The following is a 57,671-nucleotide window of genomic DNA, read 5'->3' as shown; positions in this document are numbered from 1 at the left end:
GCGGATCAAGATGACATTCTTGGTCTGCTTCTTGCATTTGGGCTGAATCCGACTAGAAACTACTTTGAATTAGCTCCGTTCCACACCGAACAAGAGGAGTTCTGCTCCTGCAACTCGAATTAGTAATGAAAGAATAGTACGGTCTGGAGGCTAGAAGATGAAACTTTAATATGTGACTCTAATTTATGACGAACTCATACAGATAACAAACACTGGAGGTCTAATGATCTTGGATAAAAAAACATGGATTGTGGAAGCAACCATTAAAGATATGCAGCAAGCAATGGAAGAAGGGTGGATGACTTCCACTGAACTGGTCCAATTGTATTTGGAGCGGATTGCTTTATATGACGGTTTTCTTCGTTCGATCATTGAGGTGAACCCGGATGCGCTGCAGATTGCCGAAGAACTGGATCGAGAGCGCAGTGACCAGGGAGCAAGAGGCTGGCTTCATGGCATTCCAATTTTGTTGAAAGACAACATCGATACCGGGGATCGATTGCATACAAGCGCAGGCTCCATCGCTCTTGCCGATTCGTATGCTGTCAAAGATTCCTTTGTAGCTGCGAAGCTACGTAAGGCGGGTGCTGTTATATTGGGCAAGAACAACATGACCGAGTGGGCAAATTTCATGTCTCCGACCATGTGGGCGGGTTACACATCCAGACATGGACTCACATTAAATCCTTACGGTCCAGGTGAAATGTTCATTGGAGGTTCAAGCTCGGGCTCCGGTGCTTCGGTGGCAGCGAATTTGGCCGCGGCGGCTATCGGGACCGAAACATCGGGTTCGATTATCAGTCCTGCCAGTCAAAACAGCCTGGTTGGCATTAAACCGACAATCGGACTAGTGAGCCGGTCTGGCATCATCCCCATCACACGTACGCAGGATACGGCAGGCCCTATGACTCGAACGGTGGAGGATGCCGCCATATTGCTTAGCGCAATCGTGGGGACTGATGATTCAGATGATGCGACCAAGATCGATTCACAGTATAAGATCAAGGATTACACGGAGTTCCTGGATTCCAGTTATTTAAAGAAAGCTCGAATCGGGATTCCAAGGTACTACTATAAGCACCTGGATCGGGATAGACTACATATTATAGAGTCCGCGATTGAGGTTCTGCGTGAACAGGGAGCAACAATTATCGATCCGGTAGAGCTGCCCTGCCAGGACACCCGCTGGGATGCCAATGTCCTTCGCTATGAGTTTAAGAAATACGTTAACGACTATTTAGCGAACCTTGGCCCGTCGCTGCCGGTTCATTCATTGACTGATGTCATTGCTTATAATGAAGCGCATGCAGACATCGCGTTAAAGTATGGGCAAGGTACACTGCTTTGGGCCGAGGAAACTAGCGGCACACTGACCGAAGAAGAGTATCTTGAGAGCAAGCGGAAAAATAAAGAGATGGCAGGCGCCAAAGGCATCGACCATGTGCTGAAGGAATATCAGTTGGACGCATTGCTGTTTCTGGGTAATGAAGAGGGACCGGATCTGGCTGCCCGGGCGGGATACCCATCGATTACCGTTCCTGGAGGCTATGCCGAGCATGGCGTCATTGCTCCTGGCGGATATAACACAAAGGGGCCACAGGGCATAACGTTTATTGGAACGGCCTATAGCGAGCCTCTGCTGATCAAGTTAGCCTATGGCTATGAACAAGCTGCCAAGCATCGAGTACCACCGAAGCTTTCATTCCAGTCATCCGAGTAAGGAGAGGTGAAGTTTCATCATGCCACGCAATTTGGAATACGTTCCTTACGGCTACGTGCCCCCGAAACCGACTACCAAGGGAACCTTGATATTTTACGATCTGTTTGAGCAGATTCAAGAGGAATTGCAACGAGCTGTAACTATCAAAGAGGAGAGGTCTTTTGAAAAGCTGGTCTTGTATCCGCTGCATGAAGAGACAGCAAGGCGGATGTTCAAGGGTACGGTGAGCCCCTATCACAAACGGGAGAAACAACTTGAAGAATGGATCGGGGAGCATGCTGCACGGTCGGTTGTGATCGAATCTTTTGAGTCAAAACGGAAAAAATACACGCCGATCGACACTGCACTCCATCATCTGGCGGAGAAATATAAAGGTCCCTATTTTCTTCTGCTGACACCAGAGGTGGCTAATTCTTTTGCATCGTATTCTTCATTTGAGGAATGGATTGTTAAGCTCAGGCTGATCCTGTTGTCCAAGCCGTCGTACTTGCATCCTAGGCTGGAGAAATTTAGTCATCGATGGGATGTTGCAGGGGAGAAGCGTGAAGATCAATAGAGCATAATAATGCCCGGCTGCGGATTACTCTGCAGCCGGGCATGTTCTATGTGGTGAGATGGATGGTCAAACGGCCAGTGCTGCCCCGAAAAAAACATATCTCTCCTGTAGACGATAGTGGATGAAGCAATATGAAAAGGACTGTACCCCAGGGGGACAGTCCTATGTTAATCCGTGTGAAGACCGTCTCGTCTCATCGACTTAGGTCCCTACGCGAGTAAGTTTACTTATGATCTTGCGTACGCTTTCTCCAGATAAGAAGTAGGTCCGTTCCAATTCCTCAATAGACCGTCCTTTACAGTAAGCGCGATACATTTCTTTATTACGACTTTCGATGCGTTGTCTGGAACCGCTTAACTCTCCCCAGCCGGCTCTTTGCTCGCTTTGTTTCGGTATGTAGAGTAATTCTCCGTCTATATACTGTTGAATTTGCTGCAGCAGCTCGGGGGGAAGCACTTCTCTTCCGTTCTTGTAATGGCCCATCGATGCCCTCCTCTTTCTGTAACCATATTTAAGCTATCGCTGAGTTTCAAAACAATTGCATTGATCATGCTTGCCCTCCTCCTTTCGTGATATTGGTTTTGGTTTTTGGATTTTTAAAATTCGTTGGTATTTGTTATTAAAAATAGATATAGGGAGCCCGCAGCGGGCTCCCATTTAACGGATATTCGCTTTACGCGAATACCACCTCACGGATCTGAATCATTGCAATCAGCCTCCTTTCAGCTCATTTCGTCGGCCCCGACTTCTATATTAAGCCATATGTAGGTGGAAATTTGCAAGAGATAAAACAATATTAATTGTTCTTTACCATAATTCATGGGATGAATGATCTTCCAGAGGCGAGTGTGGCTCGATAAGGAATGGTTGGTGTGTGACAGGATTATATATTATAGTTACTTCAGAATGCAATACAGAGAAGGAGCAAGTGTGTATGGCCGAATATGATCCGCATATCCAGGAATTAATCACATTAAAGACTATTGCGGAAACGTTGAATGAATCCAATGAGTTAACTCCCATGCTGGATGCAGTCATTGGCAAGCTGCTGGAGTTGACGGGCCTTACGACCGGCTGGATGTTTCTAGTGGAAGAGCAGAGAACGCATGAATTCGTAGCCAGCCGGAATTTGCCGCCAGCCCTAAGCCGGGAGAATAACGAACCCATGCGCTGCGGCAGCTGCTGGTGCTTGGAGCGCTATGATGATGGTCGTCTGAAAAATGCCGTGAACATTCTGAATTGTAAACGATTGGATAACGCGGTTCGATATCAATGGGGCGATACGGAAGGAATTACTCACCATGCAACCGTTCCGATCAGATCCGGCAATCGCAGGTTCGGTGTATTGAATGTGGCAGCGCCGGGAAAACTCCATTTTTCAAAAGAGGAGCTGGAACTGCTGGAATCCGTAGCTTATCAAATCGGCACCGCGATGGAACGCATGCGGCTATATGCTTCCGAACAGCGCCGTGCCGACTTGTTCGCCCGGCTTGGGGAGTATAGCAGCGCTCTTGGCGCCTATGCTTCTCAGGCAGTGAATCGGTCTGAATTAACGGAGCAGGTCATGAGTCTGATGGGACGCTATTTTGATTGGCCGGTTGCTGCCTTGCTGGAGCTCGCTGGTAATGAAATGAAACTGCGCTCGCTATACACTGGTGGCCAAACGACCCTGCCGCATGCTCAATTTACGATTGCTGAAATGAGTTCAGCCCGCCCGGGCATTGGCAGGCACAAGCTGGATTCAATCCGTAACGAAGATGCTCAGCGGCTTGCGGAACAATTGGTTGAAGAGGGGTGGATACCCCCTATTAAGCAAGTGATCGCTGTTCCGCTTGCAAGGGCAGGGGACTTTACATATGAACTGCTAATGGTCGGATACGATACGTATGGGAGCTCGAATCACGGAGATTCTGAGGTGATCGAGGTTCTGGCTGAACAAATCGGTATGTCGTTTCAGCGTATCCGTTTGGAAGAGAATCGGCGGGAGCTTGCCAGGATGGATGAACGGAATCGCCTCGCCCGAGACCTGCATGATTCCGTAAGTCAAACTTTATTCTCGCTTGGAATGATGTCCAAAGGAGTCGGAGGTATGCTTGATATGCAGTCGCACGGGCAGAACAGCATGCTGCAGGATACGCTCCATGACATCCAATCGTTATCGCAGAGTGCTCTCAAGGAAATGCGAGAAATGATCATGCAACTTCGGCCACCCGGACTTGAAGAAGGGCTGGTCACTGGTCTGAAGCAATATGGTGAACGCCTGAAACTTATGGTGCGTTCTCATATCAGTGGCATTCAGGAACTGCCGAGGATCGTAGAAGAAACTCTATGGCGAATCGGTCAAGAAGCGTTGAACAATGTAAGCAAGCATGCGGCTACGAAGGACGTGCTGCTGATACTGATCATACAAGATGATCATGTTGAACTACGGATTGAGGATCATGGGCGCGGGATTACCAAACAACGATTAAATGAGCTGACGAGACACTCTATTGGATTATCGAGCATGCGGGAGCGGGCAGAATCCATTGGAGGGCAATTCCGTCTGTACAGTGTCTACAGAGAAGGTACTATTGTAGAAGTAATGATCCCCTTGGAGGCGAGATCATCTGATAAGGAGGGGGACTACTGATGATAAGATTGTTAATCGCTGACGATCACGCCATGGTTCGCCGGGGGCTGCAGGTTTTTTTAGCTACCCAGCCAGATATTGAAATGATTGGTGAAGCGGCGAATGGTAAGGAAACGTTGGAGAGAGCCCAGCTTCTGAATCCAGATGTGGTGTTGATGGATCTGAATATGCCGCTTCTCAATGGAATCGAAACAACAGCTATGCTAGCAAAAGAGCAGCCTCATATGAAAGTCATTGTGCTGACCTCTTTCATTGATAATGATCATGTCCTGCCAGCCATTCGGGCAGGTGCTAAAGGCTATCTACTGAAGGATATAGAGCCTGAGGATCTGGTAACAGCTATAAGACGTGTGCATCAAGGGCAGGTGGAGCTTCATCCGGATGCAGCCGGGCTGTTGATGACACATGTTACTACAACGGAGGGAGCAGATGAAGCCCCGGAACCTGGTGGTCATGATGAGACTATGCTGTTAGATAAGCTTACCCGTCGCGAGCAAGAAGTGCTGCAGCTCATTGCCTCAGGCATGAATAATCGGGAAATCAGCGAAGCGCTCTATATCACCGAGAAGACGGTGAAAACTCATGTAAGCCATCTATTGGATAAGCTGGGGGTTGCGGACCGAACCCAGGCGGCCATCTACGCGCTCAAGCATGGTATTGTTTAGAAAGTTAGGTACATAACGATCATTTGTAAGACTAAAGTTGTAGAAGGTCTCAGCCAAAGGCATGGGAGCTTTTTGCTTGTAAAATCACTCGAAATAATGACGATTTCGATCGCTTGCCTCCTCTACAATGTACTTAACAAAACAATCGTTTACAAACAAGGGAGGTTATACGATGAAAATCGTGATTATCGCGGGCAGCAACCGCAAGGATGCAACGAGTACCATGCTGGCCAAAGCTCTGGAAGCTCAAATGAATCGGTTATTCGTGGAAGTGAAGCTGTTCAATCTGTATGAAACGCCGCTCCCGTTCTACTCCCCAGACGATATATTCAATTCCCATGATGGGGTGCGAGAGCTGCAGCGCCTGATGCTGGAGGCGGATGGCATTGTTTTGACTACGCCCGAATATCACGGAGGGATGAGTGGTGTACTGAAGAACGCGCTGGATCATATGGGTAAGCTGCATTTCTCAGGTAAGCCGGTTCTATCGGTAAGTTCGGCCGGCGGCGCGGTCGGGGTCAGTTCATTGCAGCAGATGCAGGCTACCGTACGCAATTTACACGGCATTAACAGTCCGGAGTGGATCTCTATTGGCGGTTCGCAGCGTTCCATTTATGAAACCGAAGCAGCGGAAGGTGTGATCGTACTGGATTACCGGGCGAAAGAGGCGCTTTCTATATTTATGGAGCTGGTCAAGAAGATCAGCAGTGGAGAGAAGGTCGAAGCCTCTTGATCACCCATTTTGCCGGATTAAAGTTAAAAACCGTCTCCATTCAGGGTGTGAAACAATTCTACAATGGCGTGCTTCATTTCCCGATTACAAGGGAAAGCGAGGTTGAGATCGTGTTTCGGCCTACTCCCGAATTCACGCTGACGTTTGAAGAAGCGTATGAACCGATAGCGCCTGTCCATCTCGCGTTTGAAGTGGCGAGTTCTAAGTTCGAATCAGCGTTCCGAAAGCTCTCTGAGCAAATATCGCTGCTGAAATGGCCGAATGGCGAAGTGGTCGATCGCTTTGACTCTGGCGTAAATATGTACTTCAAGGATGGCGATGGACATTTGCTTGAGTTTATCGCGCATGACGATCTGAGAGAAGGGGTGCTGGCACCGAGTGGTACCTATGGCATTCTGTACTTGCGTGAGGTGGGACTGCCTGTAGAAGATCCGGTAGCCGCGAGATTATGGATGAAGGAGTTACTTGGTTTATCGATCGCCAGGGAGTCGGAGGATTTCGCTTTTGTCATTGGGGGAACCGCCCATGCTGTTGTTGTCTCTACAAAACGTAAGTGGATTCCTATCACGATGTATGCGCTGGTACCTTCCATGGAAATTACTTATGGTGTGTCAGACGAGAGTTATGTGGATCAAATTCGTTCCTCCCTGGATCGGCGGTTGATCATTGCGGATGACGATGAAGGTCTGATCTTTAAAATGTATGGATACAGAATCCGAATGAAAATAACAAGCTTCCCCAAAGACATCGCAGCCAGGCTGAATCTGCCGAATGCCCCTTGAGGGAAGGAGGTGAACCCAGTCATAATGAACAGGACAAAGGGCATTTTGACATTGGTAAAAAATGGTGATAGTCTAAAAATAGTTGCCAAAATCTGAATGATATATGCTTAGAAGGCATAGAACTGGAGGGTATTATGAAAGTTGCAATCGTAGTAGGAAGTATCAGAAGAGAGTCGTACAATATGAAACTGGCAAAATATTTAAAGCAGCGTTACTCGGACCAAATTACGTTTGAAATCTTGGGGCTTCGTGATCTTCCGTTTTACGATGAAGATATTGAACTGGACCCGCCTGCGGCTGTTCGGGAATTCAAGGAGCAGATTGCTGCAGCTGATGCGGTATTGTGGATCACACCAGAATATAACTACTCCATCCCTGGGGTGCTCAAGAACGCGCTGGATTGGTTGTCGCGTGTGGATAAGGTCATGAACGGCAAACCTTCCTGGATCATGGGGGCGTCAATGGGGCAGCTGGGAACGGTCCGCGCGCAAGAGCATTTGCGGGATATCCTGTTTTCCGTCGGCATTACTTCGCCGCTGCTACCCAATAATGAAGTATATATCGGTGCGGTTCATGAGAAGATGGATGAGTCCGGAAAGCTGATCCATGAACCGACCATCGGTTTCATCGATATCGTGGTGAGCAATTTCATCACATGGATGAACAACCGCAAATAAAAACAACGTTAAGAGCCCTTTGGTGGTAACTGCCAAAGGGCTTTCTCCTGTAGGTTTAGCTCTAGGAATGAAACAATGATTTCCTAAACGAGCAGTTATGTTATTAACGGGGATCTTCGAATGAAGGGTACTCTGGACCCGATTCAATGAACCAGCCGAGCTTTCTTGATTTTATACAGGTGCGCATGATGTACCTCATTGTTGAGGCTGACGGATTATCCCTTCGTCCCAAATGCGCTTCCAGATTTCATCAACAGTCTCTTCTTGAGATAATTCTGAGGTATCTAGCCACAGGCCGATCCTAGGAGTTTCCTCGGTTAATCGCCGGTTCAACTCTTGGATGGTCCATACCCCATAGCCTTTTTTGTCACGTGTCTGCTCGCGTGCGCTGATGGCAGTCTCGGAAGGGTTTAGCACAACGACAAAGACGGGAAGATCGTTAAGCATTTGGGTTATCTCTTGCAGGGAAGGGCCAAGAATGACATCCTGCCAGACGACGTGAAAACCGGCTTCTGCATAGCCTCTGGCAGTGGCAGCCGATAACTGATATCGTAATGAGAGCTGTTTTTCGGCTTCATGGGAAGCATCCGGAAGCATTTCTTCCCTGCCCTTAACAATCATTCTTCGAAAAGAATCTCCTCTTAAATGGACTCCGCGTTCAAACTTCTCGGCTAGCAGCTGTGCAACGGCAGACTTGCCTGAAGCCATCACGCCAGTGATGACGATAACAGATGGTTGACGTAAAAAACGCATTATTACTCCTCCTGTTCTGTCAGATTCGAAATGAAGAGGAGCCCTGCTACAGGACTCCTCTTAATGTGACACCCGCTTAAGCGGATGCCACCTCCATATTCTGAATCAACTCGTTCAGCCTCCTTTCCGATCATTTTGTCCGGCCTGACATCTATATTAAAACATAGCTTGCAGCGCACCTTAAGTGAAAAAACAGGCTTAATTGTTTTTTACCAGCATTGAGACAGAGATTCGCAAATAAACGAAGACCTGAGAACCCTTGTAACTCCGTAATACTTACTTTCACGTAAGTATCTCACTTATAAGTACGTACTTCCGTAAAGTAAACTGTCTACTCTACAATGATCGTGTAGTTATTAACAAATACACTCATAAGGAGAGATTGACAATATGGAACTTCAATTGGCATTGGATTTGGTGAATATTCCGGAAGCAAAAGAAGTCGTGGCAGAGGTAGCCGAGTTTATCGATATCGTGGAGATCGGCACACCGGTTGTCATTAATGAAGGGCTTCATGCCGTCAAAGCGATTAAAGAGGCGTTCCCGCATCTGCGCGTGCTGGCCGACCTTAAAATTATGGATGCAGGCGGTTATGAAGTGATGAAGGCATCCGAAGCTGGTGCGGATATCATTACGGTGCTTGGCGTATCCGACGATTCCACGATCAAAGGCGCGGTAGCGGAAGCCCTCAAGCAAGGCAAGCAAGTGATGGTGGATATGATCAATGTAAAGGACATTGAAGGCAGGGCGCGTGAGATTGATGCTTTCGGCGTGGATTATATCTGCGTTCATTCCGGCTACGACCACCAGGCGGAAGGCAAAAACTCATTCGAGGAATTGGCGGCGATCAAACGTGTCGTTAAACAAGCCAAAACTGCCGTTGCGGGCGGAATCAAAATGGAGACGCTCCCTGAGGTGATTCAGGCGAATCCCGATCTTGTGATCGTTGGTGGAGGAATTACAAGTCAAGCTGACAAGAAGGCCACAGCTGCTCAAATGAATGAGCTTGTGAAGCAGGCATAAGTCACCATGAGTCATAACATCTTTCAACATGCATCCGTCATTGCCAAGGAGTTATCGGAATCCGTACAGCAGGTGGATGCTGGCCAGATCGAGGAATTGATTGGACGGATTATGAAATCTGGTGCCATCTTCTTGGCAGGGGGAGGCAGATCCGGTCTGATGATCCGGGCTTTTGCCATGCGGTTAATGCAGGTGGGATTTAAGGTTCATATCGTCGGCGATACGGTAACACCGGCCATCGGAGCGCATGACCTGCTTCTTATTGGTTCAGGCTCCGGCGAAACGCAAGGATTGGTATCCATGGCTCGGAAAGCCAAAGAGATCGGGTCCGCTGTTGTGGTCATAACCGTGAGGCCTGAATCGATTATCGGTAAGCTTTCGGATGCCATCGTCCAGCTTCCGGGAACGACGAAGGAGCAGAATCAGGATATCCTCGTCACCGTTCAACCAATGGCTTCATTATTTGAGCAAAGCATGCTGATCGTGCTTGATGCGGTTATCCTGAGATTGATGGAGAAAAGCAAACTTCGCTCCGACCAAATGTTTAGCCTCCATGCTAATTTGGAATAAGAGGAGCCGAAAGATAAAAAGTTTGCCGCTTTGATGATATCCCTGTAACCATTGTATACTATAGGGAAGAAGGGGTGATACATTATGGCAAACGAGGTCAAGCAGCGAATTAATCTGAAGGAAATAAACTGCCATAAGGAGTTAACCCTGGCGGTCATCGGCGGCAAATGGAAACTGATCATCCTCTGGCATCTAGGTTTGGAGGGCGTGAAACGCTTCGGTGAACTGAACCGAATGATTCCCCACATCACGCAAAAAATGCTGACCAATCAGCTTCGTGAATTGGAGGAAGATCAGCTGGTCCATCGCGTGGTTTACCCTGAGGTTCCCCCTCGGGTCGAATATTCGCTTACGCCTTACGGGGAGAGTTTAATGCCAATCTTGAAGTTAATGTACGATTGGGGAAAAGATTACGGCGAACAAGTCGTCTGGAGAGATGGCGAGTTGTCTGAGAATAAAGACGATGAACAGGCAGCGGAGCAAGCAGTCGCCCAAAAACTGTAATTTCTCGAACGTGCATGCGAATGAATGAGCAACGGGATCGACCCAAATTCATCCGGCTGTAATTAGCAGATTCATACATTCCGAGGCTTAATTATCAAGGAAGCCTGTCGTTTATTCGGCGGGATCCGAGTGACAGCAAGATTCGCCATAAGATAACTTCAGAGCAATGCAATATGGAACCCCCCTTTAAATTTTAAGGGGGGTTTTTGAGTGAGATGATGCTGAAATCTGAAGAATTTTTAAAAAAAGATCCAATAGGTTCGTCTCCGCTGGTTTGAGCTTCTTTCATTCAATGTAATTATGCTGACTCAGGTATTCAGCGATTTTGGAAGTATGGGGCTGCGGGATATGAAAACGTTCAGCAATTTGACTGACGGTTGAAAGACCGTCTCATAATCATAATCATATGGCGGAGGTCTGTTTTGTTTGAAAAAATGTTTTTATGCGTGATGGATTGACAATTTAATGGTGGAGTTATATCATCATACCATATTAATCGTAATAATTACGATTAAGGAATGGAGGAAGTTCATTTGATGAATAACAACAATAGAATTCCGGTTACTGTCCTTAGCGGTTACCTCGGTTCAGGCAAAACGACGGTCCTGAATCATGTGCTTCATAATCGGGTAGGATTGAAGGTAGCGGTCATCGTTAACGACATGAGCGAAGTGAACATCGATGCGGATTTAGTGAGAGGTGAAGGAAGCCTGTCCCGAACGGATGAGAAGCTGGTCGAAATGTCCAATGGCTGCATCTGCTGCACGCTCCGGGAAGATTTGGTGCAGGAAGTTCAGAAGCTGGCTCAAGAGAACCGTTTTGATTACATACTGATCGAATCGACGGGAATCAGCGAGCCTGTGCCCGTTGCGCAGACCTTTGTTTACCCGGATGAGGTGTCCGGCGTACAGCTGTCCGATCTCGCCCGGCTGGATTGCATGGTGACGGTAGTGGACGCGAACCGATTCTGGAAAGATTTCTCTTCGGGGCAAAGCTTGCTTGATCGGAAGGAAGCGCTGGGCGAAGAGGATACGCGGGAAGTGGTGGATTTGTTAATCGACCAGGTAGAGACTTGTGATGTGCTGCTGTTGAACAAATGCGATCTGGTAAGCGAAGACGAATTGGCCAAGGTAGAGGGTATGCTGCGAAAACTTCAGCCAAGCGCCAAAATCATCCGCACCGTGAAGGGGCAAGTGGCACCTGCGGAAATTCTGAATACCGGCTTATTCGATTTTGAAAAAGCCAGTCAGTCCCCCGGCTGGATTCAGGAACTTCAGAAGGAGGAGCACGTGCCGGAAACGGATGAATACGGCATCAGCTCTTTTGTCTATCGGAGAAGAAGACCGTTCCATCCGGAGCGACTGGCGGCATTCATGAGTTATTGGCCGGAAGAAGTCGTACGTGCGAAAGGGATCGCTTGGCTGGCCGTGCGCGAGGATGTTGCGGCAAGTGTAAGCCAGGCGGGGCCTTCGATTCAGTTCGGGCCTGCAGGATACTGGGTCGCGGCTTTAACCGAGCAGGAGCAGCAGGAGCTGTTACGAAGTGAGCCGGATGTTCGAAGGAAATGGGATAACGTCTGGGGAGACCGGATGACCGAGCTCGTGATGATTGGGATTGGGATGGAACAGGAACAAATCGCTCGGGAGCTGGACGAGTGTTTGTTGACCGACCGGGAAATGCAGCTGGACTGGTCAATGTTTAACAATCCGTTGCCGTGGATGGACATTGAAGAGCTACCGCTGTAAGGCTGCTCAGCTGTTCAATCCGATTATAGAATGCAGTAATAGTATTAAGAAGCCAACTCGTCTAAACGGGTTGGCTTCTTAATACTGATTGTATAGGAGCACCTAAGTATTCTGAATCGAATTTCATGTATAATAGGAAGTAGATTCCTAATTCATAGAATGGATGAAAAACTAGTTTTCATTGAGAATGTAAAACTGACGCATGAACAACATAAATCAGGAGGACAATGTAATGGCAAAAGCAAAGGTTCCTAAGAGACCTACCAGAGATGAATTTGTACTTGAGGAGCTTGGCAATCAACTCACTGAGGCATTTCAGGAGGAATCCGTAATTGTACTGACGGTATGGGGATGGGAAGAGACAGTCCGCGGACAAATCGATCAGATGGATTCCCGTACAGGGAAAGTACACATAAAGCAGGATGGTGTGATAACGAAAGTTCCTTTTATGGATATCATGGAAGTGAATTACCCCAGAGATTAATCGGTAAGCTTGGTGAGTGACAGTCATATAGGCCGAGTAAATTCGGTAGCGTGATGTCCAAAGTCGTGGTATATTAAAAAAAGTTATCTATGTGTTACTGGCGTAGCTTGGGGTACCAAGAGGGAGCACATAGGATCATATGCCGTACGCCTGGGCAAGAGGTAAGGAGACGTTCGAGTCACCTTGCCTCTTTATGTTTTTATACTACAATGGCGAAGGAGCGGATTAGCATGAGTAAGGAACCCGTAATTTTGGATGGCAAAAAAGTATCCGATGATATCAAGGCAAAGCTGGCGGTGAAGGTGCAGGAATTGAAGCAGCAAGGGGTAACCCCTTGTCTGGCGACGATTCTGGTAGGCGAAGACCCTGCTTCGGCAACCTATGTCCGGATGAAGGGAAATGCCTGTGAGCGGCTTGGTATCATATCCAGGAAAGTGACGCTGGAGACATCAACAACGACCGAGGAGCTCATTTCCGCAATTCAAGAGCTGAATGAGGATCCGAATGTCCACGGTATTCTGCTTCAGCACCCTGTGCCGCATCATATCGATGAAAGAGCAGCTTTTGATTCCATCGACATCGCGAAAGACGTAGACGGCGTAACCACGCTCGGTTTCTCGCAAAATGCGTTTGGTTTTGCCGACTATCCATCGTGCACGCCTGCTGCTATTATCGCGATTATGGATTATTACAGCCTGCCGATTGAGGGTAAACATGCAGTGGTGGTCGGACGCAGCCCGATTCTGGGCAAACCGGTCTCCATGATGCTGCTCAATCGTAACGCTACCGTGACTATCTGTCATTCGAGAACGAAGAACCTCGGGGAGATCGTGTCTCAGGCTGATATCGTGGTTGCAGCTGTGGGTAAGCCTAATTTTATTCAAGGGGATTGGATCAAGCCGGGAGCTGTCGTATTGGATGCCGGTTATAATAAAGGAAATATCGGAGACTGCGATTATGAAGCCTGCGCCAAGGTCGCTTCCGCCATTACCCCGGTTCCCGCTGGCGTCGGTCCGGTTACGATTGCCACGCTGCTAAAGCATACGGTTGAATCGGCAGAGCGGACCCTGCAAGTCTAATCGTAATTCCTGTTAATCTAAAAAGGCATTATCTTTGGCATATCCCTTAAGAGGAAAGCCAAGGGTGATGCCTTTTCCTATGAAAAGTTCAGGGCTTGGAGTCCATATTTCACGCAAGCTGGACGTCATGGTATATTTAGAAAGAAGTGAACATGAAGGAGAGAGATTAATGCACCGTTCTATATCCTTGAAATATAACCCGGCGATGGCAGACCTGTTATGGGTGCAGCAGCGAGCCGTTCATTCCGGATCTCATCCGAATAATAAGCAGAGGTTCTTCGAATGAATATTACGATTACTGATATTGCTCACAAAGCCGGGGTTGCCAAAAGCACGGTTTCCCGCTTCCTAAACGGAGGATCGGTCAGTCGTGCAACACGCCAGAAGATTGAGTTGGTCATTCAAGAAACTGGGTATATTCCTAATTCTTTTGCACAGAGCTTGAAGGCGAAGAAAAACAGCATGATTGGTACCATTGTGCCGCGTCTGGATTCTTTCTCGGCATCCCAGACCGTGGCCGGTATGGATGAGGAATTAAGGAAGCAAGGGTATCAGCTTCTGATCATCAACGCAAGCCAGGATTTATCCAGGGAGATTGAGGCACTGTATGATCTCGCCAGACAAAAAATATCCGGCATTATCCTGTTCGCCACACAAGTAACGGAAGCACATCTTACCGCAATAGAAGAGATTAACATTCCCGTCATCCTGCTCGGACAAGAGCACAAGGATGTCCACAGCATGATTTATAACGATTTTGCCTCAGGTTATGACATGGGCCGATATGTCATGTCCAAAGGTCACCGCCATATCGCCTATATCGGCGTGACGGAAAAAGATGTCGCTGTCGGAGTGCAGCGGAAGGAAGGGTTCTTAAAGGCGTTAAGCGAGTATGAAGACGCTAATGCGCATTTCTATGAGAGCGGGTTTAAGATGTCAGATGGCGTTCAGACAGCTTTGACCATTTTTGAGTTTAATCATACTTTGCCGACTACTGTCGTCTGTGCCACTGACAACATTGCACTAGGTGTGATGAAAGCGGCACATATGAAAGGCATTCAAATCCCCGGCACCCTCTCTGTTACAGGATTTGGCGGATACGATGTAACCGAGGTGATTCATCCGGGGCTGACAACGGTTAAATATGGATATTCGCAAGCAGGCCACCTTGCTGCACAGCATATTATAAAGCTGGTTAACGATGAGCCAGTGGATTTGCTGACAGTGATGAACTGCGAAATTATTCAGCGCGAAAGCGTTGACAATCTAAAGTAGCTATTTTATACTAAAAAAAGAGGAACCGGTTCCAATGATTGATTTTCTTAGCGTTGGAACTGAGTTCATTATTTTTAACATTGGTTGGAACCGGTTCCAACCAAGCTTGAATACTGCTGTTCTCATCATTGTTTTTCAAGAAATGTTGGATGTTTGAGAAGCTCATTTATAAGGAGAAGAGATATGGACAGAGAATGGAAATACCGACGCCTGGATCAGGCTTCTCCCGAAGAGATCGCTTCCTTGAAGGCCCAAGTGAGCCAAAGTGAATGGAGGCAGAGGTATCATATACAGCCTATTATGGGGCTGCTGAATGATCCTAACGGATTTTCTTATTATAACGGGGAATATCACTTGTTCTATCAATGGTTTCCTCTTGGTACGTTTCACGGCTTGAAATATTGGTACCATACTTCTTCGAAGGACCTCGTACACTGGCAAAACAACGGTATTGCTATTGAGCCAGGACACCCACATGATGCGTATGGCGCCTATTCGGGAAGTGGAATTGTGAAAGACGACAAGCTGCATCTAATGTATACCGGAAATAGCCGGGATGAAGAGTGGAATCGGCATTCATATCAATGCATGGCGGTGATGGACCGGGGAGGTACCATTACGAAGCTCGATAAGCCATTAATTGATCAAGTTCCCGACGGATATACCGAGCACTTTCGTGATCCGAAAGTATGGAGGGACGAGGATAAGTATCGCTTCGTTATCGGTGCTCAAAGGGTGGATCAGACTGGAACAGCAGTAGTGTATGAATCGCCGAATTTGCTGAATTGGACGCATAGAGGGGAGATCCATACCCGCCTCGACCATTTTGGCTATATGTGGGAATGTCCCGATTATTTCGAGCTGGATGGTCAGGGAGTGCTGTTGTTCTCGCCGCAAGGATTGAGTCCACAGGATGACCAGTTTCAGAACATATACCAATCCGGTTACATCTTGGGCAGACCGCTTGATAGAGAGTCGCTGAAGTTTGAGCACGGAGCATTTCACGAGCTGGATAGAGGCTTTGATTTCTATGCACCGCAAACCACGCTGGATGAGAAAGACAGGCGCATCATGGTAGCGTGGATGGGATTGCCGGAGATCGAGTATCCAACAGATTCCCATGGCTGGGCTCATTGTTTGACTCTCCCGCGTGTCCTTACTTTCCGGGAGGGTAAGCTGATACAGCAGCCGGTTCCTGAGCTGGAAGTGCTGCGTGAAAATGCAGTGGAGGCAGCGGATACGCTTCACAGTGAAGCGAAAAGTTACGCTGGGATTCATGGGGAAGTCTTCGAGATGATATGCGAATTTCATGATATCGAGGCAGACGTCGTTGGTATTGAATTTCGGGCTGGCGAATCGGAGCGCACCGTCATCTGGTATGACACTCTGACGCAGAAGATTACGCTGGATCGCACTTCGTCAGGTGAAACAATTGTCAGTAATCATGGATCAACACGATCCTGCGTGCTGGAAGCAAAGGGAGATTCGATCAAAATCCATCTCTTTGTAGATGTATCATCAGCAGAGCTGTTTATCAATGATGGCGAAGAGGTATTCACAAGCCGTATCTTCCCTAAAAAGGACAGCCGCAATATTCGTTTTTTTGCAAAGAACGGCAGTACCGGCTTGAAAGTCGCGAAATGGGATCTTTGCCAAGCCGTATATGATAAAGAAGGGATTGAATGAAGATGGCAGCGGATAATCGGGAAATCGCAAAGCAGGTAGTGGATGCCATTGGTGGTAGGGAGAACATCGCTTCGTTTGCCCACTGTGCCACAAGACTCAGAATTATGGTTAACGATCAGAAGAAGATCGACCAGAAGAAGGTTGAGAATATCGATAAGGTCAAAGGTGCCTTCTTCAACTCCGGTCAATACCAGATCATATTCGGAACAGGAACTGTTAATCAGATTTTTGAAGCGGTCGAATCACTCGGACTGGAGAGCACAAGCAAGGAAGAACTGAAATCCGAGGCGAAAAAAGCGGGTAATCCGTTCCAACGCGCGATTCGTACGTTTGGTGACGTATTTGTCCCAATTATTCCGGTGCTGGTCGCCACGGGCTTGTTCATGGGATTAAGGGGATTGCTGACACAAGAAACCGTCCTCGCATGGTTCGGCTTGGTCCCGGATGATATATCGGCCAATTTCCTGCTCTTTACTCAAATTCTGACGGATACTGCTTTTGCCTTCCTGCCTGCTTTGGTGGCATGGTCCGCGTTCAGGGTATTCGGGGGCAGTCCCGTGCTCGGTATCGTGCTGGGTCTGATGCTGGTTAACCCGGCCCTGCCTAACGCGTATGCCGTTGCGAACGGTTCGGCCGAGCCACTCATGATTTTCGACTTTATTCCTGTTGTCGGCTATCAGGGATCAGTACTTCCAGCCTTTTTCATCGGGCTGCTCGGCGCTAAATTTGAAAGATTCTTAAGAAAACGGATACCTGAAGCCATTGATTTGATTGTTACGCCATTCTTAACCTTGCTAGTCATGATTCTTCTCGGTCTGTTTGCGATTGGGCCTGTCTTCCACTCTTTGGAAGAGGTCGTGATGAACGTAACAACGTACCTGCTGGCGCTGCCATTCGGCATCGCGGGTCTCGTGATCGGCTTCTTTAACCAGATTATTGTTGTCACTGGAGTGCATCATATTTTCAACTTCCTGGAAATTCAACTGCTTGAACAGACAGGCAGCAATCCGTTTAATGCGATTGTGACAAGTGCCATGGCAGCTCAAGGTGCTGCTTGTCTGGCTGTCGGACTCAAGACGAGAAACAAGAAACTTAAGGCATTATCTCTGCCATCCGCATTCTCGGCTATGCTCGGAATCTCGGAACCGGCAATCTTCGGGGTTAACCTTCGTTATGTACGACCTTTTGTTATTGCCTTGATCGGCGGTGGCATCGGCGGTTTCATGGCTTCCATCTTCCAGCTTAAGGCCACGGGTATGGCAATCACCGTTATTCCGGGAACGCTCTTATACTTGAATAGTCAGCTCCCGCTTTACATTCTGTGCAACGTTACAGCGATGGCCATCACCTTTGTGTTGACCTGGATGTTCGGATTTAATGATAAAATGCTGGATGAGGTTCGTTCGGAAGCAAAATAAGACTTGAAGAAGTCCGCCTGTAGGGCGGGCTTTTTTGTATTTATTGTACAAGAGAATCAATGTTCACACATGGTTAATGAGCTATTCTGGTGAATGAGATTAGCGCCTTATTCTAGCTGCTGATTGGAAAAAGCCTTGCTCTGAAATGCTTTTCATCCCGTATAATGCCTGTGCAGGCATAACTATATAGAAGTGAGGAGATTTCCTGGATGAAGAAATTGATATTTTTTGATATAGACGGGACATTATTGGATCATGACAAAAAAGTAAAGGCAACGACGAAGGAGTCCATTCGCGAATTGCAAGAAGCCGGCCATATCGTTGCGATCGCGACTGGGCGTGCTCCTTATCATTTTGAAGAGCTGCGCGAGGAGCTTGACATCGATTCATATGTGTGCTTAAACGGTCAATATGTTGTTTATCAAGGACAACCGGTCTACGGGAATCCGATAGCGCAGGAGGCTTTGCAGCAGCTGACGGAGCAAGCCGTACAGCTTGACCATCCCATCATATATGCAGGCAGCGAAGCGATGAAGATGAATGTAACCGAGCATGTTCATATTGATTCCAGCTGGGGAGAATTAAAGCTAACGATCCCGGAGTATGATCCTGAATATTATGTGGGTAGAGATATTTACCAGGCTATTATATTCTGTACGGAGGAAGAAGAGGCGGTCTACGTCAATCGATTCGCAGGACAGTGCGATTTCGTACGTTGGGGACCTTATGGAATTGATGTGCTGCCTGCCGGCGGCTCCAAAGCTGGAGGCATCAAACAACTGGTACAGTTGCTCGAATTCGATCTGGAGGATACGATCGCCTTTGGTGATTATCTCAATGACCTGGAAATGCTCGCTTACGTGGGTCATGGAGTAGCTATGGGTAATGCACCTGAAATCGTGAAGCAGGCGGCCAGGCACGTCACACGGGATGTCGATCAAGATGGAATACGGCACGGCCTCCGCATGCTGGGCCTGTTGAACAAGGAATTGAATAAGAACGCATGAGTCTTCTGCCCAGTAGGACACCTTAAAGCCTGCCGGAACATGGATAATATATGAAGTAATAAGGCTGGCGAGTTTTCGGGTATATAGGAAGTAATTGGATTGGCAGTTTTTCTGGTGTTTTGACAGAGTGAGGTTTGACGGCGGAAACAGGGGCTTGTTATTATTAATAACTAATAGTGACCCGTCAGATGGCGAAATGTTTCATCGTGCGGGAATTTACCGGAACAGGTGGAGACATGATGTCACCCGATCACACGCATAATTTGATAACGAACTGGTTATCTTTGACGCAGATTCAGGCGATGATTACAAACGAGTTGGAACAAGCGCTCCAGCAGAAACACGACCTATCGTTAAATGAGTTTTATGTTCTATTATTTCTGTCCGAGGCTCCCGGTCAACAGCTGCGGCTTCAGCAGCTCCAAACGATGGTGGGGCTGAGCCAAAGCGCGATGTCGAGGCTGGTCAGCCGCTTTGAAGCCAAAGGCTGCGGCGCAATGCAAAGAGCCATCTGCGAGAATGACAGAAGAGGCATTTACACGTCGCTGACTTCCATTGGCGAGGAGAAGCTGCAACGAGCCAAGAGCACATTCCAGGAAGTATTGGAGCAGCAATTCGCATCGCCAAAAATGAAACATGGGTTAGAAAATGTTTTGAAGCATATCCAGAATTAGCTGGATTTCGATAACCATTCTTGACGAATGGTTATCATTTTGTTATTTTAAATGCATGTGCATGCATTTATTTATTTGAGAATGAGTTTATATAGTTTACTTGAGGGAGCGTGTTACGATGGAACATTTATTTACCCCATACCGCTTGAAAGCTCTGGAACTGAAGAATCGGATCGTTATGCCACCTATGTGTCAGTATTCCGTAACGAACAAAGACGGTATAGCAACAGATTGGCATTATCTGCACTATACAAGCCGGGCAATCGGCGGAACGGGTCTCATTATTGTAGAAATGACGGACGTTGAGCCGGATGGCCGTATCTCCGATTATGATCTCGGTTTATGGTCAGATGATCATATCCCGGCTTTGTCACGCATTGTGGATGCGATTCACCAGCATGGCTCGAAGGCAGCGATCCAGATTGGGCATGCCGGACGCAAAGCGGAGGATGCTGAAACACCTGTGGCTCCATCCGCGATTCCCTTTGATGAGAATTCCAAAACACCAAGAGCACTTACAACAGATGAAGTTAAGCAGATGGTGGAGAAATTTCAAATGGCAGTGCGCCGCGCGATCAAGGCTGGATTTGATGCGATTGAACTGCATGGGGCTCACGGTTACCTGATCCATCAATTCCATTCTCCATTGACCAATCAAAGAACGGATGAATATGGACAGGATTTAACCAAGTTCGGTAAAGAAGTCATTCAAGCCGCTAAACGTGAAATGCCTGCCGATATGCCGTTGATCATGCGGATTTCTGCTCAAGAATATGTAGCCGGAGGCTATGGTATCAAGGAGAGCATCGCGTTCTCCAAGGAATACCAGGCTGCAGGTGTGGATATGTTCCATGTCAGCTCAGGTGGTGAAGGTCCTTTTGCTGCGGCAGGAAGCCCGGGCACGCATGCGGCCTATCAAGTTCCACTTGCAAGACAGATGAAAGAAGCACTGCAAGTCCCGGTTATTGCCGTTGGACGCTTGGATGAACCTGCACTAGCGAATGCCGTGGTTGGGAACGAGGATGCGGATCTCGTCGCTGTGGGAAGAGGGATGCTCCGTAATCCTTATTGGGCATTGGAGGCGGCGACGGTACTCCAACAAGAGACCGCGATCCCAACGCAATATCAGACCGGATTTCCCCGAGTTTCAAGATAATGATGAAACATATATGCTATTCACAGCAGATAGACTGAGCTTTGACTTAGGATATTAAGGATGACATCCTGTAGACTCACGATCAGATGATTATTACTGAAGGTTATCTTAGGGTTTAACTGACCTAAGATAACCTTTTTTTGTGTTTGTAAGGCAAGTTACCTATAGATGCAGAATGTTGAGTGGGGGATCACATCATAATTATATTTGAGATTGTTATAAAAAAATAATTATTAGTCTATATACAATAGTGTACGACATACAGTATAATAATTTCCAGGAGATGATGATATGTCAGAAGAACAGGATATTCTGCACAGCTTGGTCCAGGAGCTTCGGCGAGGGACGATTATTCTGGGTGTGCTTAGCCAATTATCCAAACCACAGTATGGTTATTCCTTGGTGACCATTCTGCAGGAGAGGGGAATCAGTGTGGAAGCGGGGACACTGTATCCTTTGCTCCGACGGTTGGAGAAACAAGGCTTGCTTGAGAGCGAGTGGGATACAAATGAAGCGCGTCCGAGGAAATACTACATCATCAGTTCAACTGGTAAGGACATATATCAAAAGCTGTACGAAGAATGGAAGGGTATGATGACAAGTCTCGAAGGGCTGGTTCATGACAAGGGGGACGAAGATGATGGATCTGATTAAGCGCTATATTTATGCAGTCACGCAGAAACTTTCAGAGTCGCAAAGAACAGAGATTGAGAAAGAGCTTCATGGCCTTATCGAAGATATGCTGGAAGACAGGGGGGCCCATGTAGAAACTGCAACTAATCAGGAAGTGGAGCAGGTTCTGCTTGAGCTCGGTCCACCCGAAGAAATGGCAGCAAGATACAGAGGAAGAGAACGATATCTCATCGGTCCCGGATTGATTGATAGTTATAAATCTGTCTTGCGGATTGTATTGTACTCTCTGGGCATCCTGCTTAGCTTTGCATATATTGTGGACTTCTTCACGAGTTCCGAGCCTGCCGGCGAGCTGCTTATCGAATACTTTGTCTCCCTGTTGAATGGGGAGATTCAAGCGTTCGTCTGGGTCACGGTGATATTTGCCTATCTCGAATACCGCGGTACTAAGCAAGTTCCCAAAGATGCATGGAAACCGTATGACTTGCCCATAATCCCGGATCCAGCCACGCAGATTAAACCGATCGAGCCGGTGCTGGGTATTATATTCTCCTTGCTGTTCTTCGTGTTGTTCACGTTCTCGATTGATCTGATTAGCGTATATCGATGGGATGAGTCCTTGGTTGCCATACCCGTATTTGCTCAGGCGGCGTTTGCCAAGTATTTGCCGCTTATTTGGATACTGACGGCTATCGGCATTCTACAAGATATCATCAAATTAATTGCGAGAAAGTGGACACCGCAGGTTGTTGTTGTTCGAGTTGTTTTTAACATAGCTTCGGTAATTGGAGCGATTATCTTGCTCTCCGATACAACGATTTGGAATCCAACGTTTATGGATCAGCTTGTTCAAGCAGGTACATTAACACCGGGAAATGAAGCGTATGATGTGGTGAACTCCATTTGGGACCGAGCCAGGGAGGGCCTAATTTACGTCATTGTAATCATTGCGGTCATTGATACGGCATCCGTAATAATGAAGTTGTTCCGGAGCAAGGAAGGCAAAACGGTTCTTACAAAATAGAATTACTCACAGATAGAGTATGGGGTTATCCGTTTAGGATAGCTCCTTTTTGTTTAGTGAAAAGGAAGTATTAACCTCTTAGGCCGAAAGAAATATAGCAGGTACATCGAAAATAAGATTCCGTATTAAGCAGATTTGTATCTGAGAAAAGGATATGAATAGAAATGTTTTGCGGGGTTCAAGGGACTATAGGTGGTACGTGTCAGAAGAATAAGCATAGGATGATGAACGAAGCAAATCATTTTTTTGACGAAAATGTGAATTATATGTGTCAAAATTATGTACAATGGTGTTATAATAAGGTAAGAGTCAAATGAAAACCCTTACCGAAAGAACGGAGCTGATTATGATGAAATACGCAATTCACTATTCTACAAGAATGAAAGACGTTATTTTATTCTCTCTTGTCATTAGTGTTATCCTGTTCCAGGTAGCAACGGTGACGCAGTATTCCTATCCTGTCTTCTTCTATATGCAGATGGTTGTCAATGTCGTTGTTGTTGCAGCGCTGGCTATTGAAGGGTATGCCCGATTGGTGAAACGGGAAGTGGAAATTCAGGGAGATTCGAAGACGATTATGATTAACGGCGTAGAGATTCAGGCGGACCAGATCCGAGAGATTAAGGTTTCCGGGTGCCATAAAGCTACTTTCCATATCAGTCTCAAGGACAAGAATCTGAATCCAATGTACTGCTGTTTTAAATTTGATAATAAGAAATGTGAAGGAATCCGGAGTCTAACGCGCTGGGCTGAACGAAACCAAGTATCGGTACGTAAGGTCGGACCACAAACTCGTGCCGGCATGGTTCTGTCGTCATCCAACAGTTAATATGATGAAATTAATTCGAGGTTTACCCCTATAGAAGTGCCTCAACCATCCATGATGGTCTCGGGCGCTTCTTTGTTTTCAAGCCCGAAATTTCCAGAAGGCAAGGATCGATATAGCGGAGTATACGCATAAATATAATAAGCAGGGGCTAGAGATGATCTTCTCAGGCTCCTGCTCGATGAACGATTTGCCCTTTAGGAATGGCGGACGTGCTATATTTATCAATCTAGATTAACTGCTGCAGCCACTGCCACAACTGCTGCATGAGGACCCACTACTGCAAGAAGAGTCGCCACTGCATGAAGAACTGTCACCTGGGTCCGAGCCACCGGATCCACAAGCGGAAGAATATGTGCATGAGGAGCTGCTATGGTGTTTCTGAAGCTCTTGCTCATCCGGAATCATATGCTCTCTAAATTGATCCGGTGAGTTCCAGGCAAAATAGACGGCGGCTGCTAGAAGCACATCACTATTTTGGAAGCTGACTCTTTTCTCTTGACGGGGAGCTTCCGCTTGTGCGCTTTGAACCCTTTCCTGAAGATTCCGAATGACCGCATCCATAGCCGTACGCGCCGCTGGAAGTTTCTCATAGGTCCAGGCATTAAATCGCTTCTGGCCATGATTCACATTGAAATGGGAGGAAGTAATGGCCTCCAGCTCTTCGCGTGGCAGCGGTACGCGAAAGAAAGATCCCCAGAGCTTTGCGCTATATTCATGCCAGCCGAACAATTCTACATAGATCGTATCAAACCATGCGCGCTCAGTGGGTAAGAGGGTTTGTTCGTTGCCGGTATTGGGAGCATGATGGAGCATACGGCCCAGATACCGTTCCGAGAATTGCTGATATTCGTATGTATACATCAACATCTCATGCCATATTTCATCGACATCCCTGCTGAACATGGGCACTCGATCCAGAACGGCACACAGGACAAAGAACCGTTTTAGCTCTTGCCATCGCCATGCATATTCTTGTTCAGTCATGTCAGGATGTTCGCTTAATACCCGCTGTTTCAGCATGTCTTGATAGGTTGCAGGCAGCGCAGCTTCTAATCTGCTGGCTAGTTCACTTGCCGGACTGCCGGCTTTGACGATCGGGGGCAATTCAGGTGTAACTCGTGATGAATGTTTACGACTTCCATGCAGCTGTCGGCCTCTAATTTTACGTAACGAGTTCCAGATGAAATTACAAAAAGCAATGATAAAACTAAGGATCACTATGACTAGCAAAATTGTTATCCAGCTTGGTGAGTTTATTTTATGTACCTCCTGTCTTATCGGTCTTTGGTATACCTAAGGCTGATTTATGGATCACCAGTATAAATTATGGCAAATATGATGCGTGTTGACAATCGAATATGCGGGTTTTGACATAACTTGAATGCGTAGGGGATTATATGATACATTTTCGTGTGTGTCTTGAATGACGAAAACATGGAGTATAGGAGCAGGCATATGTTTACAGGTTGGAAACTATCCATACTGGGTATTGTTATCGTGGGTATTACTGGCATCATCGCGTCATATTTAGAACTGATCACATCTGGTCGGGCGATTGCGCTCTTTATTGTCTTCGTCCTGTTTATTGGGGCGCTTGAATTGCTGGAACGAATCAAAAACCGCAGCAAAAAGAAGAAGGAGGGTTCTTCCAAGTAAATACGAACACTGAGGAGGGACTTTATGAATCGGGTAGCCGTACAGCCTTACTACAAAATCATCCGGACGGTGGATGGACTTGACCAACGGATGGAGGAGCAAGCCAGGGAAATGATTTTGTATGAAGACCGAATCGTTACCAAGCATCGTCATTTTCCGATTAAGCAGGTGTTTGACCTGTCTTATCGTCCCATGGGGGATGGTGTAGGTTTATTATACTTGCATACCCAGCAAGGCGTGTATTCTTACACGTTGAAGGATGACCCCGAGTCGTTCATAACCGCATTCAAAAATCTTAATGTATAGCATGGAATGACCCTGGTCTTAAGTCCAGTACATATCCTCGTCTGCAGCATGTTTGAGAAGGCCATCTTGTCATATAAGCTATAAGATATATTCCAGCTCGGTTGAGGGGGCCAAGGCGTGGATACGCTACTCGATTTCATTGAACAGATTGGGCACTATGCATTATTTCTCGTGTTATGCCTTGGATTGGTCGGTCTTCCAGTGCCAAATGAAATCGTGGCTATGACTGGCGGTGCGCTTGCGGCATCTGACATCTTATCTACGCTTCCGTCCTTTATGATGACTTTTCTGGGGGTATGCTCGGGATCGACGGTAGGTTTTTTGCTGAGTCGTTTCACAGCTAATAAGTTGTTACAGCGCGTAGGGGACAAATCAAGAATCCGTCAGTTTCTCGATGTGTCCGAACGGCTGACACAGCAATACGGCAATTATGCCATTTGCATTAGCGCGTTTTTGCCCATTCTTCGCAACGTTACGCCTTATGCGGTCGGCATGAAAGGCATGCCTTATGGAAGGTTTGCTTTATACTCGTACTCTGCCGCGTTTGCATGGACTCTCGGCTATTTTTCTTTGGGAATGTTTATGGGAGATCAGGTCGTAGACCATATTGGTGTTCTTATCAACCGTTATGGTTATTATGCGGGGGGAGCAGTTGTCGTATTGGTCGTGATATTGGTCACTCTGCGGGGAACTCGAAGGAAAAAGCAAAAGGAAGAGAACACAGATATACAGTTGCATGGGTAATCCGACTCAACTCGCATACCATAGCATCAACGTTCTTCCGGTAATGGGGTGTCTGGTGACCATCTTATGATTCTTACATATTCTCTTGGTGAGAAAGGCAGAGGTCCGGCATGTGGATCATGCTGCCATTGATTTATTCTGGTTGAGTAGGTTTCCTGCTGACCATCGGGGTGCGAAAGGATGGTTGCCGCGATTGCCGCTGCGAGGATAACAACAAACGTGAAAGCGCATACGATCACTTTTTTGATCATGATGACATCACTCCTTTGTAACAGTGATTTCCGGATGGCCTCTTTTTTATTCGGGCATACCCTTTGACAAAGCTTTCATCTCAAGATATACTGTTTTTCAGTGTGATTCGAAAAAATACCATATGGTTTTACCTGGAGGAGCCTGCCAACAGCGGGCTCTTTTTGTGTTTTTTTGGACTTATGCCTTATAAATGGGGAAATACTAGGTAAGAAGGAAAAAAACGGACTATAGGAGGAGGAGTAGACTTTGTCTTTGCTGCACATCGCCGTCATGGCACCTTTTATTGTAGCGCTTTTGATTATGTTGACTTACAAGCTCATCGGCCGCGTCCACACCGGATGGGTGATTTTGCCGGTACCGGTTGTTCTGTTTGCGTATTTTGTGGGTCTTCTTCCTGCCGTTCAGAGAGGTGAAGAGGTTCGGGCTGTTCTGGAATGGATACCAAGCGCAGGCATTCATTTTACTGTTCTTCTAGATGGATTGAGTTTGATTTTTGCACTATTAATATCCGGTATTGGCTCGCTTGTCGTTCTGTATTCCATCTTCTATATGGATAAGAACAAGGAAGCCGTTCACAGATTCTATGTGTATCTGCTCCTGTTCATGGGCGCCATGCTTGGTGTCGTCTTATCCGATAACCTGATGGTGCTGTACGGATTTTGGGAGTTGACCAGCATCTCGTCATTTCTGCTGATCGCGTTCTGGCATCATCGCGACCGCTCCAAATACGGAGCTCTGAAATCCATGCTCATTACTGTATTTGGTGGACTCGCCATGTTCGCAGGATTTATCCTGCTGTATATCATGACAGGCACATTCAGTGTAAGAGAGATTGCAGCTAATGTCGGGAGCATTGCGGATCATGGGTTATTTATTCCAGCCATGATACTGATTCTGCTTGGTGCCTTTACGAAATCCGCTCAGTTTCCTTTCCATATCTGGCTGCCGGATGCCATGGAAGCACCGACGCCGGTTAGTGCATATCTGCATTCGGCAACGATGGTCAAGGCAGGAATTTATCTGGTTGCCCGCTTTAGCCCGGTATTTGCCGGTCAGGCTTCCTGGTTCTGGATCATCGCGATCACGGGATTGACCACACTGACCTATGCATCAATCCGTGCGATCAAGCAGACGGATCTGAAGGCATTGCTGGCATTCTCAACCATCAGCCAATTGGGGCTGATTATGAGTTTGCTCGGCCTTGGCTCTGCCGCAGCTTATTATGGAGGCGGCGTAGATACGCAGCTCTATACGAAAGCAACGACTGCTGCCATCTTCCATTTGATCAACCATGCGATCTTCAAAGGCGCGCTGTTCATGGTTGTCGGTATCGTAGACCACGAGACGGGCACCCGGGATCTTCGGAAGCTTGGCGGACTGATGTCGCTTATGCCGATCACGTTTACCGTGGCGGTAATAGGGGCTTTTTCCATGGCAGGGTTGCCTCCATTCAACGGCTTTCTCAGTAAAGAAATGTTCTTTACGGCAGTCCTGCAAGCGTCTCATATGAATTTCTGGAATGCGGAAACCTGGGGTGTGCTGATCCCTGTCGTAGCTTGGCTCGCCAGCGTATTTACATTTTTGTACAGTATGCTCCTGGTCTTCAAAACCTTCACCGGGCGCTTCCAGCCTGAAAAGCTGGAGAAAAAGCCGCACGAAGCGCCGCTTGGCATGTTGATTCCCCCGGTTATTCTGGCATCGCTGGCTGTCGTATTCGGCCTGTTCCCGAATCTCTTGTCCCAAACCCTGATTGAACCGGCGATGGCTGCCATTCATCCAGGACTGCTTGGTGCAGAGGATCGGTTCCACGTAAAGATCGAGATGTGGCACGGCTGGACGACTGAAATATTTATGACCATCGGAATCATTATCCTCGGTACTGTTCTGTATAAGCTTCACAGTAGAACAAGTGTATTGAATTCTGCACTAACAAAGCGATGGACACTAAACAATTTGTATGACAGTGGACTGCGCATTCTTGAAAGAGGCGGGGAATCGCTGACCTCAACTTACATGACAGGTTCGCTTCGTCATTACGTCATTTACATTTTTGTATTTTTTATCGCCGTCCTGGGTGGAGGGCTTCTCCTGGTAGATCAGATCGGATTCGATATGACCTCTTACGCACCGATGTCCTTCTATGAAGCCGTCGCTATCTTGGGTCTTGTTATTCCGGTTATCGCGCTTCCGTTCGTCCGTACACGACTGATGGCCATTATTCTAACAGGTGCTGCAGGATATATGGTTACCTTGTTCTTTGTTCTGTTCCGGGCTCCGGATTTGGCATTGACCCAGATGGTTGTTGAGACGGTATCGGTCATGCTGTTCCTGCTCTGCTTCTACCATCTGCCGAGGCTGAAGCGGGAGAGGGTGCCGATGAGTTTGAAATGGAGAAATCTGATCATCTCAGCAGGCGTCGGTGCCGTTGTCACCTTGATTGCACTGGCTGCGAGCAGCGGCAGAAGCTTTGACTCTATCGCCGACTATTTCATTAAAGAGAGCTATAACTTGGCAGGCGGAAATAATATCGTCAATGTCATTTTGGTAGATTTCCGCGGATTTGATACTTTGCTTGAGATTACGGTGCTCGGCATTGCTTCCCTGGGGATCTATGCTTTGATTAAAGTCGATTTGGGTGAAGGGATTCTGGGCAAGCGGGAGCGTTATGAAGGGGCGTATCTGCCCGACAGTAATGATGTCATTCTGCGAACCATTTCCAAGGTGGTCATTTTTATCGTCGTAACCTTCTCTTGGTTCCTGTTCAACTCGGGACACCATGAGCCGGGTGGAGGATTTATTGGAGGTCTGATGACTTCTGCGGCGCTGGTTCTGTTATCGATGTCCTTCGGGATGGATATGACCCGCAAAATCATTCCGATCGAGTTCCGAAAGGTTACGGCAACGGGACTTGCCATCGCACTGCTGACGGGAATCGGTTCTTTCGTATTTGGTGCACCGTTCTTAAGTCATGCCTTCGGATACTTCAACCTGCCACTGCTTGGTGAAACGGAGCTGGCAACCGCGGTAATTTTCGACCTCGGCGTGTATTTAGCCGTCGTTGGTGTGACGATGACCATCATCCAATCGATAGGGAGGGATAACTGATCATGGAACTTTATATGTCGCTTGCCATCGGGATTATTTTTGCAGTAGGGATTTACCAGATATTATCCAAAAGCTTACTGCGGATCATTCTCGGCACATCCCTGTTAACCCATGGTGTCCATCTGCTCCTGCTCACGATGTCGAGGCTGAAGACAGGCGCTGCGCCGCTGCTGGGAGAAGAGGCTTCGTCCTATGTTGATCCGGTACCACAGGCGCTGATCCTGACATCCATCGTTATCAGCTTTGGCGTTACATCGTTCTTTTTCGTTCTGGCGTATAAAGCCTATCAACGTTTGGGTACGGACAACATGGAGGAGTTAAGGGGGAAGTACGATGAATAACGTAATTGTTCTCCCGCTCCTCATTCCGCTGGTTACTGCTGTTATTCTTATATTCTGCTCCAAATACGTCCGCGCTCAGCGCTGGATCAGTGCGTTTAGTGTCATCGCAAACCTGCTCGTTGCACTGTTTATCGTCAATCAGGTCGATCATCAAGGCATTCAGACGCTTCATATGGGCGGGTGGCTGCCACCGTACGGGATTGTGTTCGTGGCGGATATGCTTGCGGCACTGCTTGTGCTCACGACGCTGATTGTAGCAACAGGCTGCTTATTCTATGCCTTTCGAAGTATTGGAGAGGAGAGAGAGAAGCATTACTTCTATCCGTTTTTTCAATTTTTGCTGGCTGGTGTTCTGGGATCGTTCCTGACAGGTGATCTGTTTAACCTGTTCGTCTGCTTTGAGGTGATGCTCATCTCGTCCTATGCACTGATCGTACTTGGTGGCACCAAGCGACAGCTGAGGGAAACGTTGAAGTACATGCTGATTAATATTATTTCGTCCACCTTGTTTGTCGCCGCCGTAGCTTACTTATATGGCACGGTTGGCACGTTGAACATGGCGCATCTGTCTCTGCGCGTGGCAGAGATCCAGCAAAGTGGGATCATATCGGTTATCGGACTTTTGTTCCTGATCGTATTTGCTTTGAAGGCAGGACTGTTTCTGTTCTTCTGGCTGCCCGGCTCTTACAGTGCTCCACCGGCAGCGGTTACGGCTTTGTTCGGAGCGCTGCTTACGAAGGTTGGATTATACGCGATTATTCGAACCTTCACGTTGATCTTCTATCATGATACCGGCGGAATTCACGCCGTCATTGGATGGATGGCAGCAGCAACAATGATTCTCGGAAGTCTGGGTGCAGTAGCGTATAAGGACTTGGGACGAATTCTGAATTATAACATCATCATCAGCGTCGGTTTTATTGCTTTTGGAGTAGCCGTAGCAAACGTAGACTCATTAAACGGAGCTGTGTTCTATCTGATGCATGACATGATCTCCAAGGCGCTGCTCTTCATATTGGGCGGGATCATCATTGCCACTGCCGGCGCGAACAAGCTGAGTGAGATGGGGGGCCTTATGAAGCGCCATCCTTTGGTGGGATGGATGTTCTTCATCGTTGCGCTGGCTCTGGTCGGCATTCCCCCTCTTAGCGGTTTCCTTGGTAAAGTGTTCATTGTACGCGGCGGATTGAGCGAGGGCCATTACTGGCTAACGGGGCTTGCACTGGCTTCAAGCCTTGCGGTGCTGTACTCTCTCATTAAAGTGTTTATGGGAGCATTCTGGGGCGAATCACCAGCACATACAGAATCACAAACCGTTATCATCCCGCGGACGGCATATGTCGCAGCGATCGGGTTAACGGTAATGGTTTTTGTCCTGGGGATCGGTTCCGAATGGGTTTATTCCTATACATCTCAGGCAGGTGCCGTATTATCTGATCCATCACTATATATTCAAGCTGTATTAAAGGAGTAGTGGTATGGGCCAACAAATCCTGTTAAATATCATGATTGCCGTTGTCTGGATGTTCCTGAACAGTGACTGGTCGCCCCAGCAGTTTATTGTCGGGTATCTGATTGGAATTCTGTTGATATATCTGTTAAGACGCTTCTGGCCGAATGACTTTTATTTACGCAAGCTGTGGTCGATCTTGCTGCTTTTGCTGTTGTTTCTGAGCGAGCTGCTTAAATCCAGCATCACGGTCATTCGGCAGATTCTAAGACCCAAGCTGGATGTTCAACCCGGCATCTTCGCGTACACCACCGAGTTAAAATCCGACTGGGAAATTACAGTGCTATCGTGCCTTATCTGCTTGACACCAGGTACGCTGACATTGGAGGTTTCGCATGATGGTCAGACCCTTTATATTCATGCGATGGATATCGAAGATGTTGATGAGCTGTCGAATCAGATCCGAAACACCTTCGAGAAGGCGATCAAGGAGGTGACCCGTACATGATTCAGAGCATGTTGATTGCCTCATTGGTGATCCTGTCGCTTGCCATTCTTGGCTGCCTGTATCGACTGATCAAGGGTCCTTCCATGAATGACAGAATCATGTCGCTGGATACGATCGGTATTATTCTGCTATCCATGATTGCTGTCTTGTGTATGCTGTTTAGGACCACGGTTTATTTCGATATTATTCTGCTGATCGGAATTCTAACGTTCATCGGTACTACAGCGCTCGCGCGATATATTGAGAGGGGTGATGTCATTGAACGCACAGACGATGAGTCAGATCGGTGAGTTTCTGATTGCACTTATGGTGCTGCTCGGCGCTTTACTTGGCGCTCTTAGCGCATTTGGCCTGATTCGTCTGCCGGATGTGTATATGAGATCGCACGCCGCTACGAAAAGCGCTACACTCGGGGTTCTCCTGATCCTTGCAGGTGCATTTCTATATTTCACCTTCTACCTGGAGCATGTCAGTGCAAAGCTATTGCTAGGGATCATTTTCGTATTCATTACAGGTCCGGTCGCGGGTCACTTGAACGGACGGGCGGCCTACCGCTCAGGTGTGTCCATGTGGGAGAAAAGCGTTCACGACGACTTGAAGCCAGCTCTCAAGCGCGAACGGGAGCGGATGCGCGAGTCCTCGAACGCTGATCATCCCGGGAAGGGTTGACTATAGGTACAAGTATCCTGATACATCAACTGAACATAACAAGACCCGCCTGTCCTGCTACTTAGGATGGGCGGGTCTTGTTATGTTGTAACTTAACGTTTCTTCTTCTTATTATTGCTTATTACAACACTGTCTGTGTGTTCCTCATGGTGATAGCGGTTTTCCATCTTTTTGCCGGCCAGCCACAGCAGCCAGAGTACGAAGGCTGCGATGAGGATCCGCCAAGGCTGGTGAATAAAAGCTTGCCAGTCATGGCCGATGAAGGCAACCATGAAGATCATGACGGACTTTCCTGCCATAACGGCAATCGTGAAGGTCGTTGCCGAGACCGTGCTTATGCCTGATGCGATATTGATCAGCGAGGAAGGCGTGAAGGGAAAGCAGTACATGATAAAGATCGGCGTGAAGCCCTTCTCTTCAATCCAATGGAAGAAACGCTGCGATCCCGGCATTTTCTTTTGAATATACATGCCCAGGTTGCCTCCCAGCTTGCGAACAATCCAAAACACCGAAATGGATCCCAGGCAAACCCCGATCCAGGACAGGAAGAATCCCCACCATAAACCATAGGCTGCGGAATTTCCCATCACCAGCACGATGAGGGGCAGGATGGGAAGAAACGCCTCAATAAATGGAAGCAGTATGCCCGGGATGGGCCCAAGCTGTGAATACTGCTCTAGCCAGCCCTGTACTTGATCCATATTAATTTCTTTCAAATGGGTCCATAAGTTCTGTAACCATTCCAACATGATGAGTAAATCCTTTCCTGCATTTGGGTGAAATTATGTATATTTCTGGTCGATTGCGGACGAAGTATATTATAGCATAAATGGGTTCGATATCATAAATGGCAAGCGAGTAATGGAAATGACAGTTGATATGAAGGTGAAGAGCTTCCTAAGTTGACATGCTATTCCTTTTTTTAATACAATTGTTCTTCGACAGGCATTATTTGCATGAAACATGAACTAAAAGGAGAATGGCATGGTCAAAAATCACAAGAAAATGACAATCGGCGAAATTGTTAAGCGACTCATCTTTATCACAGTGGGTGCGATCATGATGGCCGTGGCGCTTGAAATATTCCTGGTGCCTAATGAAATTATCGACGGTGGCATCACGGGTATTTCTATTGTTCTATCAGCAATTACACCCATTAATCTGGGTATATTCCTGTTCCTGATCAACTTGCCGTTTCTATTCATCGGTTATAAACAGATCGGAAAGACTTTTGCTTTCTCTACCTTATATGGGATTATCGTATTATCCGTTGCAACATCCTTTCTGCATCATTTCGAACCGTTTACGAATGAGAAGATTCTCGCGGTATTGTTCGGCGGGCTGATATTAGGTCTTGGTGTAGGATTGGTTATCCGTTATGGGGGAGCACTGGACGGGACGGAAATCGTGGCGATTCTGTTGTCCAAAAAGCTGCGGATTCCGGTAGGACAGATCATCATGTTTATCAACATATTTATTTTTATCACGGCAGGATTTGTATTCGGAGCGGATTCGGCCATGTATTCAATCTTCTCTTATTACATAGCGGCAAAAGTAATGGATATTGTGGTAGAGGGCTTGGACGAATCCAAATCCGTTACGATTATATCCAATGAATATGATGAGATTTCCAGCGCCATCATGCAGCGTCTGGGCAGAAGCACGACAATGATCTATGCCAAGGGCGGGTATTCGCAAGAGGAGACACAGATGATCTATTGCGTTATCACAAGGCTGGAAATTGCGAAGCTGAAAACGGTTGTGCAGGAGATTGATAAGAGTGCATTTATTTCGATTCAGAATGTTGCCGATGTGTTGGGCGGAAGCATGGCGAAGTCCGACATACACTAGAAATTTAGGATCATCGTGAGTTAGTAGCGGTTTTTTGCAGCTATGTCTGCAGAAGACCGCTGTTTTTTTATGCGAGGGAGAGGTACGGATTGCCTGGGGAGAGTATCGATAGTTCTATCAAAGAGATGGGAAACAAGATGGCTTCCAGGCAATCCGACAACTACTTCCGTACTTCAAAAAATTCACACTCATCCCGCTTATGGTAACCTAACGAGCTTACACTGGATTGGGTAATGATGGTCTCGTCCGTAAATCGGATAACCAGACTTCCTGAATCAATCAGATGGTTATCCTTGAAGATGCGTATGCGGATCTGCTGCTCCATTACTTCTTGAAAATCCTTGTCGGTCAATAATGGTCTGACAATAGGCATGGTTCAACCTGCTCCTTTCCTAGGGTGGGTATAGCTTGGCTAGGTAGTCGATCTATGCTAAAGGAGGATGAGTATGGCATTTGCGGCAGACAGGGAAGTAGGTATCATTCCCGCCGATCAGAATCTGTTCACCGTCATACACGGGTTTGCCGTCGATGACGCGTAGATTCATGATGGCTTTGCGCTCGCAGAACCAGCAGATCGTCTTCATTTCTTCGATTTTATCGGCATAAGTCAGCATCCAGCGACTGCCTTCGAACAGCTCGTTGCGAAAATCGTTCTTCAAGCCGAAGCCCATTATAGGCACATCAAGTTCGTCTACAATACGAACCAGCTGCAGAATGCTATGCTTGGACAGGAATTGGCATTCATCCACCAGTACACAGTAGGGCTTAGGCTGATGCTCCTTTACGATCCCGTAGATATCGGTTGTTTCCGACACCGGTATCGCTTCGCGGCGCAGGCCAATTCGTGAAGAAATGTAGCCGACAGCATCCCGGTCATCGATAGCGGACGTAAAGAGAAGGACCGGTTTGTTCTGTTCTTCATAGTTATGAGCAACTTTTAGAATTTCGATGGATTTACCACTGTTCATAGAACCGTACTTAAAAAACAATTGAGCCATGATTTCGTTCCCTTCTTATTAGGTGGTGCCATACAGCATCAATGAATTGCGTATTAATATTTTATCGCTTTTAGGCATGACGTGCAGAGTATATTGTCGCATTTTTGAGCGTCATTTGTCCATGGGGCTTACGAGGATAAGTAAGCTCTGAATGGTGGATGGATTGGATAAAAAAGGGTTGACAGCCTTACACGACAATTGTAATATAGCCTCATACCAAATTAATACCGAGTTAATCGACCAGTAAACTGGAGATATAACGCCGAAATTTAAGTACATCCCATTCGAGGTACTTAGACATGCGTGATATCTCTTTTTTTTTTATGCTTTTTACCAAGTAAACATGTAGGATTAATTAATTTATGGACTGGAGGGTGTATGAATATGTCAGCGGACACGTTAATCATTGAACAGGTAAACAGAGTCTTTCAAACCCCGGCTGGAAAAGTTACAGCACTCAAGGGAATCGATTTGCGGGTTCGAAAGGGAGAATTCATCACCTTGATCGGTCCGAGCGGCTGCGGCAAGAGCACCTTGCTAAAAATCGTTGCTGGGCTGGATACATCATACGAGGGCAGTGTCTTGCTGAATGACAAGCCTATATCGGGACCCAGTATTGAGAAGGGATTTATTTTTCAAGAGCCGCGCTTGTTCCCGTGGCTGACGGTGGAGAAGAATATCGCAGGCAATCTGTCGCTGAAGCACAAGGATGTCCGCAAGAAGGTGGAAGAATATATTGCGCTTGTCCGGCTAGAAGGCTTTGAGAAGGCATATCCACGGGAGTTGTCGGGTGGAATGGCTCAGAGAGTAGCAATCGCCCGTGCTCTGCTGCGGAATCCGGATGTGCTGCTGCTGGATGAGCCGTTTGGTGCCCTCGACGCTTTTACGCGCTCTCATATGCAGGAGGTGCTTCTGGATATTTGGCAAAATAACCGTACAACGATGCTCTTTGTTACCCATGATCTGGATGAGGCTGTATTCCTTGGCGAGCGTGTCGTCATTATGAATCCCAGACCTGGTCACATCCGTTCCATCCAGCCTATCGATCTGCCATTTCCCCGCAAACGGACCAGTTCATCCTTTCAGGAACTAAGGACCAAGGTTCTGCGCGAGTTTGAGAAAGTAGAAGAGCCGGAGTTCGATACGGGGGCTGGTATTTAAAATTGAAAATACAAGATCTATAATCGGCCATCCGGTCAGATGAAAGATAGATAACCAGGGGGAGTTTCCTTATGAAAGCTAATCATACGAAAATAACGATCATGCTGTTTCTAGCCATAGCCATTTTGGTTTCAGGCTGCGGGAGCAATGGCAGCCAATCCAAAATTAAAGCCGCAGAGAAAGGGCGGAACGGTAAATATCAAGATGTAACGGTCAGACTTGGAGTTCAAGGAAGCGGCGGTTTGTTCGGTAAGGCGCGTGAAGAGAAGTGGTTCGAAGAGGAAATTGGCAAGCTGGGGGTTCAAGTCGAGTGGGCGGAATTTCAAAGCGGTCCCCCGATGACCGAAGCGATGGCCTCGAATCGGCTGGATTTCGCTGGGCTTGGCAATATGCCGATTATCGCTGCACAAGCAGCGGATATTCAGTTTAAGGTCATATCGCAGAGCCTGCATGGACAGAAAAATGTAGCCATCATCGTGCCGCCGGACAGTACAGCACAAACGCTGAGTGATCTGAAGGGGAAGAAGGTTGCAGTGACCAAGGGTAGTAATGCTTTCAATTTTCTCTACCGGGGCTTGGTGGATCAGGGTGTCCAGGTGTCTGATATTGAGATTATCCAGCTTCAGCCTGATGAAGCTCAACCAGCCTTCGATTCCGGGAGCATTGATGCTTGGGCAATCTGGGACCCATATATTACGCTGAACACCCTTCCAGGCAAAGGCAAAGTGCTGGTAGATGGCGAGCAGCTTGGTGTTCTGTCCCCATCGTTCCAGATCGTACGCAAGGAATTCGCGGAGCAATATCCAGATCTGGTTACGCTGTATCTAAAAGTGTTGAATCGAACGCTGGCATGGGAGAAGGACAACGAGGCTGAAGCCCTTAAACGTTATGCTGATGAACGCGGCATTCCTCAAGAAGTGATCCAAGCGACTTTTAACCGATCCAGATCCATTAACATCCCGGTATCGGATGAGATTATTGCTGAACAGCAGAAGACAGCCGATTTCCAATTTGAGCAAAAAACGATTCGCAAAAAGATTAAGGTTCAAGAGGTATTTGACAATCAATATATTGAGGCAGCATCCAAATAAACATCAAATAATAAATTCTAACGGGGGGAGCCTGAATGCTTCAAGATAGGATCAGTAAAGGGGCGGTGATTGTGCCGGCCAAGCCTGCCCAGCCTCTAAAGCAGCAACTTGATCGCAAGTGGCTGTTGAAGCTGACAAATGTACTCATTGGCTGGCTTGTTCCGATTCTAATCGTATTGACGTGGCAGATTGCCGGCGTGTTAGGTTTGCTCAATCCGATCCTGCTTCCGACTCCGCTGGAGATTTGGAACGAATTCGTTCTATTGGTGAGCACTGGCGAATTGATCAGCCATTTGGGGGTATCGTCCTGGCGTGCCTTGCTTGGATTCCTGCTTGGGGGCAGTCTGGGGTTAGCTGCGGGCATATGGGTCGGATTCTCCTACAAAGCGGAGCGACTCGTCGATCCCTCGCTGCAAATGCTGCGAACCCTACCCCATCTGGCGATTGCGCCATTGTTTATATTATGGTTCGGTTTTGGAGAAACATCGAAAATACTGCTAATTGCAAAAGGATCATTTTTTCCTCTCTATGTAAATACATTCCTGGGCATCCGGTCGGTGGATAACAAGTTGTTTGATGTTGCGCGTGTTCTGCAGTTCAGCCGCTGGGATCTGATCCGCAGGCTGATCATACCGGCTTCTCTGCCCAATATATTTCTCGGCATTCGCCTATCGATTGGGGTTGCATGGCTTGGTCTGGTAGTAGCAGAGCTGATGGGAGCAAGCTCCGGGATTGGCTATTTAATCAACGATGCCCGCTCTTTCTCTTGGACGACGGTTGTATTTGTCGGAATTATCGTATTTGCACTTGTCGGCAAATTCTCGGATTCGATCGTGAAATGGTTTGAGAACAGGCTGCTGCGCTGGCAGGACAGCTATAAGGGGGCTGACAAACGTTGAAGAATCAACAAACAGCCATTCGTAGAACCGCAGAGCAGGGGTGGCTGAGCTTTATCCCTTGGTCACTGCATGCCTGGCTTGTACCTGTAGCTATTGCAGCACTATGGCAAATGGCTGGTGGATTGGGCTGGATCTCACAGGCCCTGCTGCCCACTCCGCTTATGATTGCCAAGCAATTCGTTCATTTGGGAGTTAGTGGTGAGCTGTGGGGGCATTTTGAGGTCAGCATCCTGCGGGCATTCTCAGGTTTTATCCTGGGTAGTTTGACGGGCCTTGCTCTTGGGATGTCTACTGGACTTGGCAGCATGGCAGAGCGCACCCTGGATCCGTCGATCCAAATGCTGCGCACCGTGCCGCTCTTGTCGCTGATCCCGCTGTTTATTTTGTGGTTTGGTATCGGGGAGTTCTCGAAGATATTGATGATTTCTCTCGGTGCGTTCTTCCCGGTCTATGTGAACACATTCCTTGGCATTCGAAGCGTGGATGCAAAGCTGTATGAAGTTTCGAGGATCTTCCAATATTCCAAGCTGCAGCTGCTGACCCGGCTGATCCTCCCTTCCGCTTTGCCGAATATACTGCTTGGCATTCGTTTGTCACTCGGCGTTTCCTGGCTTGTTCTGGTCGTTGCGGAGATGATGGGGACCAGCGCGGGCATCGGCTATATGATTCAAGACGCCAGAGCCTATTCGCAGACCGATATCGTATTTGTAGGCATTATAATTTTTGCAATGATAGGCAAGTTGTCCGATTCCAGTGTTCGTCTGCTTGAAACCAGGCTATTGAGCTGGAGAGAGACTTATAAGGGCTAATCCGAGGGGACTCAGAGCTTAGTCAATGTGGATGAGAGGGAGTGTTATAACAATGGTAACGAAGAATCGAAGAGATCGACAGATGCACCTGGGTGCATTCATTTATTATACTGGTCATCATCATGCCGGATGGCGCCATCCTGATTCCGACGTGGAGGGGATGTTCGGCATCGAATTGTACCAGCAGCTTGCCGCTACCGCGGAGCGAGGAAAGTTCGACATGATGTTTTTGGCCGACTTGCTGTATGTGACTCATGTCGAGAATTCCGCTTCCGGTATGCTGGACCCCTTAACGCTGCTATCAGCTCTTTCTACTGTTACGGACAAACTGGGTCTGACCGCCACGGTCTCCACCACATACAATGAGCCGTACAATGTGGCAAGGAAATTCGCTTCCCTCGACTTCATCAGCGGAGGAAGAGCAGGCTGGAATATCGTGACGTCCCAATTGGATCTTGAAGCTCATAATTACGGGAAGCCGAAGCATCCCGAGCATGGCCTTCGATATGAAATGGCACGTGAGTTTGTTGAAGTGGTAACCCGTTTGTGGGACAGCTGGGAAGATGATGCACTGGTGCTTGATCGGGAGTCGGGCAGATATGCGGATGGGTCCAAGGTGCATCCGGTAGATTACACAGGGAAATGGTATTCTACTAAAGGTCCTCTGAATGTTCCCAGACCTCCACAAGGCTATCCCGTGCTCATTCAAGCCGGCTCTTCCGGACCGGGACAGGACTTTGCAGCGCAGTATGGTGAAGTCATCTTCACAGCACAGCAGTCCAAGAAGGCAGCGCAGGATTTCTACGCAAGTGTTCACTCGAAGCTGCCAAGCTATGGCCGGGAGAGCAGCAGTCTGAAAATTATGCCGGGGCTCTCGCCTGTCATTGGAGCTACAGAGGAGGAGGCATGGCGCAAGTTCCACGAGCTGCAGGAGTTAATCCCTCCAGCCTCGGCCATTACCGTTCTGTCCGGATTTTTGAATTACGATCTGACCGGTTATCCACTGGATCAGCCGCTGCCAAGAAACATACCGGATCCTGTAGCGGCTTCCAACGGTATGAAGAGCAGGGTCCAGTTATACATGGATATGGCGTATCAGGATAATCTGTCTATTCTGGAGTTAGGCAGAAAGATCTTGTCCTCGCGGGGCCATATGCAGTTTGTGGGTACAGCTTCACAATTAGCCGATTTGATGCAGGAGTGGTTTGAAGATTATGCTTGCGATGGATTTAACATTATGCCGCCGGTATTGCCGGGCGATCTGGACGATTTCGTGAATTTGGTGATCCCTGTATTGCAAGAGCGAGGATTGTTCCGTACCGAGTACAGCGGCAGCACGCTGAGAGAACATCTGGGTCTGGCGCGTCCCGAAGTGGGACATTTTCGCCAGGAAGCTCCTCAGGCAGCAGCCGAAATAATCTAAAACAGTATGGTAGGCTCAAGAACGTTTCAATGTGACTGAGGTTAAAGGTCATCTTGAAACGTTCTTTTTGTTCATTCCTCATTAATAAAAGGTATAATATTTTTCAATGTAAATGTCAGAAATGATAAACTTCTCGAGTCATATAAGTAGTCAACGACGCGAAAGAGGGTTTGAACAATTGGAGCAGACAGTTAACAAGTTTCAGTGGGATGAGATGGAAGATCGTGATTTGGTGAAATATGCGCAGGCAGGGGAGCACGAGGCTTTCGGTGAGCTCGTACGGCGTCATCGGTCGAAGGTATATGGCTATGCCAGAACGATCACGCGTGAATCCTACCTGGCAGAAGACATTGTGCAGGAAGCGCTTATTAGGGCATTTATGCACTTGGGCAAGCTGGTCGATGTTCAGCGGTTCCTGCCTTGGGTCCATCGAATCGTTCGGAATCAGGCATACACCCGGCTTAAAGGGAGCTCAGCCAGAAGAGAACAGACCTTTACCGAGCTTGAAGGTATCGCCAGGCTTGATGATCCGGGAGCAGACTTGGGCAAATGGAACAACCTGGACAGCATTCTCGGCAGACTCAACCATTCTGCAAGTGAAGCTGCGGCAGATATCAACGTACCGGAGGAACGAATCGTTCAGCAGGAAACGCTGCGCGCATTAACGGATATCATCCAATGCCTGAATCCCCGTGAACGGCTTGTTTTCGAATCCCATTTTTTCGATCAGCTGTCCCCACAAGAAATTGCGAAGTTGTTCCAACTCTCCTCAGCCAATGTGTATCAGATTATATCGAGATCACGCAAGAAGGTGGTTCAGGAGAAAATTCGCGTCACCGTTGACTCCTATATTAAGACGAGAAGGGATTTGGGAATTATGAAAAAGAAGATACTTCCTTATGAAGAGTCACGGAGAGAAAGCAAAACATGGACATCCGCGGCGGATGCCACTTACAAGATGCTGCAGTTTACAGATCGGAGCTTGTCGCTGCCGATGGTCATGGGGCTTACAGGGCATGCTTTCCGCATCAATATTATACCAAACGATGTTCATATTGCCGGACCGACAGCCTTTTATTTCGGCGAGGTATTATCGCGCGGTCTTTATAATATCGGGTTCACCTCCAAATATGTAGATGGCATGTCAGACGGCATCGGACCTAACGCCAATCTTCTGGATTCCACCGTCTTGGAAAAGGGAGCCATGAACAAACGCAGCATCCATCAGGAGCTGCCAAGGGCACTCGATCTAATTCACGCTTCACTTGACCGGGGATATACGGTGCTGGCTTGGGATATTTTCTTCCCGGAGTTTGGATTACTGTATGGCTACGACGATGAAACCAGAACCCTTTATGGAGAGGTATGCGGACGAGTGGATACGCTGGCGTACGAAAATCTCGGCAGAAGCGTCATGGAAGATTTGTTTGTCCTGGCCATTGAGAGCCCCATGGATGTAACACTCGGGCAGCAGGTGCAGCGTGCGCTGGAAACGGCTATTGAACATTATGAAGGAAGAGAGGGCGCGGTACCGAATGCAGTGAAGGGGGTAGCTGCTTATGATGCCTGGATTGAAGCGCTGCAGGGAAATGGAATTGAACCGAATGGCCATGCCTATAATATTGAAGTATTACGAGATGCGAGGTATTACGGTGCTGAATTCTTCAAGGAACTGACGTCTGTTTGGCCGAGTGAGATTGGGGAATGGCCGGATTTTGCGCCGAAATTTGAACAGACAAGTGTGTTATATACAGAAATGTGCAAAAGGTTCAGTGTTCTGCATCAGATGTTTCCTTTCCCGGAGGGCGGTGACCCCAAATCGAAAGCTCAGGCAACAAAGGCGATATCCCTGATACAAGAAATAAAGGAGCTTGAGATCGAGGTTGTTGCCAAGTTGAAAGAAATGTATGCAGCGCTGTCCAAATAATGCAGGTCAAACAATTAGGAACTCCCGTAGAGGATGCTATCTACAATTTAGTATTTACAATGTAGAGATTTTATCTTAAGATAATTATAATTCGATATCAAACTGAGTCAGCCCCACTTTTTACTGTTTTCTGGATTCCAAAACAGTGAAAAATGGGGCTTTTATTGTGTTAGGAGGAGTATTGTTGTTTCATTTGTTGAAAAATTCGCTGTTTGTTTTTTTGGGTGCCTGCTGTTTTGGCATTCTATCGACCGTAGTCAAGCTTGCGTATCAGAATGGCTTTGTCTTTCAAGAGGTCATGATCAGTCAATTTACCTCAGGGTGGTTAATCCTGCTCGTTCTTATGCTTCTGTTTGGCAGGCAAAAAGTTACAGGCAAACAATTCTTGCGCCTTACCGGGGTTGGGCTGTGTACCTGTCTGACAGGCGTCACCTATTATCTCGCCTTGCAGAGCATACCGGCATCGATTGCCGTCGTTCTTCTATTTCAATTCACCTGGATTGGTGTCGTGATTGAAGCGATCGTGAATCGGCAGTGGCCGGATAAACCGACGATCATCTCGGTTGTCATCCTATTCTTTGGGACGTTGATGGCAGGAGGTATTATGGGTGCGGGTGAGATCCAACTGAACTGGGTAGGGACTTTACTGGGGCTGGCTGCAGCGCTGATGATGGCTCTGTTTGTTTTCTTCAGCGGCCGGGTTGAGACTCAGATGTCACCGATAACACGGAGCTTCTATACATCGACAGGTGGTCTTATCCTGTTGACGATTCTGCTCACACCGAAAGTGTACACAGAGGTCTCTATATTCGACAATGGATTATGGATGTATGGTCTTATCTTAGGACTATTCGGCGTTGTACTGCCTGTACTGCTGTTTGCTCTCGGTGCTCCCAAAATCAGCACAGGTCTGGCAACCATCCTCGGAGCAGGAGAACTACCCGTCGCGGTTATCGCTTCCGTGATGGTGCTGAGTGAGCAGGTAACCGTACTGCAATGGATCGGCGTCGTTGTCATCCTGCTGGGCATCGCCTATCCGCAAATGGCGGCGCAGAGACAGGCCGGGGTGCCAGCGGCACAGAGATAGGCTATAAGGTGAATCACTCGGCTCTGTGCCAGCATATGATAAAGACGCTGCTGCTTTGCGTTTGTGGCGTCTTTTTTCACGTTATCGTACTAAAGTTGCAGTCATGCCTCGTTATCATCTAAACTTTATAAATAGTACGGTTAAAGAATCACACAATTGAAAGGAAGTATTCCATGAATTCTTTACAGATCGAACAGCTCAAAATCATTCGGAATGAAATTACCCGATTTATGATGAAATACAAATTCGCTTTAGACGAGATTGAAACCAAAATTGAAATATTAAAAGAAGAGTTTCAAGCTCTTCATGATTATACGCCGATCGAACATACGAAATCCCGTCTGAAATCGCCCGAAAGCATTATGAAGAAGCTGATTCGCAAAGGTGGAGACATATCGCTCTCTTCCATTGAGCATAACATTAAGGACATTGCGGGACTTCGAATTACTTGCTCTTTTATTACCGACATCTACAAAATCAGCGATATGCTGCAGAAGCAAAGCGATCTGACGGTTCTTGATGTAAAGGATTATATTAAGAATCCGAAACCAAACGGATATCAGAGCTTGCATCTGTTAGTTCAAGTCCCTGTTTTTTTCTCGGATCGGGTGGAGAAGGTATGCGTAGAAGTACAAATTCGGACCATTGCCATGGATTTTTGGGCGAGTCTGGAGCATAAAATTTTTTACAAGTACAATAAATCAGTACCAGAATCGTTGCTGAGAGAGCTTAAGAAAGCTGCAGACACAGCGAATGCGCTGGACCGTCAGATGGAGCAGCTGCATCACGAGGTACAAGCCATTAAGGACTCTGACAGTGATGATTCCTTACTGGAAGAGCTGAAGAGTATTCAAATCAATAACCGCAAATACGAGCTGCCGGCAGGTTTGCTTGAAGTATTGACTGAAGATCAATAAGCGTCTGCGAATACATGAAAAAAATATGTGTTCTTTGTTTCATCATTGGGACACCGGGTATATATATCCTAAGTGGGAAGTGGAAACACATCATCACCAGACGGAAACAAGACGTATTGTCGGACTGACCGAAAGGATTTGATACCCATGGACAACATGATGAGGAATAAGGAAGGCCTTGCCTGATTTATTCCCAAAGTACAACGTAAGCAATGTAAGGATTGCATTAGAATGGATTTAACCGCTTCCCACATAAGAAAAAACTCTGCGAGTGTTCTCGTGGAGTTTTTTTGTTGCTCCATTGGGGGGGATGAAGTTGGTTGTCTCACATATGCGGCAGCTGTTCACAATTTTGAGGGATTGGCGTTCCTTGATCTCAAAGCGACTATGATATAATTAACAATTGGATAGAATGGTAATAGAACTTAATGAAACGTGATGAACCTACATAATCGAGGTGTATATGAAGTGACAACTATCGTAGTTATAGGCGGAGGAATCACTGGACTTTCGACCCTGCACTATCTGCAAAATGAGCTGAAGGATCAGCAGCAGGATATAGAATTGGTGTTAGTTGAAGCAAGCGAAAGACTTGGAGGCAAAATTCGGACCGTTCGTGACGGTGAATTTATAATGGAGACCGGGGCGGATTCGATCGTATCCCGTAAAACGAATGTGGCTCCTCTTCTGCAGGAGCTTAATTTGTCGGATCAGGTTGTATATAATGCTACGGGCACCTCGTTCATCTATACGAATGAGGGCTTGAAGAAAATTCCCGATGAAAGTGTGTTTGGCATCCCGCTAAGCCTGCAATCTCTGGCCGAGAGCGAACTGGTGTCGGCAGAGGGGAAGGTTGAGGCACTCAAGGACTATTACACACCGAATGAGACTTTTACCAAGCATGATTCTCTCGGAGAATTCCTGGAAGCATTTCTAGGTAAGGAAATTGTACAGAAGCAGATTGCTCCCGTTATTTCAGGCGTCTACTCCGGAGCCCTGCATGAACTAACGATTGCATCCACATTCCCTTATTTGCTCGAATACAAGAATACGTACGGCAGCATTATGGGAGGCCTGGCAGCGAATAAGGAGAAGTATCTGGGCTCGGGAAACAAGAAGTTTATCTCCTTCAAACATGGCGTCTCGGTACTAATTGACGCACTGGAACGCTCGGTAGTTCAAAGAGGTGCGAAGATTTACAAGGGCACTTCTGCCAAGAAGGTGGAGAGAAAAACTTATGGTTATCGACTGGACCTGTCCAATGGCGAAGTGCTTGAAGCGGATTATGTAGTAATAAGCACGCTTGGATCTTCTGCAAAGGAGCTGCTGCAGGATTCCCGGTTAAACGAGGATTTTGATCAGCTGTATACCAAATCACTCATCAGCGTATATCTTGCTTACGATATTTCGGATGATGAGCTTACCTATAATGGAACGGGGTTTATTGCGTCCCAGGATAGCGAGGTGAAGTGCGATGCCTGCACGTGGACAAGCCGCAAGTGGGAGCACACATCGGAGAACCGACGTTTATTAATGCGGTTGTTCTACAAGAGCTCCAGTCCGCATTATGAGGAATTGATCCAATTAAGTGATGAAGAATTGAAACGGGTCGCAATGGACGATATCAAACTTAGTCTAGGCATTTCAGCAGAGCCTATTTCATGCGAAGTTACCAAATGGCATGATGATATGCCGAATTATCATTTGAAGCACATGCAAGTTGTAGAATCATTGGAACGCAAAATGGAGGACTTATATCCTAATGTAATCTTAGCAGGCTGCTCTTATTATGGGGTAGGTATCCCGGATTGCATGGCGAACGGGGAGAAGACGGCCGGTCTGATTCTTAAACAGATTACTCGAACCTAGGAAACATATCGGAGACTAAAATATCGAGAATTAATGAGGGCAGAAGTGTTTCGCAAATAGAAGAACCGGGTATATATAGAATAAGTGGGAAGTGGTATTGTCAATCGACGGACGGAAGAACTTGATGTCATTCCGAAAGGCAGTTGATTCACCATGAACACTCGCAAAAGGAGAAGAAGAGCGAGGTTTCTTCGATTCTTTTCTGGTAAAGCACCCTAGCAATTGGAAAATTGCGGCATAATGAATGTTAAATCGCTTCCCACGGATAAGGATCCTGCGATATATTCGCAGGGTCTTTTTTTGTTTGGATTTTAGCGGTTCACATCATCAGAAACAAGGGTTGAGAACGATCGTCACTCACACATATAAGACTAGGATAGGCAGGAAGTCGCTTTTACAAATACATCTTTCAGAAAGTGCTTATATATCCTACGTAATATGAAGAGGCAGATAATATAGTTAGGAAGTTATATCATCGATTTAAACCTAAATAACTAGTTCGTAGATGGATATCGGGACTTATATATCATTTATCAGATTTTACATAAAGTGGTTTCAAAAAAGGCTGGAATATGTAATTATGGATCTTGGGAGGTGAACGATGAAAAGTTGATATATCCCTCTGGGGATAATCCTAAAAAAAGATCGTGAGGGATATTGTGATGTAAGCGCTTTATAAAATAATAATTTGGAAATCCCATGGAGACCTGGAGAATTGGGAAACTGAATTGATTGTTCTACAACATCATTTCTAGGAGGTTATCCATGTTTAAGATTGTCCTTAATCGATGTTTATCCTGTTTCCTTATCCTCTGTATCATCTTGTCGGCCTCATTTACCCTGCAAGCCGGACAAGCCTCAGCACAAACATCCAATGTAGTGAATAGTATGCCTGAACTCCTGATTACCGAGCTTGTGCCTGATTCTACGAATGTAGGCACCGCAGACGGTTATGAGTTTATCGAAGTCTATAACAATACGGACAAAGACATCGATTTCAGTAATTACAAGATTCGCTACCGTTACTTGGAGAGTGATACGCTATGGGCGCATGTGCCCGACCAAGTGACGATCCCCTCTCAAGGCACGCTGGTGTTCTGGATTATTAACAGTCAGAACAAAAAATCCACGGTTGCCGATTTTAATCAAAATTATGGAACCAACTTACAAGAAGACACAGAGATCGTAAAGATCTTCTCAGGCGGCATGTCCAATTCACGCATGCGTGAGGTTGTCGTTGTAACGAACACCGGACGCCTGGTTGTATCTGCATTCTACAATGACGGGGAAGTGCAGAACGCTGAAGACCAAGGAATATTTTATAAGTACCCTGAGGCTGGAAGTCTTAAAATGCGTACGATTTCGTATAAGGAGCATTTTGCAACACCCGGCTCTCTAGTACATTCCGAGGTGCCCGCCCAGCCGGTAAACATCAACGTTGATAAGGAACCGACCGTAACCAACCTGACAACTACTACAAATGTGGAGCCTGGAGATGATCTGGAGATCATTGCAGATGCGCACGATGAGCGTATGGTGACTTCGCTTGCGTTAAACTATCGAGTCGATGGACAGAGCACTTACCAGGTTGTACAGCTACAGGAAGGAAAGGAAGGTTTCCGCCATACGATTTCTTATTTGGAGCTTCTAGGGAAGAAAAAGCTGGAGTATTTCTTCACAGCGTCCAACACTTTTAAAGAAGTAAAAAGTCCCACATACGAAGTCGATCTTACAGGCAATGGCGCTCCGGCTAGCCTGAATGTTGACGATCAGCAGACAGTCAGCGGAATCACCTATATCCGTGGCGCTGCAGATGGAGCAGGTCCTGCAGATCTTGAGCTTCAAATCGACGGACAACCTGTTCAAGGTACACCTGTTATGGAACACAACGCTTACTTTGTGTTTGAAGGCGATGGCATTGACGATGGAATCAACACGGTGACTATCGGCAAACACGTTCTGTTTCAGACCGATCCTAACATTGACGGGTATCAAACCATCGTTGCTCCGATCGAGCCAGAGTGGCTGACAAACGGTGTGAACGAAATTACACTTCGAGCAGGCGATAACGATAAAACCTATTTTGACGATGATAAGCCAACGGGCAACCTGGATGATTTTAATGTCCGTAATGTACGTCTGCTCTTAGGGGATGGGACGGAAATAAGAGATCCGCTACATAGCGACCCCACGGTTATTTATGACCTTGGTGATGACGGGCGTTTTCTGCCATATGTGACATTCAACTTCGAAATCCCTTCCGATAAAATAACAGCGTTATCTCATACATGGGATACCTCGATGGTTTCGGACGGTGAGCACAGGATTCAACTGAATGTAAAGGGTCAGCCTGAAGCCCATGCAACGGTGCAGGTAGACAACAATGGTCCGAGTATCACTGCATCTGTTGAAGAGGGAAAGAGCTATAAGGGAAGTTTCTTGATTGATGTGTCTGCCGAAGACGCGGTGTCCGGCGTGGAACAAGTGAAGGTGCTGCTTGATGGCCGCACCATCCAGATACCGTATGAAACATCATCATCCAAGCTTGATCCAGGTGAGCATAAGCTGGAAATTCGTGCAGTGGACAAGATTGGTAATAAAACAGAACGCATGATTAAGTTTCAGACAGCACAGGAGCAGCCGAATGCACCTGAATTGGTATCACCAGCAGATAAGGCGACCAGTACCGGGCTGTCTCCTGAGCTGAAGGTTCAAGTCAGTGATCCTACGGATGACGAGCTTGTGGTTTCCTTTCATCAGGCTTATACGTATGATGCTTTAAGTGGCGATCGAGTGAAACTGTCCAAGAACTCCTCGGATGAAGAACCACCTAAAGATCGGTTCCCTGCTGGCGAAACCTTGCTGACCGCAGAGGAATTGAAGACGATATCCGAATCCAATGATCAGTATGTGACTGTGGATTCAACGTCCCAGTTTCCTTATATCCGGTTTGAAGTAGAGCTGGAGCATTCTGTCCAGCTAGGCGACAGTATTGGAGTTGCGTGGGAAGGTCATACGGTTCCGGGACGGAAAGTGACGATGTATGCCTGGAACCATACTGAGAACAAGTGGGCAGAAATAACGAAGTCTGTAGCCCAGTCCGAGGCGGATTTTACACTTCGGGGCGAACTGGCAGCAGGTGACTACGTACAGAACAACAAAGTTGATGTCATTGTACAAGATGAGATCGTCTCCCGCGAGGATTATGATTACACCTTTGTCTGGGTATCGGATACTCAATTTCTCACAGAATTGTATCCGCATATTCAACAGAAGCAATTCGAGTGGATTGTCGATTCTATTGAGAAAATGAACATCAAATATTTATTCCATACCGGTGACCTTGTGAACGATCCAACCGCACAGTATCAATGGAATCGGGCCAGTGATTACATGAAAATGCTGGAGGATGCCAATCTCCCAAATGGCGTGCTTGCCGGTAATCACGATGTGGGGAGCTATGATTGGGATTACACTACCTACAGTCAGTATTTCGGAGAAGACCGTTATAAGAATCAGCCGTATTACGGGGGTTCCTACAAGGATAACCGAGGGCATTATGACCTGATCAATGTTGAAGGCAATGACTTCATCATGATGTATATGGGATGGGGGATTGAGGACGAGGATATCGAGTGGATGAATGAAGTCCTGAAACAGTATCCGAATCATATGGCATTCCTTAATTTCCATGATTATATGCTCGCGAACGGTTCTCGTTCGGGTGTAGGAAACAGGTTATACAAAGAAGTGGTTGTGCCGAATCCGAATGTGGTTGCTGTCCTGAGCGGACACTACACAGGTGCGAGCTTGCTTAAAAATGAGCTGGATGATGACGGGGACGGTATCACAGATCGGACCGTATATCAAATGCTTGCAGACTATCAAGGACATGCCGAAGGCGGCAGCGGATACTTGAGGTTGCTCCATTTTAATCAAGACAGCAAGGAGATTTATGTCAATACGTATTCTCCTTACCTGGATAAGTACAATTATTATGAGAAACCTGGTGTGGATGAATTTACGATTAATTTGGACTTGGAACCGAAATTAAAGCGAGTAGCAACCGATTCGATCCAAGTGAATCATCTGCGCGGCGAGTCCATCGGTATACCGCAAACTGTAACGAGTGGTGCTGAGGTTTCACAGACTTGGACCGATCTGCGATCGAATGGGACATACTCCTGGTACGTGCTTGCCCAGGACAAATTCGGAGGCAGCGTCAGATCAGATGTGTGGACATTCACTACAAATGAAGGGAATCTGGCTGCTCCTACGAATCTGAAAGTGCTTGATGTAACATCGTCAACGGTCCAATTGGGTTGGGACCCTGTAACAAGTCAGGACCAGCAGCCTATTACGTATAATGTGTACCAAGACGGTCAACGCGTGGCTACGGTTACGGATAGCGTGTATGAAGCAACGGAGCTCATGCCGGATACGCTGTATGAATTCCAAGTCTCTGCATTGGATGCACAAGGGATGGAATCAGATCGCAGTGATGTTTTAACAGTTATCACTGAATCTGTAGAAATTCCTGGTGCTCCTGTATGGACATCCGGCGAACTGGATTTTACGGACATCTTGCAAGACAGTGTAACACTGAGTTGGCCAGAGGCTACGGCTGATGATGGTGTAGAAGAATACCGCGTGTATCTGAAAGGTCTTACCGAACCGATAGTAAGTGTCACGAACGATGTATATTCCTATACCGCTTCAGGACTTGAGCCGGACACGCGATATCATTTTACGGTAAAAGCTTATAATGCCGCTGGAGAGAGTGCAGGGCTGCATGGCTCTGTCACAACAAAGGCAGCGGAAGTGGATAAGAGTGAATTGAACAGATGGATCGATACAGCACAGCGAAGACTTGACGAAACAAGTGAAGGATCTTCGCCGGGGCAGTATCCTGCTGATGCTCGGACCCATCTCCGGGCTGCCATTGAAAGTGCCCGTGCAGTAACTGAACGAGAAGATGTAACTGCTATGGAGGTAAAAGAGGCGATTAGCGCCCTGCAAGCAGCGATCAGATCCTATGACGCTGCGGTTGTTCCATGGCCGGGAAATCCTGCTGTACCGGTGAATCCTTCCCCGCCGATCTCAAGACCAGAACCTCCACCAGGAAATGTATTGTCTGGCGAAAACAGATTAAAGCAGATTGAGGTCTTGATAGATGGCACAGCAGCTGTACTTACGCCTACATTCAACGAGAACACAACCGAATATCGGTTGGATACCGTAGCTGAATCCGTGAAGCTCCGTGTTGAAGCGGCTCATGGCAAAGCAACCGTGCTTCTGGGAGAACAACCCCTGAAGAAGGATCAGGTTATCGAATTAAAAGAAGGGGATAATCTGTTGAAACTGGTAGTTCGGGCAGAGAACGGTACTACCCGCACATATCAGTTGAACATTCATCGCAAGGCGAAAGCTGCAGAGGAACAACCTAAACCGGAGCAAAAGCCGGTGTTGTTAACGGATATCGCTGGGCATTGGGCATCGTCAGCGATCGAGCAAGCGGTCCAAATGGGCATTGTTAACGGTTATCCGGACCAAACCTTTAAACCGGATCGTCAGGTAACACGTGCAGAATTTATGGTGATGATGGCTAAAGCGCTGAACGCTCAGGGGAAATCCGGAAAGTTGAGCTTCAAGGACAGCTCTCTCATCGGCTCCTGGGCACTTGAAGCGATTCAATGGGCTGTATCTGAAGGCTTGGTGAAGGGTTATGAAGACGGTTCATTCCGGCCGAATCAATCGGTCAATCGGGCAGAGATGGCAGCACTGATCACGCGTTTCCTTGGTCTTGTACCACAAGTTACCAAAACGCGATTCCAAGATCAACAGGATATTCCGGCTTGGGCTGAGAAGGAAATAACGTCAGCGGCCGAGGCTGGGATCGTGAATGGCCGTTCGGGTAATCGCTTTGCTCCTCGGGAATCGGCGACCCGCGCGGAAGCGGTGATGATGATTCTTCGCATGTTGGAGCATGAGAAGCTGCAGAAATAGTAAATAAATTCAAACAAAAGGCTGACACTAGAGCGGGTGCTTTAGTGTCAGCCTCATTTGGTTCAGTACCTTCATTGTGATTAACTGTTTGAACGATGTTCGTTTTATTCTCGAAATTGCATTTATACCCAGCGGCCGCCACGAAATACAGGTTCAAATGTCCCGTCCTCCAGCTCGCCGTCAATGTCCAGTTCTGCTGATCCGATCATGAAATCAACATGCGTCAGACTTACATTGACACCGTGCGCGAGGAGCTCTTCCTTGCTCATCTTCGTTCCGCCTTCGATATTGACGGGATAGGCACTGCCCAGTGCGAAGTGACAGGATGCGTTCTCATCGATACCGGTGTTATAGAAGACCCGGTTCAACTGGGAGATAGGGGAATCATGCGGAACGAGTGCCATTTCTCCAAGATAAGATGCTCCCTCGTCGGTCTCCAGCAGTGTTGTGAGGTGCTCCCGGCCGGATTCTGCTTCATATTCAACTACTTTGCCGTCCTTAAAGGTAAGCTTAATGCCTTCAACAAGACGACCGTTCAGATTAAGCGGAAGCGTGCTGGTGACCGTTCCGTTCACGCCTGTACGGTGAGGCATCGTATAGATTTCCTCTGTCGGCATATTCGCTACAAAATATACACCAGCCTCATTCTCGTCACCGCCTCCGAGCCAGAGATACCCTTCAGGCATTTGGACGCGCAGATCGGTTCCCGGCGCACGATAGTGAAAACTCTTGTAACGTTTGGCATTCATATGATGCTGGCGCTCTTTCAATCGAGAGATATGATCCCGCCATGCCGCAACCGGATCATCGCTGCCAACACGGTTCATCTCGAATATCGCTTCCCACATAGCTGGAATACGTTCTTCTTCGGGAAGATCCGCAAATACTTTGTCAGCCCAGGCGCGGGTAGGAGCTTTAATGAGTGACCAGCTGATTTTATTGTTGCGCACGTATCCCTGGTATTTCTCATTGGCCACAGCTGCAGCTTTTACTGCTGTGGATACTTTGGCGGAATCAATCCCGCGGAACAGCTCAGGGTCCGGAACCTTGATCCGAAGCAGGGCTCCTCCTGCTTCAGCAAGCTGCTGCATGGCATCCGCCTGCCATTGCGGATAATATCCGAAAGAATCATCGGCTGCTCTCTCATAGCGGATGCGGGTGATTTTCTCATCGTCCCAATCGACCTGAACGTATTTGGCGCCTGCATCATAAGCTTTGGCTACGATGTGGCGTGTTAACTCAATCGTCTCAATGGGTGCATTGACAAGCAGGACTTGGCCAGGCTGAATATTGACGCCTACCTTAACGACCAGCTCTGCGTATTTCTCCAGATTTTTGTCAAAATGGTCCATATGTAGTATTCCTCCATTTCAGATGTCTATTTCATTCTAACATGTGATACAAGGCCATCCAAGCATGCTCCACACACTTCGTGCGCACTGGTATTAAACACATTTTAACTCCTGTTTTTTTAAAAAGGTTCCCCACGTCCGAAAAGATTATATATTTGTAACTTAGAAAATCGTGAAGAGGACACCGTATGGGCATGAATGCCTTGGTGGTCGGGGGCAGACATTGGCCGGCTTACTTTATTAATAGTGATGTAAAGATCCCTTTCTCGATTACAAAAACTAGGAGCTCCCACAGGAAAAAGGCGCATGTGCAGTATGCGGCGTGACGTGCCTGACCCAATTGGATGTAACGCTAAATGAAATAATCATTTCTTATTTACACCTTTTTTTATATAATATATTTGGATTTCCATTTATTTCATCAAGGGGTGTGCTGATTTCTTTACGAATCCTTCACAGTGAGGAGGTGAAAATAATGAAAAGAGTGGTATTATTAGTCCTCATTGCGTTGCTGGCTTTCTCTAGCTCGGCCTCTGCCGCGTATACTGCGGAATCACAAGAGACGAGATACGGGTCGGTGAATCACTATAAATATGCCTACGAAGTGTCTGTTTCGGGAGAACCGAATACTGAAGTAACCGTCACTTTGATGTACAAAGGACCTTCGGGGCAACGCGAACCTGTCTATGGTTCTGACGTCACCGTTACGCTTGACGCCAGCGGAAGCGCTGTGATTTATAGTCCCGATCTTTATTGCTGCTCTGCAACGTATTCAAATCCTTACGCTAATCCTGTAGTTGTACAAGCCCAATTCGAAGGCAACGAAGGAAACGTTAATTGGTTTTATTTGCACGCTAGATATTAGGACTATTATATGACGTAGTTACGAGCAGTTCATAGAGAGGTATCATTCCATAATTGTTAGCCAACACGAAGAAAATGAAAAGTTAGTTACATCATTGAGCACCCTGTTGGGTGCTTTTTCTTTTACATAAATTTGAGGGGGGCGGTGATTCAAGTGATAAGAAATCTACTTACACCGGTCAGACTTACAGAGGACTCATCCAGCATTAGGGTGATAAATGAGTTTCAGCGTGTAATATAACCTCATCCGCATGAATAGGTATGTACGCATGCTTCAAAGCCTTCTCATTATAAGTTAAAATTGTATGGAAAAAGAAACGCTGAATTGACGAATTGAATTGAAAGAACTAATATCTTATAACTTATATAATGCAGTGGCAAATTAATCAACAGAGGAGGCGGGTTCATGACGAGAATTGCTTTGATCGCTGACATACACGGAAACATTCCTGCATTGGAGGCCGTTCTGAAGGATATCCAGCAGCGTGAAATCAATGCGATTTACTGCCTGGGAGACTTGATTGGCAAAGGCCCGCATGGAGATATCGCGGTTGATATAGTGAGAGCCCAATGCCAGCAGGTTATCAGGGGAAACTGGGATGACTTTATCGGCAAGGAAACCGACGACCCGACTCTGTTATGGCATCAGAATAGATTGGGAAGCGAGAGGCTTCAGTATCTTGCGAGTCTTCCCTTTACGATAGAATTTATGATGAGCGGCAAATGGATCCGATTATTTCATGCTTCGCCTCGCAGTGTGTATGAGCGGATTCAGCCTTGGGATGACCAGGAGAAACGGGCTACCTTGTTCGATAGTTCGCCTCTATGCACAAGTCCTAGAATAGCAGATGTCGTCGGTTATGCGGATATTCACAATGCATTTCAAGAGCATCTGGAGGGAAGAACTCTGTTTAATACCGGCAGCGTCGGGAATCCTCTTGAATTGCCTGAAGCTTCTTATGTAATTTTGGAAGGGAACTATAACAGTGAAGCTCGAGCTCCGCTGAATATTCAATTCATTCGGGTGCCTTATCCCATAGAGCAGGCGGTACAGGATGCTCTTCAATCCGGGATGCCTCATCCTGAAGAGTACATACTTGAGATCAGGACAGGAAGATACCAGGTCAAAAAATAGGAAAGATGAAAAGACGATGGTTGTTTATTGAAGTTGTTCTGGGACATGAAGCTGCCTAAAATCTGATATTCATGGGAGATGTAATATGAAGAATATACAATTGGTCCTTGATGTTGCCGGTGTATTAATCACAAACTTTTCACCTGGATTCTGGCATGAAACGGCAAGTGCAAGCGGAATCACCTATAGAGAGTTGAAACGCCTGTTTGCCGCGGAAATACGCAAACCGCTATGGACCGGGGAGCATGGACACCTGTCTTGGCCGACCCTGACGGCCAATGGATCCGATTTATCGATGAGAAGCTGGAAGCATGGAGTGCGACGATTAGCTGATTTTCAGTTCATTCAGGTCGAGCATGGAATGGATTTTTCGCGAGTTAATTAGCGTGGTATAAAAAGACCTCCGGGCATCATTTATACTGATGCGCATGGAGGTCTTCGACATGTATTATTGTTGATTCTCGGAATTATGGCCCCCGTTAGGCTGTTGTTCAAACACTTCAGCTGCTTCTTCGGCCGAGAATTCGACGTCAAAATCACCTGGAAGCGGCATTTTGTTTAATTTAGTCGTTTGTACTTCTGCTTTGGTTGGTTCGTTGCTGTTACGGTTTTCTTTGCTCATATTGGCACCTCCCTTATCGAATGCGACTTCTGTATTTTGCCAAAGCTGGCCTCATATTATTCAGCAATACTAGCAGCAAGGCAGGAAGTCTTCCGTACATAATAAGCGACTTTTTTGCACAGCTAATTATGGGATACCTATTCATGAAATGCCTGTTTCTCTGCTATCATAAAAGTAATCTTTCGAATTTTCATGGATATCAGGCTTGGTATAACAGAACGGAGAATGCCCTATGAGCAAGTCTTATTCATTCTATCCTCTCGGCGATGCAGCGGTTCTCATTCAATTCGCGGATATTGTCAGCGAGGAGGTTCATCGGCAAGTCACAACAGTTGCCAGGACGCTTGAACAATCCCCGTTTCGAGGCTGGATTGAGAGTATTCCATCGTTTACCAGCATTGCGGTGTACTATGATGCCCGTAAGATCATAAAGCCCGACGGCTACGACACGGTGTATGCTTATGTATGTAACATACTGGAACAGCAGCTCGACGATGCAACAGCAGAGAAAGGCAGCGTGGACAAAGAGATTGTTGAGATACCCGTTTGTTATGGAGCCGACTATGGTCCTGATCTGGACGAAGTAGCGCAGAGGAATGGACTTTTGCCTGAAGAGGTTATTCAGCTCCATTCCGGACAGGATTACCTCATCTACGCGATCGGATTTGCGCCAGGCTTCCCCTATGTCGGAGGTGTTTCGGAGAAGATCGCAACACCGAGGAAGAAGACGCCGCGCTTGCGAATTCCTGCGGGTTCTGTAGGAATTGCGGGCATGCAAACAGGAATTTATCCGATTGAGACACCTGGCGGATGGCAGATCATCGGGCGGACACCGCTTGCTTTGTTCCAGCCGGAAGCTCAGTCGCCGACCTTGTTGAATAGTGGGCAGTATATCCGGTTTCTGCCGATTACAGCAGAGGAGTATGAACATTTGAGGGAAGTGAGTCTATGAGTATAACCGTCATAAAGCCGGGGTTGCTTGTTACTCTTCAGGATACCGGCCG

57 protein-coding genes and 1 riboswitch (1 of these 58 cut by a window edge) are annotated in these 57,671 nt (G+C 47.2%); of the genes, 48 read left to right on the top strand and 9 right to left on the bottom strand.

All coding sequences use genetic code 11. The features are described 5' to 3' along the window. The first annotated feature begins 223 nt into the window (after positions 1-223). A complete protein-coding gene (locus AM231_RS12030) occupies positions 224-1,720 on the top strand; it encodes an amidase family protein (protein ID WP_054402812.1) in 1,497 nt (498 codons plus the stop codon). Between the two features lie 19 nt (positions 1,721-1,739). Continuing rightward, on the top strand, positions 1,740-2,276 hold the full coding sequence (locus AM231_RS12025; protein ID WP_053492865.1) for a hypothetical protein: 537 nt from the start codon (positions 1,740-1,742) through the stop codon (positions 2,274-2,276). A gap of 201 nt (positions 2,277-2,477) precedes the next feature. Here AM231_RS12025 and AM231_RS12020 read toward each other — a convergent pair whose 3' ends face one another. After that, the gene (locus AM231_RS12020; protein WP_053492866.1) at positions 2,478-2,759 is read right to left on the bottom strand and encodes a CD3324 family protein; all 282 of its coding nucleotides are present in this window, start codon (positions 2,757-2,759) and stop codon (positions 2,478-2,480) included. 451 nt (positions 2,760-3,210) lie between these two features. Here AM231_RS12020 and AM231_RS12015 point away from each other — a divergent pair, with 451 nt between their 5' ends. The 5 genes from AM231_RS12015 to AM231_RS11995 all read left to right on the top strand — a co-directional run bounded on the left by AM231_RS12015 (position 3,211) and on the right by AM231_RS11995 (position 7,765). Then, a complete protein-coding gene (locus AM231_RS12015) occupies positions 3,211-4,908 on the top strand; it encodes a GAF domain-containing sensor histidine kinase (RefSeq protein ID WP_054402811.1) in 1,698 nt (565 codons plus the stop codon). Further along, a complete protein-coding gene (locus AM231_RS12010) occupies positions 4,908-5,573 on the top strand; it encodes a response regulator (RefSeq protein WP_054402810.1) in 666 nt (221 codons plus the stop codon). The genes AM231_RS12015 and AM231_RS12010 overlap by 1 nt, the downstream gene beginning before the upstream one ends. 172 nt (positions 5,574-5,745) lie before the next feature. After that, complete coding sequence (locus AM231_RS12005) at positions 5,746-6,306, top strand: NADPH-dependent FMN reductase (protein ID WP_054402809.1); 561 nt, start codon at positions 5,746-5,748, stop codon at positions 6,304-6,306. Next, on the top strand, positions 6,303-7,088 hold the full coding sequence (locus AM231_RS12000; RefSeq protein ID WP_242615131.1) for a VOC family protein: 786 nt from the start codon (positions 6,303-6,305) through the stop codon (positions 7,086-7,088). The genes AM231_RS12005 and AM231_RS12000 overlap by 4 nt, the downstream gene beginning before the upstream one ends. Positions 7,089-7,222: 134 nt before the next feature. Continuing rightward, positions 7,223-7,765: an NADPH-dependent FMN reductase gene (locus tag AM231_RS11995; RefSeq protein ID WP_054402808.1), complete on the top strand. Its 543-nt coding sequence runs from the start codon at positions 7,223-7,225 to the stop codon at positions 7,763-7,765. A gap of 195 nt (positions 7,766-7,960) precedes the next feature. Here AM231_RS11995 and AM231_RS11990 read toward each other — a convergent pair whose 3' ends face one another. Beyond that, positions 7,961-8,518, bottom strand: coding sequence for an AAA family ATPase (locus AM231_RS11990; RefSeq protein WP_054402807.1), 558 nt, complete (start codon positions 8,516-8,518; stop codon positions 7,961-7,963). Positions 8,519-8,908: 390 nt separating this feature from the next. Here AM231_RS11990 and hxlA point away from each other — a divergent pair, with 390 nt between their 5' ends. The 16 genes from hxlA to AM231_RS11910 all read left to right on the top strand — a co-directional run bounded on the left by hxlA (position 8,909) and on the right by AM231_RS11910 (position 23,625). Beyond that, a complete protein-coding gene (gene hxlA / locus AM231_RS11985; RefSeq protein WP_053492872.1) occupies positions 8,909-9,541 on the top strand; it encodes a 3-hexulose-6-phosphate synthase in 633 nt (210 codons plus the stop codon). A 6-nt stretch (positions 9,542-9,547) separates the two neighbouring features. Beyond that, positions 9,548-10,111: a 6-phospho-3-hexuloisomerase gene (gene hxlB / locus AM231_RS11980; protein ID WP_054402806.1), complete on the top strand. Its 564-nt coding sequence runs from the start codon at positions 9,548-9,550 to the stop codon at positions 10,109-10,111. Positions 10,112-10,195: 84 nt separating this feature from the next. Beyond that, positions 10,196-10,615: a winged helix-turn-helix transcriptional regulator gene (locus tag AM231_RS11975; protein WP_054402805.1), complete on the top strand. Its 420-nt coding sequence runs from the start codon at positions 10,196-10,198 to the stop codon at positions 10,613-10,615. 536 nt (positions 10,616-11,151) lie between these two features. Beyond that, a complete protein-coding gene (locus tag AM231_RS11970; RefSeq protein WP_054402804.1) occupies positions 11,152-12,360 on the top strand; it encodes a GTP-binding protein in 1,209 nt (402 codons plus the stop codon). Between the two features lie 232 nt (positions 12,361-12,592). After that, positions 12,593-12,844, top strand: coding sequence for a YolD-like family protein (locus tag AM231_RS11965; RefSeq protein ID WP_053492876.1), 252 nt, complete (start codon positions 12,593-12,595; stop codon positions 12,842-12,844). Positions 12,845-12,927: 83 nt separating this feature from the next. Next, a riboswitch (ZMP/ZTP riboswitch) is annotated at positions 12,928-13,007 on the top strand. 67 nt (positions 13,008-13,074) lie between these two features. Then, positions 13,075-13,923, top strand: coding sequence for a bifunctional 5,10-methylenetetrahydrofolate dehydrogenase/5,10-methenyltetrahydrofolate cyclohydrolase (locus AM231_RS11960; protein ID WP_053492877.1), 849 nt, complete (start codon positions 13,075-13,077; stop codon positions 13,921-13,923). Between the two features lie 79 nt (positions 13,924-14,002). Further along, a complete protein-coding gene (locus AM231_RS11955) occupies positions 14,003-14,209 on the top strand; it encodes a hypothetical protein (RefSeq protein WP_131724740.1) in 207 nt (68 codons plus the stop codon). Next, positions 14,206-15,198 (top strand): LacI family DNA-binding transcriptional regulator, encoded by a 993-nt coding sequence (locus AM231_RS11950; protein WP_054402802.1) that lies wholly within the window; start codon positions 14,206-14,208, stop codon positions 15,196-15,198. The genes AM231_RS11955 and AM231_RS11950 overlap by 4 nt, the downstream gene beginning before the upstream one ends. 183 nt (positions 15,199-15,381) lie before the next feature. After that, positions 15,382-16,884 carry a glycoside hydrolase family 32 protein gene (locus tag AM231_RS11945; RefSeq protein ID WP_054402801.1) on the top strand — a complete coding sequence of 501 codons (1,503 nt, stop codon included), beginning with the start codon at positions 15,382-15,384 and terminating at the stop codon, positions 16,882-16,884. Next, on the top strand, positions 16,881-18,302 hold the full coding sequence (locus AM231_RS11940) for a sucrose-specific PTS transporter subunit IIBC (protein WP_054402800.1): 1,422 nt from the start codon (positions 16,881-16,883) through the stop codon (positions 18,300-18,302). Before AM231_RS11945 ends, AM231_RS11940 begins: the two co-directional genes overlap by 4 nt. 209 nt (positions 18,303-18,511) lie before the next feature. Further along, a complete protein-coding gene (locus AM231_RS11935; RefSeq protein ID WP_054402799.1) occupies positions 18,512-19,309 on the top strand; it encodes a Cof-type HAD-IIB family hydrolase in 798 nt (265 codons plus the stop codon). A gap of 239 nt (positions 19,310-19,548) precedes the next feature. Beyond that, positions 19,549-19,983 (top strand): MarR family winged helix-turn-helix transcriptional regulator, encoded by a 435-nt coding sequence (locus tag AM231_RS11930; RefSeq protein ID WP_054402798.1) that lies wholly within the window; start codon positions 19,549-19,551, stop codon positions 19,981-19,983. A 118-nt stretch (positions 19,984-20,101) separates the two neighbouring features. Next, a complete protein-coding gene (locus AM231_RS11925) occupies positions 20,102-21,139 on the top strand; it encodes an NADH:flavin oxidoreductase/NADH oxidase (protein ID WP_054402797.1) in 1,038 nt (345 codons plus the stop codon). Positions 21,140-21,430: 291 nt separating this feature from the next. Beyond that, positions 21,431-21,793 carry a PadR family transcriptional regulator gene (locus AM231_RS11920; protein ID WP_054402796.1) on the top strand — a complete coding sequence of 121 codons (363 nt, stop codon included), beginning with the start codon at positions 21,431-21,433 and terminating at the stop codon, positions 21,791-21,793. After that, positions 21,777-22,796, top strand: coding sequence for an HAAS signaling domain-containing protein (locus AM231_RS11915; RefSeq protein WP_242615130.1), 1,020 nt, complete (start codon positions 21,777-21,779; stop codon positions 22,794-22,796). Before AM231_RS11920 ends, AM231_RS11915 begins: the two co-directional genes overlap by 17 nt. Before the next feature lie 313 nt (positions 22,797-23,109). Then, a complete protein-coding gene (locus AM231_RS11910; RefSeq protein WP_242615129.1) occupies positions 23,110-23,625 on the top strand; it encodes a hypothetical protein in 516 nt (171 codons plus the stop codon). 231 nt (positions 23,626-23,856) lie between these two features. Here the strand turns inward: AM231_RS11910 and AM231_RS11905 are convergent, their stop codons facing one another. Then, positions 23,857-24,729 carry a glycine-rich domain-containing protein gene (locus AM231_RS11905; RefSeq protein ID WP_242615128.1) on the bottom strand — a complete coding sequence of 291 codons (873 nt, stop codon included), beginning with the start codon at positions 24,727-24,729 and terminating at the stop codon, positions 23,857-23,859. Positions 24,730-25,080: 351 nt separating this feature from the next. On the opposite strand from AM231_RS11905, the gene AM231_RS11900 reads away from it, so the two are divergent. The 3 genes from AM231_RS11900 to AM231_RS11890 all read left to right on the top strand — a co-directional run bounded on the left by AM231_RS11900 (position 25,081) and on the right by AM231_RS11890 (position 26,331). Further along, positions 25,081-25,281 (top strand): hypothetical protein, encoded by a 201-nt coding sequence (locus AM231_RS11900; RefSeq protein ID WP_054402794.1) that lies wholly within the window; start codon positions 25,081-25,083, stop codon positions 25,279-25,281. 24 nt (positions 25,282-25,305) lie between these two features. Further along, entirely contained in the window at positions 25,306-25,587 is a 282-nt protein-coding gene (locus AM231_RS11895; protein ID WP_053492889.1) for a hypothetical protein, read from the top strand. A gap of 117 nt (positions 25,588-25,704) precedes the next feature. After that, positions 25,705-26,331, top strand: a complete 627-nt coding sequence (locus AM231_RS11890) for a DedA family protein (protein WP_054402793.1) — start codon at positions 25,705-25,707, stop codon at positions 26,329-26,331. 26 nt (positions 26,332-26,357) lie between these two features. On the opposite strand, the gene AM231_RS11885 is transcribed toward AM231_RS11890, so the two are convergent. Then, on the bottom strand, positions 26,358-26,582 hold the full coding sequence (locus AM231_RS11885) for a hypothetical protein (protein WP_242615127.1): 225 nt from the start codon (positions 26,580-26,582) through the stop codon (positions 26,358-26,360). 247 nt (positions 26,583-26,829) lie between these two features. Between AM231_RS11885 and AM231_RS11880 the strand changes: the two genes are divergently transcribed. The 6 genes from AM231_RS11880 to mnhG are packed head-to-tail and all read left to right on the top strand — an operon-like array spanning position 26,830 to position 32,656. Further along, positions 26,830-29,688 (top strand): Na+/H+ antiporter subunit A, encoded by a 2,859-nt coding sequence (locus tag AM231_RS11880; protein WP_054402792.1) that lies wholly within the window; start codon positions 26,830-26,832, stop codon positions 29,686-29,688. A gap of 2 nt (positions 29,689-29,690) precedes the next feature. Continuing rightward, positions 29,691-30,029 (top strand): Na(+)/H(+) antiporter subunit C, encoded by a 339-nt coding sequence (locus AM231_RS11875; RefSeq protein ID WP_053492893.1) that lies wholly within the window; start codon positions 29,691-29,693, stop codon positions 30,027-30,029. Continuing rightward, a complete protein-coding gene (locus AM231_RS11870) occupies positions 30,022-31,503 on the top strand; it encodes a Na+/H+ antiporter subunit D (protein ID WP_054402791.1) in 1,482 nt (493 codons plus the stop codon). The genes AM231_RS11875 and AM231_RS11870 overlap by 8 nt, the downstream gene beginning before the upstream one ends. Before the next feature lie 4 nt (positions 31,504-31,507). After that, entirely contained in the window at positions 31,508-31,987 is a 480-nt protein-coding gene (locus tag AM231_RS11865; RefSeq protein ID WP_054402790.1) for a Na+/H+ antiporter subunit E, read from the top strand. Continuing rightward, positions 31,984-32,277 (top strand): Na(+)/H(+) antiporter subunit F1, encoded by a 294-nt coding sequence (locus AM231_RS11860; protein WP_053492896.1) that lies wholly within the window; start codon positions 31,984-31,986, stop codon positions 32,275-32,277. The genes AM231_RS11865 and AM231_RS11860 overlap by 4 nt, the downstream gene beginning before the upstream one ends. Continuing rightward, positions 32,261-32,656 carry a monovalent cation/H(+) antiporter subunit G gene (gene mnhG / locus AM231_RS11855; protein WP_054402789.1) on the top strand — a complete coding sequence of 132 codons (396 nt, stop codon included), beginning with the start codon at positions 32,261-32,263 and terminating at the stop codon, positions 32,654-32,656. The genes AM231_RS11860 and mnhG overlap by 17 nt, the downstream gene beginning before the upstream one ends. Before the next feature lie 92 nt (positions 32,657-32,748). On the opposite strand, the gene AM231_RS11850 is transcribed toward mnhG, so the two are convergent. After that, positions 32,749-33,405, bottom strand: coding sequence for a TVP38/TMEM64 family protein (locus tag AM231_RS11850; RefSeq protein ID WP_054402788.1), 657 nt, complete (start codon positions 33,403-33,405; stop codon positions 32,749-32,751). 235 nt (positions 33,406-33,640) lie between these two features. On the opposite strand from AM231_RS11850, the gene AM231_RS11845 reads away from it, so the two are divergent. Further along, on the top strand, positions 33,641-34,507 hold the full coding sequence (locus tag AM231_RS11845; RefSeq protein ID WP_054402787.1) for a YitT family protein: 867 nt from the start codon (positions 33,641-33,643) through the stop codon (positions 34,505-34,507). Between the two features lie 160 nt (positions 34,508-34,667). Here the strand turns inward: AM231_RS11845 and AM231_RS11840 are convergent, their stop codons facing one another. Together AM231_RS11840 and AM231_RS11835 are read right to left on the bottom strand one after the other, a co-directional pair. Next, entirely contained in the window at positions 34,668-34,880 is a 213-nt protein-coding gene (locus AM231_RS11840; RefSeq protein ID WP_053492899.1) for a hypothetical protein, read from the bottom strand. A 52-nt stretch (positions 34,881-34,932) separates the two neighbouring features. Beyond that, positions 34,933-35,505, bottom strand: a complete 573-nt coding sequence (locus AM231_RS11835; RefSeq protein ID WP_054402786.1) for a thymidine kinase — start codon at positions 35,503-35,505, stop codon at positions 34,933-34,935. A 384-nt stretch (positions 35,506-35,889) separates the two neighbouring features. Between AM231_RS11835 and AM231_RS11830 the strand changes: the two genes are divergently transcribed. The 10 genes from AM231_RS11830 to AM231_RS11785 all read left to right on the top strand — a co-directional run bounded on the left by AM231_RS11830 (position 35,890) and on the right by AM231_RS11785 (position 52,694). Continuing rightward, a complete protein-coding gene (locus AM231_RS11830; RefSeq protein ID WP_054402785.1) occupies positions 35,890-36,666 on the top strand; it encodes an ABC transporter ATP-binding protein in 777 nt (258 codons plus the stop codon). A 71-nt stretch (positions 36,667-36,737) separates the two neighbouring features. Next, positions 36,738-37,757, top strand: coding sequence for an aliphatic sulfonate ABC transporter substrate-binding protein (locus AM231_RS11825; protein WP_054402784.1), 1,020 nt, complete (start codon positions 36,738-36,740; stop codon positions 37,755-37,757). Between the two features lie 35 nt (positions 37,758-37,792). Then, on the top strand, positions 37,793-38,656 hold the full coding sequence (locus tag AM231_RS11820; RefSeq protein WP_082341609.1) for an ABC transporter permease: 864 nt from the start codon (positions 37,793-37,795) through the stop codon (positions 38,654-38,656). Further along, positions 38,653-39,465, top strand: coding sequence for an ABC transporter permease (locus AM231_RS11815; protein ID WP_054402783.1), 813 nt, complete (start codon positions 38,653-38,655; stop codon positions 39,463-39,465). The genes AM231_RS11820 and AM231_RS11815 overlap by 4 nt, the downstream gene beginning before the upstream one ends. Positions 39,466-39,517: 52 nt before the next feature. Next, a complete protein-coding gene (locus AM231_RS11810; RefSeq protein ID WP_054402782.1) occupies positions 39,518-40,888 on the top strand; it encodes an LLM class flavin-dependent oxidoreductase in 1,371 nt (456 codons plus the stop codon). A gap of 178 nt (positions 40,889-41,066) precedes the next feature. Beyond that, on the top strand, positions 41,067-42,815 hold the full coding sequence (locus AM231_RS11805) for an RNA polymerase sigma factor (RefSeq protein ID WP_054402781.1): 1,749 nt from the start codon (positions 41,067-41,069) through the stop codon (positions 42,813-42,815). A gap of 184 nt (positions 42,816-42,999) precedes the next feature. Beyond that, on the top strand, positions 43,000-43,902 hold the full coding sequence (locus AM231_RS11800) for an EamA family transporter (RefSeq protein ID WP_054402780.1): 903 nt from the start codon (positions 43,000-43,002) through the stop codon (positions 43,900-43,902). 173 nt (positions 43,903-44,075) lie between these two features. After that, complete coding sequence (locus AM231_RS11795) at positions 44,076-44,819, top strand: GTP pyrophosphokinase (protein WP_054402779.1); 744 nt, start codon at positions 44,076-44,078, stop codon at positions 44,817-44,819. A gap of 468 nt (positions 44,820-45,287) precedes the next feature. Continuing rightward, the gene (locus AM231_RS11790; RefSeq protein ID WP_054402778.1) at positions 45,288-46,688 is read left to right on the top strand and encodes a protoporphyrinogen oxidase; all 1,401 of its coding nucleotides are present in this window, start codon (positions 45,288-45,290) and stop codon (positions 46,686-46,688) included. 765 nt (positions 46,689-47,453) lie between these two features. Further along, a complete protein-coding gene (locus AM231_RS11785) occupies positions 47,454-52,694 on the top strand; it encodes an S-layer homology domain-containing protein (RefSeq protein ID WP_054402777.1) in 5,241 nt (1,746 codons plus the stop codon). A 122-nt stretch (positions 52,695-52,816) separates the two neighbouring features. Here AM231_RS11785 and AM231_RS11780 read toward each other — a convergent pair whose 3' ends face one another. Further along, positions 52,817-54,046 carry an aminopeptidase gene (locus tag AM231_RS11780; RefSeq protein ID WP_054402776.1) on the bottom strand — a complete coding sequence of 410 codons (1,230 nt, stop codon included), beginning with the start codon at positions 54,044-54,046 and terminating at the stop codon, positions 52,817-52,819. Between the two features lie 484 nt (positions 54,047-54,530). On the opposite strand from AM231_RS11780, the gene AM231_RS11775 reads away from it, so the two are divergent. The 3 genes from AM231_RS11775 (at position 54,531) to AM231_RS11765 (ending at position 56,430) form a co-directional block, all read left to right on the top strand. Then, on the top strand, positions 54,531-54,911 hold the full coding sequence (locus AM231_RS11775) for a hypothetical protein (RefSeq protein WP_207383565.1): 381 nt from the start codon (positions 54,531-54,533) through the stop codon (positions 54,909-54,911). Positions 54,912-55,316: 405 nt separating this feature from the next. Beyond that, positions 55,317-56,045 (top strand): metallophosphoesterase family protein, encoded by a 729-nt coding sequence (locus AM231_RS11770; RefSeq protein ID WP_054402775.1) that lies wholly within the window; start codon positions 55,317-55,319, stop codon positions 56,043-56,045. A gap of 85 nt (positions 56,046-56,130) precedes the next feature. Next, positions 56,131-56,430 carry a hypothetical protein gene (locus AM231_RS11765; protein ID WP_054402774.1) on the top strand — a complete coding sequence of 100 codons (300 nt, stop codon included), beginning with the start codon at positions 56,131-56,133 and terminating at the stop codon, positions 56,428-56,430. A gap of 63 nt (positions 56,431-56,493) precedes the next feature. On the opposite strand, the gene AM231_RS29040 is transcribed toward AM231_RS11765, so the two are convergent. Continuing rightward, positions 56,494-56,667 (bottom strand): hypothetical protein, encoded by a 174-nt coding sequence (locus AM231_RS29040; RefSeq protein WP_165593392.1) that lies wholly within the window; start codon positions 56,665-56,667, stop codon positions 56,494-56,496. Positions 56,668-56,899: 232 nt separating this feature from the next. On the opposite strand from AM231_RS29040, the gene pxpB reads away from it, so the two are divergent. Together pxpB and AM231_RS11755 are read left to right on the top strand one after the other, a co-directional pair. Next, the gene (pxpB, locus tag AM231_RS11760) at positions 56,900-57,619 is read left to right on the top strand and encodes a 5-oxoprolinase subunit PxpB (RefSeq protein ID WP_054402773.1); all 720 of its coding nucleotides are present in this window, start codon (positions 56,900-56,902) and stop codon (positions 57,617-57,619) included. Beyond that, positions 57,616-57,671, top strand: the beginning of a protein-coding gene (locus AM231_RS11755) for a 5-oxoprolinase subunit C family protein (RefSeq protein WP_054402772.1). Its footprint extends 946 nt past the window's final position; 56 of the gene's 1,002 nt are visible here — the first part of the coding sequence; the start codon lies at positions 57,616-57,618; its stop codon lies off the right edge, out of view. The genes pxpB and AM231_RS11755 overlap by 4 nt, the downstream gene beginning before the upstream one ends.

The organism is Paenibacillus solani, assembly GCF_001277345.1.
Lineage (GTDB): Bacteria > Bacillota > Bacilli > Paenibacillales > Paenibacillaceae > Paenibacillus_AQ > Paenibacillus_AQ solani.
Note: the sequence above shows the minus strand (reverse complement) of the source record. Positions and strands in the feature narration are given on the sequence as shown.

What these genes read in the sequence shown, in the direction of transcription:
- AM231_RS12030 (WP_054402812.1), top strand. Translation starts at nt 224, where the DNA reads ATGATCTTGGATAAAAAAACATGGATTGTGGAAGCAACCATTAAAGAT.
- AM231_RS12025 (WP_053492865.1), top strand. Translation starts at nt 1,740, where the DNA reads ATGCCACGCAATTTGGAATACGTTCCTTACGGCTACGTGCCCCCGAAA.
- AM231_RS12020 (WP_053492866.1), bottom strand. Translation starts at nt 2,759, where the DNA reads ATGGGCCATTACAAGAACGGAAGAGAAGTGCTTCCCCCCGAGCTGCTG.
- AM231_RS12015 (WP_054402811.1), top strand. Translation starts at nt 3,211, where the DNA reads ATGGCCGAATATGATCCGCATATCCAGGAATTAATCACATTAAAGACT.
- AM231_RS12010 (WP_054402810.1), top strand. Translation starts at nt 4,908, where the DNA reads ATGATAAGATTGTTAATCGCTGACGATCACGCCATGGTTCGCCGGGGG.
- AM231_RS12005 (WP_054402809.1), top strand. Translation starts at nt 5,746, where the DNA reads ATGAAAATCGTGATTATCGCGGGCAGCAACCGCAAGGATGCAACGAGT.
- AM231_RS11995 (WP_054402808.1), top strand. Translation starts at nt 7,223, where the DNA reads ATGAAAGTTGCAATCGTAGTAGGAAGTATCAGAAGAGAGTCGTACAAT.
- AM231_RS11990 (WP_054402807.1), bottom strand. Translation starts at nt 8,518, where the DNA reads ATGCGTTTTTTACGTCAACCATCTGTTATCGTCATCACTGGCGTGATG.
- hxlA (WP_053492872.1), top strand. Translation starts at nt 8,909, where the DNA reads ATGGAACTTCAATTGGCATTGGATTTGGTGAATATTCCGGAAGCAAAA.
- hxlB (WP_054402806.1), top strand. Translation starts at nt 9,548, where the DNA reads ATGAGTCATAACATCTTTCAACATGCATCCGTCATTGCCAAGGAGTTA.
- AM231_RS11975 (WP_054402805.1), top strand. Translation starts at nt 10,196, where the DNA reads ATGGCAAACGAGGTCAAGCAGCGAATTAATCTGAAGGAAATAAACTGC.
- AM231_RS11970 (WP_054402804.1), top strand. Translation starts at nt 11,152, where the DNA reads ATGAATAACAACAATAGAATTCCGGTTACTGTCCTTAGCGGTTACCTC.
- AM231_RS11965 (WP_053492876.1), top strand. Translation starts at nt 12,593, where the DNA reads ATGGCAAAAGCAAAGGTTCCTAAGAGACCTACCAGAGATGAATTTGTA.
- AM231_RS11960 (WP_053492877.1), top strand. Translation starts at nt 13,075, where the DNA reads ATGAGTAAGGAACCCGTAATTTTGGATGGCAAAAAAGTATCCGATGAT.
- AM231_RS11955 (WP_131724740.1), top strand. Translation starts at nt 14,003, where the DNA reads ATGAAAAGTTCAGGGCTTGGAGTCCATATTTCACGCAAGCTGGACGTC.
- AM231_RS11950 (WP_054402802.1), top strand. Translation starts at nt 14,206, where the DNA reads ATGAATATTACGATTACTGATATTGCTCACAAAGCCGGGGTTGCCAAA.
- AM231_RS11945 (WP_054402801.1), top strand. Translation starts at nt 15,382, where the DNA reads ATGGACAGAGAATGGAAATACCGACGCCTGGATCAGGCTTCTCCCGAA.
- AM231_RS11940 (WP_054402800.1), top strand. Translation starts at nt 16,881, where the DNA reads ATGAAGATGGCAGCGGATAATCGGGAAATCGCAAAGCAGGTAGTGGAT.
- AM231_RS11935 (WP_054402799.1), top strand. Translation starts at nt 18,512, where the DNA reads ATGAAGAAATTGATATTTTTTGATATAGACGGGACATTATTGGATCAT.
- AM231_RS11930 (WP_054402798.1), top strand. Translation starts at nt 19,549, where the DNA reads ATGTCACCCGATCACACGCATAATTTGATAACGAACTGGTTATCTTTG.
- AM231_RS11925 (WP_054402797.1), top strand. Translation starts at nt 20,102, where the DNA reads ATGGAACATTTATTTACCCCATACCGCTTGAAAGCTCTGGAACTGAAG.
- AM231_RS11920 (WP_054402796.1), top strand. Translation starts at nt 21,431, where the DNA reads ATGTCAGAAGAACAGGATATTCTGCACAGCTTGGTCCAGGAGCTTCGG.
- AM231_RS11915 (WP_242615130.1), top strand. Translation starts at nt 21,777, where the DNA reads ATGATGGATCTGATTAAGCGCTATATTTATGCAGTCACGCAGAAACTT.
- AM231_RS11910 (WP_242615129.1), top strand. Translation starts at nt 23,110, where the DNA reads ATGAAAACCCTTACCGAAAGAACGGAGCTGATTATGATGAAATACGCA.
- AM231_RS11900 (WP_054402794.1), top strand. Translation starts at nt 25,081, where the DNA reads ATGTTTACAGGTTGGAAACTATCCATACTGGGTATTGTTATCGTGGGT.
- AM231_RS11895 (WP_053492889.1), top strand. Translation starts at nt 25,306, where the DNA reads ATGAATCGGGTAGCCGTACAGCCTTACTACAAAATCATCCGGACGGTG.
- AM231_RS11885 (WP_242615127.1), bottom strand. Translation starts at nt 26,582, where the DNA reads ATGATCAAAAAAGTGATCGTATGCGCTTTCACGTTTGTTGTTATCCTC.
- AM231_RS11875 (WP_053492893.1), top strand. Translation starts at nt 29,691, where the DNA reads ATGGAACTTTATATGTCGCTTGCCATCGGGATTATTTTTGCAGTAGGG.
- AM231_RS11870 (WP_054402791.1), top strand. Translation starts at nt 30,022, where the DNA reads ATGAATAACGTAATTGTTCTCCCGCTCCTCATTCCGCTGGTTACTGCT.
- AM231_RS11865 (WP_054402790.1), top strand. Translation starts at nt 31,508, where the DNA reads ATGGGCCAACAAATCCTGTTAAATATCATGATTGCCGTTGTCTGGATG.
- AM231_RS11860 (WP_053492896.1), top strand. Translation starts at nt 31,984, where the DNA reads ATGATTCAGAGCATGTTGATTGCCTCATTGGTGATCCTGTCGCTTGCC.
- mnhG (WP_054402789.1), top strand. Translation starts at nt 32,261, where the DNA reads ATGAGTCAGATCGGTGAGTTTCTGATTGCACTTATGGTGCTGCTCGGC.
- AM231_RS11850 (WP_054402788.1), bottom strand. Translation starts at nt 33,405, where the DNA reads ATGTTGGAATGGTTACAGAACTTATGGACCCATTTGAAAGAAATTAAT.
- AM231_RS11845 (WP_054402787.1), top strand. Translation starts at nt 33,641, where the DNA reads ATGGTCAAAAATCACAAGAAAATGACAATCGGCGAAATTGTTAAGCGA.
- AM231_RS11840 (WP_053492899.1), bottom strand. Translation starts at nt 34,880, where the DNA reads ATGCCTATTGTCAGACCATTATTGACCGACAAGGATTTTCAAGAAGTA.
- AM231_RS11835 (WP_054402786.1), bottom strand. Translation starts at nt 35,505, where the DNA reads ATGGCTCAATTGTTTTTTAAGTACGGTTCTATGAACAGTGGTAAATCC.
- AM231_RS11830 (WP_054402785.1), top strand. Translation starts at nt 35,890, where the DNA reads ATGTCAGCGGACACGTTAATCATTGAACAGGTAAACAGAGTCTTTCAA.
- AM231_RS11825 (WP_054402784.1), top strand. Translation starts at nt 36,738, where the DNA reads ATGAAAGCTAATCATACGAAAATAACGATCATGCTGTTTCTAGCCATA.
- AM231_RS11820 (WP_082341609.1), top strand. Translation starts at nt 37,793, where the DNA reads ATGCTTCAAGATAGGATCAGTAAAGGGGCGGTGATTGTGCCGGCCAAG.
- AM231_RS11810 (WP_054402782.1), top strand. Translation starts at nt 39,518, where the DNA reads ATGGTAACGAAGAATCGAAGAGATCGACAGATGCACCTGGGTGCATTC.
- AM231_RS11795 (WP_054402779.1), top strand. Translation starts at nt 44,076, where the DNA reads ATGAATTCTTTACAGATCGAACAGCTCAAAATCATTCGGAATGAAATT.
- AM231_RS11785 (WP_054402777.1), top strand. Translation starts at nt 47,454, where the DNA reads ATGTTTAAGATTGTCCTTAATCGATGTTTATCCTGTTTCCTTATCCTC.
- AM231_RS11780 (WP_054402776.1), bottom strand. Translation starts at nt 54,046, where the DNA reads ATGGACCATTTTGACAAAAATCTGGAGAAATACGCAGAGCTGGTCGTT.
- AM231_RS11770 (WP_054402775.1), top strand. Translation starts at nt 55,317, where the DNA reads ATGACGAGAATTGCTTTGATCGCTGACATACACGGAAACATTCCTGCA.
- AM231_RS11765 (WP_054402774.1), top strand. Translation starts at nt 56,131, where the DNA reads ATGAAGAATATACAATTGGTCCTTGATGTTGCCGGTGTATTAATCACA.
- AM231_RS29040 (WP_165593392.1), bottom strand. Translation starts at nt 56,667, where the DNA reads ATGAGCAAAGAAAACCGTAACAGCAACGAACCAACCAAAGCAGAAGTA.
- pxpB (WP_054402773.1), top strand. Translation starts at nt 56,900, where the DNA reads ATGAGCAAGTCTTATTCATTCTATCCTCTCGGCGATGCAGCGGTTCTC.